The organism is Paenibacillus sp. YAF4_2 (assembly GCF_052113225.1).
Classification (GTDB): Bacteria; Bacillota; Bacilli; order Paenibacillales; family Paenibacillaceae; genus Pristimantibacillus.
The window spans coordinates 461372-519042 of record NZ_JBFRCT010000002.1 but is presented as its reverse complement, the minus strand read 5'-3'; the positions used below and the strand labels follow the sequence as shown (position 1 = coordinate 519042).

At 47.2% G+C, this 57671-nt stretch carries 54 protein-coding genes and 1 other RNA gene (2 of these 55 running past the window's edge); 5 read left to right on the top strand and 50 right to left on the bottom strand.

Annotated features, from left to right (window positions below):
• Together AB4Y93_RS06385 and glgB are read right to left on the bottom strand one after the other, a co-directional pair.
• Window positions 1-184, bottom strand: the beginning of a protein-coding gene (locus tag AB4Y93_RS06385; protein WP_441890082.1) for a glucose-1-phosphate adenylyltransferase. Its footprint begins 986 nt before the window's first position; 184 of the gene's 1170 nt are visible here — the first part of the coding sequence; its start codon is at window positions 182-184; its stop codon lies beyond the left edge, outside the window.
• A gap of 15 nt (window positions 185-199) precedes the next feature.
• Window positions 200-2107 (bottom strand): 1,4-alpha-glucan branching protein GlgB, encoded by a 1908-nt coding sequence (glgB, locus tag AB4Y93_RS06380; RefSeq protein ID WP_441890080.1) that lies wholly within the window; start codon window positions 2105-2107, stop codon window positions 200-202.
• A 667-nt stretch (window positions 2108-2774) separates the two neighbouring features.
• On the opposite strand from glgB, the gene AB4Y93_RS06375 reads away from it, so the two are divergent.
• On the top strand, window positions 2775-3347 hold the full coding sequence (locus AB4Y93_RS06375; RefSeq protein WP_441890078.1) for a helix-turn-helix domain-containing protein: 573 nt from the start codon (window positions 2775-2777) through the stop codon (window positions 3345-3347).
• Window positions 3348-3356: 9 nt separating this feature from the next.
• Here AB4Y93_RS06375 and helD read toward each other — a convergent pair whose 3' ends face one another.
• On the bottom strand, window positions 3357-5684 hold the full coding sequence (gene helD / locus AB4Y93_RS06370; protein ID WP_441890076.1) for an RNA polymerase recycling motor HelD: 2328 nt from the start codon (window positions 5682-5684) through the stop codon (window positions 3357-3359).
• Window positions 5685-5910: 226 nt separating this feature from the next.
• On the opposite strand from helD, the gene AB4Y93_RS06365 reads away from it, so the two are divergent.
• A complete protein-coding gene (locus tag AB4Y93_RS06365; protein WP_441890074.1) occupies window positions 5911-6603 on the top strand; it encodes a queuosine precursor transporter in 693 nt (230 codons plus the stop codon).
• A 43-nt stretch (window positions 6604-6646) separates the two neighbouring features.
• On the opposite strand, the gene AB4Y93_RS06360 is transcribed toward AB4Y93_RS06365, so the two are convergent.
• From AB4Y93_RS06360 to AB4Y93_RS06340, 5 genes are all read right to left on the bottom strand, one after another.
• On the bottom strand, window positions 6647-8896 hold the full coding sequence (locus tag AB4Y93_RS06360; RefSeq protein ID WP_441890072.1) for an alpha/beta hydrolase: 2250 nt from the start codon (window positions 8894-8896) through the stop codon (window positions 6647-6649).
• Window positions 8881-9675 carry an ABC transporter ATP-binding protein gene (locus AB4Y93_RS06355; protein ID WP_441890070.1) on the bottom strand — a complete coding sequence of 265 codons (795 nt, stop codon included), beginning with the start codon at window positions 9673-9675 and terminating at the stop codon, window positions 8881-8883. The genes AB4Y93_RS06360 and AB4Y93_RS06355 overlap by 16 nt, the downstream gene beginning before the upstream one ends.
• Window positions 9676-9816: 141 nt before the next feature.
• Entirely contained in the window at window positions 9817-10263 is a 447-nt protein-coding gene (locus AB4Y93_RS06350) for a hypothetical protein (protein ID WP_441890068.1), read from the bottom strand.
• Between the two features lie 6 nt (window positions 10264-10269).
• A complete protein-coding gene (locus AB4Y93_RS06345; RefSeq protein ID WP_441890066.1) occupies window positions 10270-10476 on the bottom strand; it encodes a DUF1540 domain-containing protein in 207 nt (68 codons plus the stop codon).
• A gap of 54 nt (window positions 10477-10530) precedes the next feature.
• Entirely contained in the window at window positions 10531-11031 is a 501-nt protein-coding gene (locus AB4Y93_RS06340) for a YpuI family protein (RefSeq protein ID WP_091188870.1), read from the bottom strand.
• A 187-nt stretch (window positions 11032-11218) separates the two neighbouring features.
• Between AB4Y93_RS06340 and AB4Y93_RS06335 the strand changes: the two genes are divergently transcribed.
• Complete coding sequence (locus tag AB4Y93_RS06335; protein ID WP_441890064.1) at window positions 11219-13075, top strand: S8 family peptidase; 1857 nt, start codon at window positions 11219-11221, stop codon at window positions 13073-13075.
• A 776-nt stretch (window positions 13076-13851) separates the two neighbouring features.
• On the opposite strand, the gene rnpB is transcribed toward AB4Y93_RS06335, so the two are convergent.
• From rnpB to addB, 30 genes are all read right to left on the bottom strand, one after another.
• Window positions 13852-14257, bottom strand: an RNA gene (gene rnpB, locus AB4Y93_RS06330) — RNase P RNA component class A.
• A 64-nt stretch (window positions 14258-14321) separates the two neighbouring features.
• The gene (locus tag AB4Y93_RS06325; RefSeq protein WP_441890062.1) at window positions 14322-15443 is read right to left on the bottom strand and encodes a Nif3-like dinuclear metal center hexameric protein; all 1122 of its coding nucleotides are present in this window, start codon (window positions 15441-15443) and stop codon (window positions 14322-14324) included.
• Window positions 15410-16198 (bottom strand): tRNA (adenine(22)-N(1))-methyltransferase, encoded by a 789-nt coding sequence (locus AB4Y93_RS06320; RefSeq protein ID WP_441890059.1) that lies wholly within the window; start codon window positions 16196-16198, stop codon window positions 15410-15412. The genes AB4Y93_RS06325 and AB4Y93_RS06320 overlap by 34 nt, the downstream gene beginning before the upstream one ends.
• On the bottom strand, window positions 16198-17037 hold the full coding sequence (locus AB4Y93_RS06315) for a hypothetical protein (RefSeq protein ID WP_441890057.1): 840 nt from the start codon (window positions 17035-17037) through the stop codon (window positions 16198-16200). The genes AB4Y93_RS06320 and AB4Y93_RS06315 overlap by 1 nt, the downstream gene beginning before the upstream one ends.
• Before the next feature lie 89 nt (window positions 17038-17126).
• Window positions 17127-18266 carry an RNA polymerase sigma factor RpoD gene (gene rpoD / locus AB4Y93_RS06310; RefSeq protein WP_441890055.1) on the bottom strand — a complete coding sequence of 380 codons (1140 nt, stop codon included), beginning with the start codon at window positions 18264-18266 and terminating at the stop codon, window positions 17127-17129.
• Between the two features lie 31 nt (window positions 18267-18297).
• Complete coding sequence (dnaG, locus tag AB4Y93_RS06305; protein WP_441890053.1) at window positions 18298-20136, bottom strand: DNA primase; 1839 nt, start codon at window positions 20134-20136, stop codon at window positions 18298-18300.
• A gap of 41 nt (window positions 20137-20177) precedes the next feature.
• Complete coding sequence (locus AB4Y93_RS06300; protein WP_167272500.1) at window positions 20178-20648, bottom strand: YaiI/YqxD family protein; 471 nt, start codon at window positions 20646-20648, stop codon at window positions 20178-20180.
• A gap of 82 nt (window positions 20649-20730) precedes the next feature.
• Entirely contained in the window at window positions 20731-21543 is an 813-nt protein-coding gene (locus AB4Y93_RS06295; RefSeq protein WP_441890051.1) for a pyruvate, water dikinase regulatory protein, read from the bottom strand.
• A 64-nt stretch (window positions 21544-21607) separates the two neighbouring features.
• Window positions 21608-23689, bottom strand: a complete 2082-nt coding sequence (glyS, locus tag AB4Y93_RS06290; protein ID WP_441890049.1) for a glycine--tRNA ligase subunit beta — start codon at window positions 23687-23689, stop codon at window positions 21608-21610.
• On the bottom strand, window positions 23682-24569 hold the full coding sequence (gene glyQ, locus AB4Y93_RS06285) for a glycine--tRNA ligase subunit alpha (protein ID WP_167272490.1): 888 nt from the start codon (window positions 24567-24569) through the stop codon (window positions 23682-23684). The genes glyS and glyQ overlap by 8 nt, the downstream gene beginning before the upstream one ends.
• A gap of 351 nt (window positions 24570-24920) precedes the next feature.
• On the bottom strand, window positions 24921-25670 hold the full coding sequence (gene recO, locus AB4Y93_RS06280; RefSeq protein WP_441890046.1) for a DNA repair protein RecO: 750 nt from the start codon (window positions 25668-25670) through the stop codon (window positions 24921-24923).
• A 54-nt stretch (window positions 25671-25724) separates the two neighbouring features.
• The gene (locus tag AB4Y93_RS06275) at window positions 25725-25886 is read right to left on the bottom strand and encodes a YqzL family protein (protein WP_167272484.1); all 162 of its coding nucleotides are present in this window, start codon (window positions 25884-25886) and stop codon (window positions 25725-25727) included.
• Window positions 25887-25985: 99 nt separating this feature from the next.
• Complete coding sequence (gene era / locus AB4Y93_RS06270; RefSeq protein ID WP_441890044.1) at window positions 25986-26900, bottom strand: GTPase Era; 915 nt, start codon at window positions 26898-26900, stop codon at window positions 25986-25988.
• 8 nt (window positions 26901-26908) lie between these two features.
• A complete protein-coding gene (gene cdd, locus AB4Y93_RS06265; protein ID WP_441890042.1) occupies window positions 26909-27340 on the bottom strand; it encodes a cytidine deaminase in 432 nt (143 codons plus the stop codon).
• 26 nt (window positions 27341-27366) lie between these two features.
• The gene (locus AB4Y93_RS06260; RefSeq protein WP_441890040.1) at window positions 27367-27726 is read right to left on the bottom strand and encodes a diacylglycerol kinase family protein; all 360 of its coding nucleotides are present in this window, start codon (window positions 27724-27726) and stop codon (window positions 27367-27369) included.
• Window positions 27726-28223, bottom strand: a complete 498-nt coding sequence (gene ybeY / locus AB4Y93_RS06255) for an rRNA maturation RNase YbeY (protein ID WP_167272455.1) — start codon at window positions 28221-28223, stop codon at window positions 27726-27728. The genes AB4Y93_RS06260 and ybeY overlap by 1 nt, the downstream gene beginning before the upstream one ends.
• A 5-nt stretch (window positions 28224-28228) precedes the next feature.
• On the bottom strand, window positions 28229-30469 hold the full coding sequence (locus AB4Y93_RS06250; RefSeq protein ID WP_441890038.1) for an HD family phosphohydrolase: 2241 nt from the start codon (window positions 30467-30469) through the stop codon (window positions 28229-28231).
• A gap of 17 nt (window positions 30470-30486) precedes the next feature.
• Window positions 30487-31461 (bottom strand): PhoH family protein, encoded by a 975-nt coding sequence (locus tag AB4Y93_RS06245; protein WP_441890036.1) that lies wholly within the window; start codon window positions 31459-31461, stop codon window positions 30487-30489.
• Between the two features lie 2 nt (window positions 31462-31463).
• Entirely contained in the window at window positions 31464-32657 is a 1194-nt protein-coding gene (gene yqfD / locus AB4Y93_RS06240; RefSeq protein WP_441890034.1) for a sporulation protein YqfD, read from the bottom strand.
• Window positions 32658-32659: 2 nt separating this feature from the next.
• The gene (gene yqfC, locus AB4Y93_RS06235; protein ID WP_167272438.1) at window positions 32660-32947 is read right to left on the bottom strand and encodes a sporulation protein YqfC; all 288 of its coding nucleotides are present in this window, start codon (window positions 32945-32947) and stop codon (window positions 32660-32662) included.
• Window positions 32948-33141: 194 nt separating this feature from the next.
• The gene (locus tag AB4Y93_RS06230; RefSeq protein WP_441890032.1) at window positions 33142-33606 is read right to left on the bottom strand and encodes a hypothetical protein; all 465 of its coding nucleotides are present in this window, start codon (window positions 33604-33606) and stop codon (window positions 33142-33144) included.
• A gap of 35 nt (window positions 33607-33641) precedes the next feature.
• Window positions 33642-34625 (bottom strand): flotillin-like protein FloA, encoded by a 984-nt coding sequence (floA, locus tag AB4Y93_RS06225; RefSeq protein WP_167272420.1) that lies wholly within the window; start codon window positions 34623-34625, stop codon window positions 33642-33644.
• A 37-nt stretch (window positions 34626-34662) separates the two neighbouring features.
• A complete protein-coding gene (locus AB4Y93_RS06220; protein WP_441890029.1) occupies window positions 34663-36039 on the bottom strand; it encodes an NfeD family protein in 1377 nt (458 codons plus the stop codon).
• Between the two features lie 164 nt (window positions 36040-36203).
• Window positions 36204-36647 (bottom strand): GatB/YqeY domain-containing protein, encoded by a 444-nt coding sequence (locus AB4Y93_RS06215; RefSeq protein WP_167272418.1) that lies wholly within the window; start codon window positions 36645-36647, stop codon window positions 36204-36206.
• Window positions 36648-36662: 15 nt separating this feature from the next.
• Window positions 36663-36836, bottom strand: a complete 174-nt coding sequence (gene rpsU, locus AB4Y93_RS06210) for a 30S ribosomal protein S21 (protein ID WP_005547957.1) — start codon at window positions 36834-36836, stop codon at window positions 36663-36665.
• Between the two features lie 90 nt (window positions 36837-36926).
• Window positions 36927-37280, bottom strand: coding sequence for a histidine triad nucleotide-binding protein (locus AB4Y93_RS06205; protein WP_441890027.1), 354 nt, complete (start codon window positions 37278-37280; stop codon window positions 36927-36929).
• Window positions 37281-37397: 117 nt separating this feature from the next.
• Window positions 37398-37805, bottom strand: coding sequence for a hypothetical protein (locus tag AB4Y93_RS06200; RefSeq protein WP_441890025.1), 408 nt, complete (start codon window positions 37803-37805; stop codon window positions 37398-37400).
• Between the two features lie 49 nt (window positions 37806-37854).
• Entirely contained in the window at window positions 37855-38448 is a 594-nt protein-coding gene (locus AB4Y93_RS06195; protein WP_441890023.1) for a hypothetical protein, read from the bottom strand.
• A 155-nt stretch (window positions 38449-38603) separates the two neighbouring features.
• The gene (gene addA, locus AB4Y93_RS06190; protein ID WP_441890021.1) at window positions 38604-42410 is read right to left on the bottom strand and encodes a helicase-exonuclease AddAB subunit AddA; all 3807 of its coding nucleotides are present in this window, start codon (window positions 42408-42410) and stop codon (window positions 38604-38606) included.
• A complete protein-coding gene (gene addB, locus AB4Y93_RS06185; RefSeq protein ID WP_441890019.1) occupies window positions 42397-45924 on the bottom strand; it encodes a helicase-exonuclease AddAB subunit AddB in 3528 nt (1175 codons plus the stop codon). The genes addA and addB overlap by 14 nt, the downstream gene beginning before the upstream one ends.
• A gap of 186 nt (window positions 45925-46110) precedes the next feature.
• On the opposite strand from addB, the gene AB4Y93_RS06180 reads away from it, so the two are divergent.
• Window positions 46111-46440, top strand: coding sequence for a hypothetical protein (locus AB4Y93_RS06180; RefSeq protein ID WP_441890017.1), 330 nt, complete (start codon window positions 46111-46113; stop codon window positions 46438-46440).
• A gap of 181 nt (window positions 46441-46621) precedes the next feature.
• Here AB4Y93_RS06180 and AB4Y93_RS06175 read toward each other — a convergent pair whose 3' ends face one another.
• The gene (locus AB4Y93_RS06175; RefSeq protein WP_441890015.1) at window positions 46622-46843 is read right to left on the bottom strand and encodes a hypothetical protein; all 222 of its coding nucleotides are present in this window, start codon (window positions 46841-46843) and stop codon (window positions 46622-46624) included.
• Window positions 46844-47021: 178 nt separating this feature from the next.
• Entirely contained in the window at window positions 47022-48386 is a 1365-nt protein-coding gene (locus AB4Y93_RS06170; RefSeq protein WP_441890013.1) for a class I SAM-dependent rRNA methyltransferase, read from the bottom strand.
• A gap of 129 nt (window positions 48387-48515) precedes the next feature.
• Here AB4Y93_RS06170 and AB4Y93_RS06165 point away from each other — a divergent pair, with 129 nt between their 5' ends.
• Entirely contained in the window at window positions 48516-49484 is a 969-nt protein-coding gene (locus AB4Y93_RS06165; RefSeq protein ID WP_441890011.1) for a Na/Pi cotransporter family protein, read from the top strand.
• Here the strand turns inward: AB4Y93_RS06165 and AB4Y93_RS06160 are convergent.
• From AB4Y93_RS06160 to grpE, 10 genes are all read right to left on the bottom strand, one after another.
• Window positions 49481-49912 carry an NUDIX hydrolase gene (locus AB4Y93_RS06160; RefSeq protein WP_441890009.1) on the bottom strand — a complete coding sequence of 144 codons (432 nt, stop codon included), beginning with the start codon at window positions 49910-49912 and terminating at the stop codon, window positions 49481-49483. The two genes, AB4Y93_RS06165 and AB4Y93_RS06160, sit on opposite strands and share 4 nt — an antisense overlap.
• A gap of 108 nt (window positions 49913-50020) precedes the next feature.
• The gene (mtaB, locus tag AB4Y93_RS06155; RefSeq protein ID WP_441890007.1) at window positions 50021-51367 is read right to left on the bottom strand and encodes a tRNA (N(6)-L-threonylcarbamoyladenosine(37)-C(2))-methylthiotransferase MtaB; all 1347 of its coding nucleotides are present in this window, start codon (window positions 51365-51367) and stop codon (window positions 50021-50023) included.
• Window positions 51368-51374: 7 nt separating this feature from the next.
• Complete coding sequence (locus AB4Y93_RS06150) at window positions 51375-52154, bottom strand: RsmE family RNA methyltransferase (protein WP_441890005.1); 780 nt, start codon at window positions 52152-52154, stop codon at window positions 51375-51377.
• Between the two features lie 62 nt (window positions 52155-52216).
• Window positions 52217-52888: a site-2 protease family protein gene (locus AB4Y93_RS06145; RefSeq protein WP_441890003.1), complete on the bottom strand. Its 672-nt coding sequence runs from the start codon at window positions 52886-52888 to the stop codon at window positions 52217-52219.
• Window positions 52885-53886 (bottom strand): 50S ribosomal protein L11 methyltransferase, encoded by a 1002-nt coding sequence (gene prmA, locus AB4Y93_RS06140; protein WP_441890001.1) that lies wholly within the window; start codon window positions 53884-53886, stop codon window positions 52885-52887. Before prmA ends, AB4Y93_RS06145 begins: the two co-directional genes overlap by 4 nt.
• A gap of 153 nt (window positions 53887-54039) precedes the next feature.
• Window positions 54040-54252 carry a hypothetical protein gene (locus AB4Y93_RS06135; RefSeq protein ID WP_441889999.1) on the bottom strand — a complete coding sequence of 71 codons (213 nt, stop codon included), beginning with the start codon at window positions 54250-54252 and terminating at the stop codon, window positions 54040-54042.
• A complete protein-coding gene (locus AB4Y93_RS06130; RefSeq protein ID WP_279590317.1) occupies window positions 54253-54423 on the bottom strand; it encodes a YfhD family protein in 171 nt (56 codons plus the stop codon).
• 100 nt (window positions 54424-54523) lie between these two features.
• Window positions 54524-55666 carry a molecular chaperone DnaJ gene (gene dnaJ, locus AB4Y93_RS06125; protein ID WP_441889997.1) on the bottom strand — a complete coding sequence of 381 codons (1143 nt, stop codon included), beginning with the start codon at window positions 55664-55666 and terminating at the stop codon, window positions 54524-54526.
• Window positions 55667-55762: 96 nt separating this feature from the next.
• On the bottom strand, window positions 55763-57607 hold the full coding sequence (gene dnaK, locus AB4Y93_RS06120) for a molecular chaperone DnaK (protein ID WP_441889995.1): 1845 nt from the start codon (window positions 57605-57607) through the stop codon (window positions 55763-55765).
• A 57-nt stretch (window positions 57608-57664) separates the two neighbouring features.
• Window positions 57665-57671: the 3' portion of a nucleotide exchange factor GrpE gene (gene grpE, locus AB4Y93_RS06115; RefSeq protein ID WP_441889993.1), read on the bottom strand. Its footprint extends 533 nt past the window's final position; the window shows 7 of its 540 coding nt (coding positions 534-540); the start codon falls outside the window, past its right edge; it ends in the stop codon at window positions 57665-57667.

Here is a 57671-nt window from a genome sequence, read left to right as displayed (position 1 = left end):
ATTGTGTTAATACACCAACCGTATCAATTCCGGAATGGGCGCAGTTACTTAGCGTAAAGTCAATAATGCGATATTTCCCTCCAAAATACACCGCAGGCTTCGCCAAATCCTTCGTGAGAACACCCAATCGCTTACCTTCTCCTCCTGCCAAAAGCATTGCAACCATTTCCTTTTTTCGACCCATGACACCAACCCCTTCTTAATGTGTGTCCCCACTCACAAAGCTGAATAATTGGAAGGATAGAGGGGGGAGATAGATGGAAATGCTTTGGTTATAGCCGTGCCAGCCCTCTTTCTCGCTGTCATACTGCTGTGTAGACCGTGAATCCGAACCTCCAAACTGTTCCTCATTGCTGTTTAGGATCATGCGATAACAGCCTGGCTGCGGCACGCCTAATCGATAATTGGAATAATCATTTCTGGAGAAGTTGGCAACAGTCACGGAAAAGCCTTGCCTGCCATAACGAATGAAAGATATGATCGATTGTTCAGCATTATTCACATCAATCCATTGGAAAGCGGTTGCGTCCTGATCACGTTCCCACAGCGATTGTTCTTTGGTGTAGACATGATTCAGAACTCGGACGTAATCTTGCATCTTGGCATGAAGCTCGTAATCTAGCAGCATCCAATCAAGAGGATCACGATCCTTCCATTCATCGAACTGTCCCCATTCGCCGCCCATGAAGAGCAGCTTCTTGCCGGGATGTGCGATCCAATATCCATACAACAAGCGTAATTGAGCGAATTTCTCTTCATAGGTGCCGGGCATTTTGTTAAGAAGGGATCGTTTGCCGTGTACGACTTCATCATGTGACAGCGGTAAAACGTAATTTTCTGAGAAAGCATATAGAAGTGAGAAAGTAAGTAAGTGGTGGTGGTGTGAGCGGTCAGCTGGATCGGTCGACATATAGCGTAAAAAATCATTCATCCAGCCCATATTCCATTTAAAATTGAAGCCAAGCCCGCCTAAGTAGGTAGGTGAGGTAACTGCAGGCCAAGCGGAAGAATCTTCTGCAATCATTAGTGCTTCTGGGTAGTAGTGAAATATGGTTTCGTTTAGCCGTTTCATAAAGCGGAGAGCGTCTAGATTGTCAATACCGCCAAACTCGTTCCAGGTGAACAGCTCGGGCGGTTTATCCATGTGGAGGTTAATCATGCTGGCAACAGCATCGATTCGAAGGCCGTCGAAATGGAACATCTCCATCCAGTAGATGGCGTTCGAGATCAGAAAGCTGACCACTTCATTCCGTTTGAAATCAAAAGCTAATGTGCCCCATAACGGTTTATCGGCAAGTTTTTCGTCTGCCCCTTCGTATATCGGGGTTCCGTCAAAACGCCTGAGCCCATGAGCATCTTTGCAAAAATGTCCGGGCACCCAGTCCAGGATAACACCAATTCCTTGTGCGTGGCAGCAATCGATAAAATGCATCAGCTGCTTTGGCCTGCCGTAACGGCTGGATGGCGCATAATAGCCTGTAATCTGATAACCCCAGGATTGATCGAAGGGATGCTCGTTAATCGGCATCAGCTCGATATGGGTGTACCCCATCTCGGCGGCGTAAGGAACCAATTGCTCCGCCATTTCATCGTAGGTAAGAAAATCTTCTTTGCCTTTCAGCTTCCAAGAGCCGGCATGCACTTCGTAAACTAACAGTGGATTGGTGTATGAGGGTCGTTGATGCTTTGTATCCACCCATTTCTTATCCCGCCATGGGAATCCGCCCAGATTAGCAACAACGGAAGCGGTTTGAGGACGCCTTTCGGCAAGAAATGCGTAAGGATCTGCTTTGAGCAAATGCTCGCCTGTTAAGGTAATAATCTCGTACTTGTAAACAACGCCTTCGCCTAGTTCTGGAATGAAAATAACCCATATCCCAGTCGTCCCAACGCGCTCCATTAGCGATTCGGAACCATTCCAGTCGTTAAAATCGCCTACAAGACGAACCTCCCTGGCGTTCGGGGCCCAAACGGCAAACCTGACGCCAATTTCACCTTCAACATCCATCACTTGTGCACCCATGAACCGGTAACTGTGGTAAGAGCAGCCCTTGTTGAACAAATATAAATCGCTCATTTGAAGGCCATACGGTGCCGTTTGAATCATTTCCGACAATCGCCTCCATTAGGTAGAATGGTGCCGCAACGAAATCAGGGCTCAATCTCTAGAAATTAGGGAGATACCCTTATTATACATGTTTTTATGAAAATTCACACCCCATTTTCAGAAAATGATGTTAAGTTACCTCACATTAATCTGACCACTTTTTAACATAACGCGGTTTATGTAATAATGCTTAACACAATACCCTTTCGATACAGCTTGAGTTGAACAATTCACCCAGCTGCACGAAAGCAATTTCTTTGTCCTGCGAGGCAATACGGTAAGTGGATCACCATGTCTCATAAGACGTTGATGGTGCATAGCGCATAAATCTCTTGCTTTGACTGGTTTGGAACAATTCTCTATATCGCATGTTTTCATGATGTATGTTTCCCCCTAGTAGCTACAACCTGCGTTGTCTTATCTTAACTGAGAACTAGGATTCTAATAAAGCTCGCTGATAGCTGATCAATCTAGCATTTCATCATTGATATGGCATCATCCGAACGATAGAACCGTTTACTGCCAGCAAGTTTAATTTATTAAACCAAAATAGATTTATACGTGACGATTTTGTTAAATATAGTTAAGCTATTGAATAGAATCCGCCAACGGCTTATACTCGATTTTGTACATTGGCGCACTTGGTATTAAAGGGAGGAACAGATTATTGCCACCGTTTTATCACATCTTTCAGATACTGGATCAGCCCATGCTGCTTGTCAGAGTGACGAGAGAAGCAATAACCATTCACGAAACGAATGAAGCCTTTTGCCGGCTTTCAGGATATAGACATAATCAACTACAATCTGCATCACTTGATCTGGTAATCAACAGCCATTTGCCATGCGACAGCAGCCTGCATTTCACACTAGAGACATGCCTCACAACTGCCAATCTACAGGATATTGCTGTACATGTCGAATTTAGGGCGCTGACGGTAACCGATGAGGATGATGCGAGCTACGCTTTGATTATGTTCGAGGATAGAAGTGAGTACAACTCGCATGAGAATGCAATCATCCAAGTATTCGATTCCGCCAAAAGATTGAAAATGTGGATGGCCAAACGAGATATTAGCACCAATCAGCTTGCAGCCTCCACCAATATCTCGCTTCAGACCATATCCAAGCTTCGTAATGGCCACATACAAAAGCCCAACCGATTAACGGCTGAGCTTATTGCTGCTGAACTGCAAGTTGCTGTCAGCGATATTTGGCCAGAAGTACGCAACAGCCGGTAAACAACTGAACTATTTTCGGGATGAAAAAGCATGAGAAAGAAATGGTGTTGGCTCAGAAGTGTAAAAGAGATGCAACTCATGCATGGCACGAGTACAAGCTGTATAGAACAACTTACGCTCACTATCTTTGCCATAAACGCTTTTAGACGCGTTATACAAAATGACCGCATCAAACTCTACGCCTTTAGCCAAGTAAGAAGGAATCACGACGGTTCCGTTCTCAAAGGTCACCGTTTCTTTCTCAATGTACCGGATTCCTGGACATACACCTGCTAACGCTTCGAAAGCTGCCAAGCTTTCGGCTGCTGTTTTGCAAATGACCGCAATCGATTGCGCACCTTCGCCCTGAAGAGCTCGAATTCTCTCAGCAACCATAGCTTGCAGTTCCCCAACACTAGCCGCTGCTGTTATCGTTGGTTCGTCACCAATGCGATTAAACGGCACAATTCGACTCCCGCCTTCAATCATACGGCTCGTAAATTCGACAATTTGCTTTGTCGAACGATAGCTTCGAGTCAGTACAATTGTCTCCGTCTCTTCCTTATTATAAAGATCCCCAAGTGGATCAAAACCATTGCCTAATGCAGCATGTGCAAATATCGACTGATTCAGATCACCAAGCGCCGTCATCTTAGCCATCGGGAATACCCGTTTTAAATAATGGAATTGGAACGGCGAATAATCCTGTGCCTCATCAATGAACAAATGCCGAACCGACGTATTCATCTGAAAACCTTCAATTAAATCCTTCATATATAAGTACGGTGTTGCATCTTCATAAGTAAGCTCGCCACGGTAAAGCTTCTCTACCGTAAGCTTGCGAATATCTTCCCATTCAGCAAAGCGGTCTTCCTCCAGCCATGGTGCCTGTTCATTCTCATATAATCGGCGGTATAGCGTCTGCGTATCAACAAATCGAAGCTTTTTCACCCGGCTCCGCAGTCGTTTGAACCGCTCCTGTACGATTATTGAAGCAAGCATATCTTTCTCGCGGTCAAACTCATCAAAGGATTCCGACGAGCTGCCTTCTTTGCGGCGCAGTTCATTGTAGACATGGATGTAAGCTTCTTTATCAAGCAGCTCCATCTCATCTTCTACCCACTGCTTCTTCCTCTCTATCTTACTTAATCTCGTTAGCTCCTTTAGCAGCCAATCCGCTACCATCTTCATCCTATTCGGAACCGTATACGATTTATTCAGGCTGTAAAAATGCTGTCCGATCGCCTCAGCAGATACCAGCTTGCGGCCACGGAATTTAATCGCTTTAAACAGCAGTCCTGACTCCCCAAGGGATTCGACATAACGTTCGATCACCTTCATGAAGGCCGCTCCCGATTTATGTCGAATCGACGAAATTCGCGTTTCGTAGGAAGGATCACTCATGGCTCCAAGTGTATATTCCATCTGAGCAAACGGATCCTCGAGCGCAAACGATTGCCCAATTCTATGCTCCAGATATTGCTGATAGGTCGTTTGCTGCATGTTTTGTTCGCCAAGCTCCGGAAGAACAGTCGCAACATAACTATTGAACATCGAGTTTGGCGAGAATAACACGATTTGATCCGGCTGCAGCGTTCCACGGTAACGGTAGAGCAGATATGCTACACGCTGTAAAGCTGCTGACGTCTTGCCGCTTCCGGCAGCTCCCTGCACGATAAGCAACCGAGCACGTTCATTTCGAATAATTTGGTTCTGTTCACGCTGAATCGTCCCTACTATACTTTTCATATGCGCATCCGATTGCTTGCCAAGCACCTCTTGCAGCAACTCGTCGCCAATCGTAACACCGGTATCGAACATGCTTACAATATTCCCTCGGCGAATCACGTACTGCCGCTTCAGCGTCATATCGCCTTTAATATTCCCCGTTGGTGTAACGTACTCAGCTGGACCTGGAGAGTAATCATAGTACAAGCTGGATACTGGCGCACGCCAATCATAAATAAGATAATTCGAACCACTCTCATCCAGCATAGATCCAATCCCAAGGTAAATCTGTTCGTTCTCCGCAGTAGATTCTTCTATAAAGTCTACACGCCCGAAATAAGGAGTTTGCTCCAGCTTCCGGAGCAGCTTGACCTGCTGCTCGGCATGTCTATGGCTATGCTCACGTTCAGCAAGCACTTCGGCCTGCTGCTTCAAGCTTGCTGCAGATTCCGCTGCTTCAGCCGAATCCTCAAAGTTTATGGTGACATCATCCCAAAAGTTTTTCCGAATATCAACGATATCTTCCCTCATACCGCTTGAAGTTTGCAGCAGCTTCCCTAACTGCTCTCGAATCAATCTCATCACACGATCAACTCGTTTTTGTTCCTCCATACGCTGCTCGCCTTGCATAACTTATCCTCTCCTTCAAGCAACTTTACTTTCTTATTCTTGTAAAAAGATCGTTTTCTCATTGTAGCAAAATCTGCCTGTCAAAGAAAAGACGACAAATTGTATTGATCCCCTGATAGTGAACGATTATAATGTCAAAGGCAGAAAATCCATCATACACCTTGCGTTACCGGGCTGCAAGTTTCGCGCTTCATATAATCCCTTATGATTACCTTAGGAGGCAATTATGTTTAATTTGTTGTTTGGCGTACTATTTATGCTTATACATTTTTCGTTATTCCTTGTTTCATACCGTTTATTCGGACGAGTTGGCATATACGCCTGGATTGGCATGGCTACCGTTCTGGCTAATATTCAGGTCGTCAAAACCGTAGAAATGCCTTTTGGCATTATCATTACGCTTGGCAACACGATGTACGGTACCATTTATCTCGCATCTGACCTGTTAAATGAGAAATATGGCGAGCGTGCGGCTAAAAAAGCCGTATGGTTCGGCTTCTTCACCCTAATTGCATCCACTATTATTATGCAGATGGCGCTGCTCTTCCATCCGGACAGCTCAGATCTGGCGCATGATACCAATGATGCCCTTCATATGATATTTGGGCTAATGCCTCAAATTGCACTAGGCAGCTTATGTGCGTATTTCGTCAGTCAGTTTCTAGATGTGCGGATTTATTCGATTCTTAAACGGGTCTTTCCTGCCCCCGGCCAGCTCTGGATTCGGAATAATGGAAGCACAGTCGTCAGCCAGTTCGTAGATACCTTAATCTTCTGCACCATTGCTTTCGCAGGCACACTGCAAGGAAGCGTATGGATTTCTGTCTTTCTCTCCACTTACGTCATCAAATTTATCGTCTCGGTTTGCTCTACACCATTCTTGTATGCAGCAAGGCGATTTACTTTCAAAGAAGAATAACGGCATAACAAAGGACTCCTTCCATGAGGAGCCCTTTGTTTGTTTATTGCGAAATGCCAATATCATCAAGCATGATTTTCCCTGGTCCACCAATAAAGTGGAAAGTAATCGAGCTAATGGATATATCCTCGTTCGTATTAGCTTGAGCGAAATCCGCCAGTGGAAGTCGGTAGGTCTGAAACACAGATTCTGTCTCATGCTTATATTTCCCGCCTTTTATCGACTTTTCCAGCCAAGGAATAATCGTATAGGTCGTTTGGAACGGTGGCTGAACAGGCATATACTTATCAAGCGGCAGACTCTTACTTCCTCCGTCTTCCGAGTTTAATGTGATTTCAATTTGCGGTGATGACTCCTGATTAGCAGGATCAAGCTGTGAAGCCATGTTAGCCATAGAGAAAGCTAGTACCTGGTTCCCTTGAACGGCAGACAGCAATGAAAATGGCTTTGCTAATGATAACGTATAAGAGCTGTCTTCCAGCCATTCGATCTGCGCACCAACAGTTCCCTTGTTATTATGGTCGCGGTCTTTCACATCCAGCTCATCCCAGGATTTCAGGTTGTCAGCTTCAAGCTTCCCGCCTTGCGGCAGTGTTGTCTTATTGTGATCCTCATCAAACCTTGCAATCGTATCGAACGACGAATCCTCGTACCGCGTCACGTAAGCAGTTGAATCCGGCAGCCATTGCATCCCGACTCGATAGTCCTGCAGGAGAGGAACATAGTCGGTTTGATGATGCAGCGTGGTTTCAAGAAAAGCGGCTACGTATACTTTCGCAGCCTGCTGCTGCTCCTCAGCTTTCATCATTCCCCGCTGGCTTAGGAACAGTCCGCCTGGCGGACGTTCATCCATCGTACCCCACTCGGTATTAAATCGGCTGTGATTCGCTTCAGACAAATAAACGGATGCCTTGCAGTAACCGGAATCTGCGGTGAAGCTTGTGCGAATATACTGCCGATCCCCGTAAAAATCATTTACATCGCCGTCCCTAGCTCCCTGTAATGTCAAATAGTTAACATCGGTCAGCTTCGCCGTTGTACTGTCGATCGACTTATCTGTTGGAGCAAGTGCGATTACCGTTTGGATTTGTACCTCACTATTCTTGAAGCTGTCAAGCGTTTGGTCTTTGGCAAACCAAGTGTCCCAATCGGCTGCCATAGCAACCGCCTGACCACCTCTAGAGTGACCAAGAAGGGCTACATTCGTAAAATCAACCCGATTATAGAAAGCACTATTCGGCATTTCACTAAAGCTTTGAATTTGCTGAATGTGCTTGAGCAGCAACCAAGCTCGCACCTTGAAGTCATTATCCGGGATGCCAGACCAAGTAGAATAGTTCAGAAAATTCTCGTCAACAGATATAGCGATGAATCCTCTGCTCGCAAGCAGCTTACCCAAATAATCGTATCCGGCATCCGAGAAGTCTTCCATAAGATGATTGCCATGCACCATAAGTACAAGAGGGAAAGGACCTTCCCCTTCCGGCATCCATACCCGGCCGTTTAGCGGCAGGCTTTCTTCATCGAAACCCCAGAACTTCTCTTTCATCCAATACCAATGCTTAATGTAATCGGACGCATCAACCGAGTTCGAGATCAGATCCGCCTTTTCCCCATAGGCTTGACGCTGTTTATCCGAACCACTTCCATAGGTGAAAAAGGTATAACTGTAATCACCAGGCTCGCCAGGGTTATCGGCGTCAATCAAAGCTGAAGTATTTACATCCTCAACATCAGCAAAGGCTGATGCAGCAACATCTCTGCTGCTCAGTGGCTCGAAGAACCAGATAAAACTTCCAATGATAAGGACTGCAGCTAACAAAAATCCACCAATAATCCTAAGCCGTGATCGGCTGAACCAACCAATTAACACGCCTGCAATAGCGCCAATCACCGTATAAATAGTGGCACAAAGGATCGAATTCCATAATTCGAAATCAGAATATGAGAGAATATAATAACATTCAAATCCAACGTAGAGTAGAAAGCCTGCAAATAAACGCGGAACCGGAACATGCAGCAAGGACAGAATAATCGCTAACAATTGAGACGCAACAAGCAAAGCTAATGCATTAGCTAATAAAAATGCGCCAATATCAACAGCTGTCCCGAATCCAGTCGGCATACCCAAAGCGGCTGCTGTAATAGCAGCAGAGCCGAACAATAGTAAAGCTGCAGAGCCTGCCCGCCAAAGCGGCCCGTCATACTCCAGTCTTCGTGTGAATCGATTGCGAAGCCAGCTTGCAAGCCTTCTTCTTCTAGGTTCGGGTTGTTGGATTAGTTCGAGTTCCATAACGACTCCGATTCCTTCACAAATAGCCAATTCCGTCCATCACGGCGCTCAATCTCAACAGGAACATCAAAGAATCGACTCATTCGTTCAGAGGTTAGTACATCTTGAGTAGCTCCTGCTGAAAAAACCTCACCTTGCTTGATAAGCATAGTGTGGGTGAAGCATGGCAATATTTCCTCAACATGATGAGTTACATATATAATAGTAGGTCCATTAGCAGCCACTTTATGAATCATGGATAACAGCTGCTCTCTTGCAAATACGTCAAGCCCCGTACATGGCTCGTCCAATATGAGCAGCTTTGGCTCCGCCATTAAGGCTCTTGCAATCAAGACGCGCTGCCGTTCACCCTGGGACATCGTATCATACGTACGCTCCGCTAAATAAGCGCAGCCTAGATTCGTCAATAAGGACAGAGCTTTGTCTCGATCCTCATCATTTATTTGATCATATAGTCCAATGGTGGCAAACTTGCCGCTTAGGACGATACTTAATGCTTTCTCGCTTCCATAAAGCTTTTGCTGAAGCGATGTGCTGACCCAGCCGATACTTTTGCGCAGCTCACGCAAATCGTATTCACCGAACTTTTTGCCAAGCACCGAGATTTGCCCGCTTGTGGGCCATATATAACCATTTATCATATTAAGAAGCGTTGTTTTCCCCGATCCATTAAGGCCTAGCAGGCACCAGTGCTCATTCGGTCGAACCTGCCAGTTGATATTATTTAGAACATGTTTATCACTACGTTCCCAGCCTGCTTGCTGAATATCAATAATCATTCGTCTTCCCCTCCCATACATCTATAAATTATAGGTAAAATCGGGCAGAGGGGCAATCCAAAGTTATTGTCATTCCGAATGGTCGTACCCATATGTAACAAAAAAGCCTCAGCGGCAAAATAACCGCTAAGGCTTTTTAACTTAAGTTACTGCGTAATAAAAGGGAACAATGACTAATGAAAGCAATACAGCGATAAGGCCAAGCGCCATTGCCCAGCTGCCAAGCGCTTTTGCACCTTGACGATAGGCAATAAAGCCAAGTACCGCTGAAGTTATGCCCAGCACCACTGGCCATAAGAACCATGACGCTGCCGCGAATACAAGCGCTACCCAGCCAAGTGCCGTACCTCCGGCCTCTACTGTTGCTGCAGCTTCTTCAATACTCTGCTCTCTTGGTACATAGGAGACGGGACTGCCGACAGCGAAATCCGCTGCCATTTCTTCATGAACATTATTCACATTGTTTTCATTTGCCCACTCTTCCACTTTACCGCCATTTAAATCTGGCATTGCATTTGGAGCGGACACTTCGTACTGCGGATAATCGTTCTTATGACGATCCGTAATCTTTACGCCTCTTTGATCCATTCCCCGTCACTCCTTTGGTTTAAAAGTGTGGCAGCAGGTAGCGGACGATTCTGACGCTTGGTCTTGATGATACAGTCCAAGGTCATCAGCCGCGAATTCCTCATTGAAATCCGCATGCTGATCGATATCAATGGAAATGGCTTTCGCATTGCAATTGTTGCCGTCTTCCCAGAAGGTACAATTCGATACGCTGCAAGATACACCTTTCGGCATAAAAAAATCACCTCCGATATCAAGTTTCCCTGATCGAAAGTGATTCATTCCGTCCTATTTTTGCCCCTGCATACGGCGCTGGGTCATGTAGTCATTCTCGTAATAAGCCAGCTCATCGCGCAGCTCTTCATAAATTTTGGATACGCTGAGGACGATATCACGTGCTTCACGTACCGGCTTGAAGCGGAAACGGATTGCATCTTGTCCCGTGTATGCATAACGGCCGTCTTCCGAATAACATTCATTCTTCGGATAGAAGAAGGCGTTCACGCACTGATGGTAAACATCGTATAACGCGCGTTCAGCAAAATCGTTATCGAAATTTGGCCGTCTGAGCAATACTCCCAGTTTCTCAACCGAGACTTCAGAGAAGACCAACAAATGTCTCAAATCAGACAAAAGGCCTTTATAAAACGTTTGTGCTTCATCTCCAGTTTCTTCGCCGATTAATTGGTTCAGCGAATACTGGTTAAGAAACGATTCCAATTGATTAATTGCATCTTTTAACTTTGTACGCGATGTTTCACTAAGCGACTTCGCATTGGTCGATGGCATAAGGTAGATCCCCTTTCTTCTACTACAACAAAAAAAACTAAGGCACCGACAATATGATACCACAAATTACTTGGTTGTGGTACTGGCGTTTCAGACAATGTTATGCGCATATTTTGGGGCTGTCGATGTGCAACCTATCCATTAGTGTGACAACTACGCTGTTTAACGATGGAGGGACGTTGGAACGATGAACGCGAAAAAATGGATTGGTCTTTGTGCCATTATAGCACTGGTTGCTATTGTTGTACCTGCAGGACGTTATATTTTCCCAGATCGGAATACTCCTGCCCCGCAGTCTAAAGGTTTTTCAGTCGAGCAGGAAAAAACGCTTAAAATCAAAACCTTAAATAAAGATATGGATGCCACCTCCCTGTTATGCACAACCGAATGCAGCAAGGAATTCCATAAGCTGATGGCTGGTGACAATGCTAAAAACAATACCCCGACTGACAAAATCACTCATATGATGAATATGCACAAGCACATGTCATACATCAGTTGGGTAAACGGCAATCGAAGTGTGGAGCGCGGAGCCTTGCCAGATAAGAAAGCAGCCAGCTTTGTGGCTGAAGCAAAAGCTAAGGTAAAAGCCGGCAACTCTTATCAATCAGAACCATTCATTAGTAATACAGGCAGCCGCTATATGGTATTAGGAGTTCCAAGCGGCAAAAACAATGGGATTGGCGTTGTTGGTGTCATCAATCAGAACATTGTCATGCAGGTGGAGCGTCATCAGAAAAGAAATCTCCGCCTTGTTCCGTATCCTTCCGAAGGCAATTACCGGATTGAATCGGTCGAACCCGGCTCGAACCGCGAGACAACCGTCCATAATGGTGAAGACAATGGCAACGCCAGCCACTATCATGTTCGAGACGTCGTTGTACATTTCGAGAACAAGCTGACAAATAAACAACTGGATCAAATCAAACAAAAAATCAATGCCCAAAACATCCAGCAAATCGGAGACACTTATGTCTTCCGTTCCAAAGATATGGATGCTGATAAAATGGTTCATTATTTCCAAAAATCCTGGAAAACAGAATATGTTGAACCTCATTACCTTTATATGACTAATGAGACAACGAATGATAATGCAAATGTGATCACGCCAAACGATGCTCTTTATTCCCAGTACCAATGGAATCTGCCTTCCATTGAAACGGAAAAAGGATGGGGCTTATCAAAAGGCAACGACAAAGTCATTGTAGCTATTCTTGACACTGGCGTACAAGCCGACCACCCTGATTTAAAAGGGAAGCTGCTTGATGGAACTAACATCGTGGACAGCAACGCTGCTCCAAGTGACGATGTTGGCCATGGTACCCATGTTGCTGGCATTATTGGAGCTTCCGTTAACAATGGCGAAGGAGTTGCAGGTATCTCCTGGTACAATAAAATTATGCCGGTTAAAGTACTCGACAGCAGCGGCGCAGGCTCCACCTACTCAGTTGCTCAAGGGATTATCTGGGCGACAGACCATGGCGCAAAAGTTATCAATATGAGCCTTGGCAACTATGCACAGGCGGAATTCCTTCATGATGCGATCAAGTATGCTTACGATCATGATGTGGTCATGGTTGCAGCGAGCGGCAATGATAATACCGATCGCCCTGGGTACCCAGCAGCCTATCCGGAAGTATTTGCAGTTGCAGCTACTGATGCAAGTAACAATAAAGCCTCGTTCTCGAACTTTGGCGACTACATCGACGTAGCAGCACCAGGCGACAGCATAGCAAGTACCTATCCTGGCAGCCAGTATGCTGCTTTGTCAGGTACATCAATGGCCAGCCCGCATGTGGCCGCATTAGCAGGCTTGATCCGCTCGATCAACCCTGCTCTAAATAATGAAGAAGTAATGGAAATTATGCGCAAATCAGCCGTCGACCTAGGAAACAAAGGCAAAGACAACTACTTCGGTTACGGCCTGATCGACGTCGACAAAGCTTTGAAGACGGCTTCCAACTACACAACCGCCCTTCAAAACTTCCCAAGCCAAACCGAGCGCCGGCTGGAAGCAATCAGCCGGAAATATTCAAAAGAATAAAAGGTGAACGGGTGTATGTTCTTCCAGCCACTGTTTTTCGCTCATTTCTTGAATTAAATTTGTAAGATTGAAATGAGCTCAAAAAGGCGGACGTAAACTCTTCCAGAACATACAACCCTTACCCCTTCTCTCTTTTGAATTTTCAAAAAACAAAACAACAAGCACCCTTGGCATTGCCGAGGATGCTTGTTTTTTGTTAAGTCTTTCCGCTGGTGGAAGTAACGGGGGTAGCTGCGTTGTATTTTCTGCATATTTACCGCCTCCAGCCTAGTGCTCCAGCCCATATTGGATTGAATGCAGTATAATTGCCCAAATAGAGGCAAGTGGTGTGAGTGGAAGCTGAAATTACTGTAGATTATGCAACATAGGGTGCTGCTTAGGGCTCTAAGCCTGAATGTACTGTATTAAATCCAACATAGCTATGAGGTATATTAGTTTTTTGTTTTGCTCTCTCGAGCTGGCGCGGGGAAAGGGTCTTATAAGACCCCGCTCTCCCTGTTTTTGAGGAATTTACAAACAAGCAGCCTTGTTATGAGCCAAGGCTGCTTGTTTGTTGTTTGAGGGTTAGGTTGGCGGGAAAGGTAAGGGGTAACTTTTGGAGAAGCGGAGCGTCCGCCTTTGTCTTTCCTTTGCCACCTTGAACAAATATAATTGAAGGCAAAGGAAAGACAACAGCGGTTGGAAAGAGTTACCCCGTCCGTTCCTGATCCATCCCATACACCAAATAACAAAAAAGCTTCCCAGCAAATGCCAGGAAGCGTGATTTGTATTCCGTTGCGGAAAGTTTGCCGTAAGCCGGGTTCTGTACTTCCAAGTGGTCATAACGGGAACGACCCTCCCACGACGAAGCGACAATCATCTATCTAGGCCATCCATTGCTGAACAGCTCAAGCAACCAACCCGAACGAGCCTCGGGCAAAGGCTGCAGCTCGAAGCTGCTACGTTCTCTCGGTCTTGCTCCAAGTGGGGTTTACCAGGAATATAGTCACCCATACTCCTCGTGGTCTCTTACACCACGGTTCCACCCTTGCCTGTGCCGGCATAAGCCGGCCATCGGCGGTCCATTTCTGTGGCACTATCCTTCAGCTCGCGCTGACTGGACGTTATCCAGCACCCTGCCCTGTGGAGCCCGGACTTTCCTCTCGCGGCAACAAGGCCGCCAGCGATTGTCTGTCAAACTTTCCGATGCACGACTAAGTATACAAGGTATTACACAAAAGCTCAACCTGTTTTATCGAACCAAATGCTACACAAATCGGAAAGGCTCCGTATGGATGGAGGAATGAACAGCTTTTGTCTCATATTTTCGAGCAGTAAGCTGCTCCGTCAGCCATTCCGCTACACGTTGTTTCATAATTTTCTCGACATTATGACCTGGATCAATAATGGATAATCCATCGGCTAAAGCATCATGTGCCGTATGGTAATCAATATCACCAGTAATAAGGACATCAGCTCCAGCAAACTGAGCATGACGGGTATATCGTCCGCCAGAGCCGCCCAACACTGCAGCTTTCTTAATGATCCGATTTGGATCACCAACAAGGCGGACATAAGGAACCTCGAATACTTCCTTTACCTTTTCCGCTAACTCGCCAAGCGTGACAGGAGAATTGAGCTTACCGCTGCGACCAAGACCAAACGAACGGCCCTTTAAATCCACCGCATACAAATCATACGCCACTTCTTCGTACGGATGTGCCTTCAGCATTGCCTGCACAACTTTGCGGTGAACGCTGTGTGGAACAATGGTCTCGATGCGGATTTCTTTAGCCTTCTCCAAGACTCCCTGTTTTCCTATAAACGGATTGGTTCCTTCACCTGGAAGGAATGTCCCCGTGCCTTCGATGTTAAAACTGCATTGGCTGTAATCTCCGATGTGACCGGCACCTGCATGAAACATCGCTTGAAGCACCTTCTCATGATGATCCTCAGGTACAAATACGACCAGCTTGAACAGCTTATCTGTATGTACTTCCTCCAGGCATTGCCGACCTTCCGCCTTGATACCAACGAGATCAGCCATCCAATCATTAATACCGCCATCAGCAACATCAAGATTCGTATGCGATATGTATACGGCGATGTCATGCTTGATTAGCTTCTCGTACAGCTTGCCTGCTGGTGTAGACGTATCCAGCTTCGCCAATGGACGATAGATAATGGCATGATGCGCGATTATAAGTTCGGCGCCGGCCTCAATTGCTTCATTAACGACTTCATCCGTTACATCCAATGCTACAACGACTGTACGGATTTCCTTATTTAAGGTGCCAAGCTGCAGTCCAATTTTGTCATTCTCAACGGCATAATGCTTGGGAGCAAGCTGCTCCATTATTTGGACGACGGTTTGCCCGTTTGCAAACATTGAAGCACCTCCTCAATTACACTCATTTCCTCACGAAACTGCTTCTTTTTTAGTTCAGCCTGTTCAAGATCCGATTGCGACATTTGGGTAACAATCTTCCCAAGCTTGTCGAGCTCAAACCGCCATTTTTTGAAAAAGACTTCTTTAGGTTCCCGCAGCAGATGAGGACCCATTTTTTCTAAAATAGCCGCTCCCATATCCTGATGGATAGGCAGCGTCAGGAACGATGCATCATAAACCTCAGCATTCCGCTTCAGTACCTCTGATTCCTCATATTTAAAAGCATGAAGCACTTCATATATTTTATCGTCTTCTTCCAGAATCGTCTCTTCTGCAAGCCACCAGCTGCGTTTGAGCAGCCAACTTCTAACGAACTCCTCACCTACGTTTGGCTGAAGCACGAGCTCTTTAACTCCTTCCAGCTTACCGGCTAAATAGCCTTCTTCCAGAATTCCGCTCATTAAGCTGCCACCCATGCCGGCAATTGTAATTGTGTCAGCTTCTCCTGGCTGAAGGACGGAAAGTCCATCCCCGCGGCGAACTTGAAGCTTACTCGTTAATCCGGCATCGGCTGCCTGTTTACGGGCCGCCTCGAAAGGACCAGGATTAAGCTCACCTGCAATGGCCGATGGAACTCGCTTGGACTGAATCAAATAGACCGGAAGCAGCGCATGATCAGAACCTATATCAGCTACGCGCGAACCATATGACACAAATTCTGCAATCGTCTGCAGACGTTTCGAAAGTTTCAACATTAAGCAACCCACACCATCCAATTTTTTCGCATAAAAAATAATAATCCGCCGCCTGCCGCAATCTTAATCAGCAATTGAAGCTGCAGCTGCAGCATAACCGGCTCGTTCCATATAAGCATTTCATACAATTCAGGCATAAACCAAACGATCGCACATGCTGCAAATAACACCATAGCCGAAGGCTTTGAAAAGCGGTGCACAAACCAGCTGCTCCAGCCAAACAAAATAGAAAGCGGCATCCAATAGAGCTGAGACTCATACCAGTTGGGCGAACTTGTGAACTTAGCTAATAACCACGCATATACCATTATGCCCGCTAACCAACCACAAAGATGCAGCAGCTGAATTCGTGCCGCGATCCCATAGATGACCCAGAATACCGCACAAAAGCCAAGCATAGCTGCTTTCCAGCCCCACTCGGTTAGATTATGCTGCTGCAAGATGTATAAACCGGCACCCAGCATAAGCACCATACCTGACCCCGTAACTGCAAGGCCTGCGGCCTCATTACGACGGCGAAGATGGGCGCCAAACCAGAGCAATCCAACGACGCCAACCGCCGAAACCCCAATTTGCAATAGCGGATGAAAAACGTTAAAATAAAGCACAACAAAGGAAATAAAGGTAAAAAAGCCAAATGTAAGGAGCCAATGCTTGCCGGAAGCATGCTGTACAGCCATCAATGCTTTGGCTATCGAATGAGTAGATTCAGGCTTCGTTTCCCGATCATGATCCATATACAAGTTAAGCAGAAAATCACAATATTGATCAGGCAGCAACTTGCTTCTGCGCCAGTGTTCAATTTCTCTAACGATAATCTGACGTCGCTCTTCATTCATATGCCTGATGTTGTCCTCCCAAGGTACAATATGATCAATTGGAAAAAAAGACCTTGCTGCAAGGAGCAGAAAGGTCGTTTATCGATCGTTTATTCTAAGAAATCTTTAAGCCGTTTGCTGCGGCTTGGATGACGAAGCTTGCGCAATGCTTTTGCTTCAATCTGACGAATCCGTTCACGAGTTACACCGAATACTTTACCCACTTCTTCGAGCGTACGCGTACGACCGTCATCAAGACCAAAGCGAAGACGAAGAACATTCTCTTCACGTTCAGTCAATGTATCAAGAACATCTTCCAGTTGCTCTTTGAGCAGCTCATAAGCCGCTGCATCAGCAGGTGCCAATGCTTCCTGGTCTTCAATGAAGTCACCGAGATGCGAATCGTCTTCTTCACCAATTGGTGTTTCCAGCGATACTGGCTCTTGTGCGATCTTCATGATTTCTCTAACTTTATCCGTGCTAAGCTCCATCTCAGCCGCAATTTCTTCCGGCGTCGGTTCGCGCCCCAGCTCTTGAAGAAGCTGTCTCGAGACCCGAATAAGCTTGTTAATTGTCTCCACCATATGAACCGGGATCCGAATGGTACGCGCTTGGTCAGCGATCGCACGTGTAATGGCTTGGCGAATCCACCATGTTGCATACGTACTGAATTTAAAGCCCTTTTGATGGTCGAACTTCTCTACCGCTTTGATAAGACCCATGTTGCCCTCTTGAATCAAATCAAGGAACAGCATACCACGGCCGACATAACGTTTTGCAATACTAACAACGAGTCGAAGGTTTGCTTCAGCAAGTCTGCGCTTTGCTTCCTCATCGCCGTTCTCAATCCGTCTTGCCAGCTCAATCTCATCATCCGCAGAAAGAAGCGGAACACGGCCAATCTCCTTCAAATACATCCGCACTGGATCATTGATCTTAATACCAGGTGGCAGTGCCAGATCATCATCGAAGTTGAAATCCTCACCTTGTTCCCGTTCTTGCTCTTCACCGCGGTTAAGCGGATCACGATCACGTTCTTCATCGTTCTCGTTTAATACCTCAATACCTAAATCGTCGAGCTGTTCGAAAAACTCATCAATTTGTTCCGGATCTTGATCAAACGGAGATAATTTCTCCATAATCTCTTTATAAGTTAGGGAAGCTCTCTTTTTCCCCTGTTCAATCAATTGATCCTTCACTAAATCAAGTTTTTGTTCGGCATCTAGTTCAGTATGCTGATCATTCGCCATATTCCGACTCCCTCCTCCCTAGAACCGATCGTCAATTCGATCCTTTTAGCAGTCTCTCTAGGGTTATAATCTCACTTAACATTTGCGCAGCAAGCAGATGATCTCCGGCGCGTTCCGCCTTCACCATTTCTTCTTTTTTTCGGTCGACTTCCCTGAACTTAGGAACCTTGATTATGTCCAGTATATCGGCATCCAAAATGGCATCGTCAAAAGGAAAATCTCCGTCCATCATCAGAATGGCTGCAGCTGTTCTCTCCAGACGTTCGTCTTGGAGTGAAGCAATAAACCGTCCGGCATCCGGATCATAGCCCTGCGCATAAAAAGCGTATAAATAAGCAGCAAGCGCTGCGTGATCCTCAATATTGAACGCGTCCCCCAGTTTTTCATGAACAGTCTGCGCTACATCTCTGTCGCGCATCATCACATGAAGCAGCCGCCGCTCAACATACGTATAAGCTGGCAGCAGTGCAGGAGGCCCCGATCTTCGGCGATTTTCATTCCTACCATTATTCCACGAATTGTCGTTATTATCCCTTCCGGGTTTCTTTTTTTGCAATTCTTGATGCTTAATAAGACAATCCTGCTTCAATACCTCTAATGGGAAATCAAATTCGCGTGAAAGCTCCTGCAGATAAACCTCGCGTTCAATAGCGGAATCAAGCTCTGCCACAATTCCGGCGGCTTCAAGCAAGTAATTTTTCCGACCTTCTTCTTTTAGCAGTATATGGCTTTTTCTTGAATATATAAGCTTAAATTTTGTGGTGGTGACAGGCTGGTCAATCACTTCGCGAAGATAAGCATCCGGACCGTATTCGGTAATATATTCATCCGGATCTTTTCCTTTCGGAAGCATGGACACCATCACTCTAAGCCCTGCTCCTTCGAGCATCGGAATGGACTTCATGGCTGCAGCTTGTCCAGCTTCATCGCCGTCATAGCACACCACAATTTCTTCCGCCTGCCGGGCAAGTATCGTACAATGATCATCGGTTAAAGCCGTTCCCATTGTCGCGATCCCATTCTTAACGCCAGCACTCCAAGATTTAATAACATCCATATACCCTTCGAATAAAACGACTTGCTTGCTCTTGCGGATGGCAGGTCGCGCATGATGCAGATTGTATAGCGTACGGCTTTTCGTAAACAGCATCGTCTCCGGAGAGTTCAAGTATTTCGGCTGGCCTTCTCCGATAATACGTCCTGCAAATGCCGTTACCTTACCGTCTCGATCCCAGATCGGAAACATAATTCGTCCCCGAAACCGGTCTACATATCCACTTCCGTCTGACTTGGCAGATAAGAGCCCGCCTTTCTCCATTAAGGAGGGATCGAAATTCCTTGCCGATAGAAATCGGTTTAGCGTATCCCACTGTTCCGGTGCATAACCAATCATAAAATGATTGATCAACTTGTCCCCGAGCCCACGGTCGCGCAAATAGTCTTTCGCCACACGGCCATGCTGCGTATTGTTCAGCAAGTAGTTGTACAACTTCGCAGTCAGTTCATGAGCCTCAAGTATGGCGCTCCGATCCGCATCAGCTGCTGTAGGCTTAGCGCCGTCCGGATTAGCCCAAGTAACCGGTATGCCTGCTTGCTCAGCCAGTACGCGAACCGCTTCTGGAAAAGTATAACTTTCAATCTCTTCCACGAACCGAATTACGTTGCCTGTCTTGCCACAGCCATAACAATGGAAAATCTGAAGTTCCGGCGTAACCGTAAATGAAGGTGTCTTCTCTGAATGGAATGGACACAGCCCCTTCATATATTTGCCGTTCTTCGTAAGATGAACGTATTTGCTCACCGTATCTACGATGTCATGATGACGGCGTACCGCCTCAATAACGTCATCCGGTATTTTACCGTAGGTCATTATCCATCACCTTCATCCTAATGACACGTAAATAATATTCGCTAAATGTCATGTTTCTCCTGCAAGATTGCTAAAACTTTTGTCAACTTTTGTTGAAAACGCTCCCGATCCTCGTTACTCATTGCTTTTGGACCCTTCGTTTTACCTCCTGCACGCCTCCTTTTTGCTAATTCATGACGCCGTTCCATCAAATAATCGATGTTCTCGTCCGAATATTGTTCGCCGCGTGGAGATAAGACGATGGCTCCCTTCCCGATCGCAATACAGGCGAGGCCGAAATCTTGGGTAATGACAATATCGCCTTTGGTAATATGATTCACAATGTACAAATCGACGGATTGATCGCTTCGATCTACCTGTACAACGGATACACCCTCTTCAGGCACAAGACGGTGATCGTAGGAGGAGACCATCACGACCGGTACACGACTGCTGCGGGCAGCCCGAGCAATTTCTGTCTTGACGGGACAAGCGTCGCCGTCAACGACGATTGTCGGTTGATTTTGCTCCAATCAAGCATCACCGCTCACTTCTATATTTCAATTACCGTACTATTATATACGTCAAGACTTTAAAAAAATCCTGCATGAACCGTTAAATACCGCGAAAATGCTCCATAATTAGACTTGCAGTCTCTTCAACCGCCCGATGTGAGACGTCAATAACGACGCATCCAAGCTGTTTCATAATCGCTTCAGCGTATTCTAGCTCCTTCAAGATTCGATCCTCTGCCGCATACGAAGCACTGTTCGGTAAGCCTAGCGCCTTAAGCCGCTCTTTCCGTATGGTGTTCAAATACGGTACACCTATCGTTAAGCCGACGATCCGTTCAGCAGGGACATTAAATAATTCCTTCGGCGGCTTCAGCTCAGGGACGAGCGGGATATTGGCAACTTTGTATTTTTGATGCGCGAGGTACATTGACAATGGTGTCTTCGAGGTTCGCGATACACCAATCAGAATAATGTCTGCCTTTAGCACGCCAGACGGATCTTTTGCATCATCATAACGTACAGCAAATTCGACAGCATCCACTTTACGGAAATAATCCGCATCGAGCACATGGTTAAGACCTGGTTCTTGACGCGAATGACGGCCGGTTTGACGCTCCAGACTTTCAATCAAAGAGCCCAGCAAATCAATGGCTTCTACCTCATGCTCTATGGCCAGGCTCTTCATCGCATCCCGCAAATGAGGGATAACGAGTGTATACAGCACAATGGCGCCGGACAGCTTCGCCTGCAAAACAAAACGTTCCAAGGTAGGAACATCCATCACGAATGGTGCGCGACGGATGTCTGTTTGAACCGGATGGAACTGCGCAACCGCAGCCCGTACGACGAGCTCGCCGGTATCGCCTGCAGCATCAGATACAACATAAATTATGACTTCCGCTGAATTGGGCATTAATCATCATCCTTCTTTCCATGTTCTTCAGGACTGACGAAAAGGATACGGGCGACGAGTTCAATTACCAAACAAGTTTCGAGAAATCAGCGATTTGCGTAATATCATCCGCGATAACCGCAAGTGACGCAAGACGGTTGTTTCGTACTCCGTCGTCTTTTGCCATAACCATAACGGAATCGAAATAAGCGGTAATGGCTTCTTTAAGAGAAGATAGATTAGCCAGCGCCGATGCAATATCCCCTTCAGCAATTGCGGTTGCAACTGCCGGATGAGCTTTTTGCCATTGCTCGTAAAGCGTACCTTCTGCTGCTTCTTCGAACAAGGATGGATTCACTACGCGTGATTCTGCTTTGGAAGCCAGATTACATACGCGGTTGAATGCATCAATCGTCAATTTAAACTCGCTGCGCTCATTGCCGGATGTCAGTTCATTAATCAGAGATGCACGTTCTACCGTAATACGCAAATCATTAAAGCCAGTAGCCATTACAGCATCAACGACATCGTAACGGTTAGCTTGCTCTGATAATACATTCTTCACGCGAAGGCCAAAGAAGTCATTCAAGTCTTTACGAATTTCATCCTCGCCACGTTTCATTCCACGTTCTGTATGGACAGCCAGTGCAGCATCAAACAGGTCGGTCAGCTTCAAATCCAGGCCTTGAGCCAGAATAATTTGAACAATACCCGAAGCTTGGCGGCGCAGTGCGTATGGATCCTGCGAGCCTGTTGGGATAATACCAATTGAGAAGCAGCCTGCGATTGTATCCATTTTGTCCGCAAGGCTTACGATAGCACCAACAACAGAAGCTGGAGCACGGTCACCGGCAAAACGAGGCTGATAATGCTCGTTGATTGCTTTCGCTACCAACTCGCTCTCGCCTGCTTTACGAGCATAATCTTCGCCCATAATCCCTTGCAGCTCTGGGAATTCGTATACCATTTGAGTAACAAGGTCGAATTTGCATATATCTGCTGCACGGCTTGCTGCAGCCGCAGTATCAGCATCAACACCAAGCTTCGAAGCCAGCAGATCAGCCGTAGCACGGATTCTTCTCACCTTATCGGCGACTGTACCAAGTTCCTCGTGATAGACGATATTCTCAAGTTTTGCAAGTGCGTCGTTAATAGCCAGCTTCTGATCTTCCTCATAGAAGAATTTCGCATCAGATAGACGTGCGCGGAGTACCTTCTCATTACCTCTTGCCACATTCTCAATCGAAGTCCGGTCACCGTTACGCACCGTTACGAAGAACGGCTGCAATTGACCTTCTGCATTAAGTACCGGGAAGTAACGCTGATGTTCGCGCATCGACGTAATCAGAACCTCTTGCGGGATGTTCAAGAAAGCAGGATCGAATGTTCCATATAATACGTTCGGATACTCGACCAGGAATAAGACCTCTTCGAGCAAATCTTCTTTAATCGCAATTTCCCAGTTCTTTTCGTTGGCAAGCTCCTTAATCTGAGACACAATCAACTGCTCACGTTCAGCGACGTCTACAATGACATACTGCTCGCGAAGACGCTCTTTGTATTGAGCAGGCGTCGAGACAACCGTCTCATCACCTAGGAAACGATGACCACGTGATACATTGCCGCTCGCTACGTTCGTAATTTCCAATGGAATGATGTCTTGGCCAAATAAAGCTATAAGCCATTTGATTGGGCGAATGAATTTGAGATCATAGCTGCCCCAACGCATGTTTTTTGGGAACGACATCGAAGTGATCAGGTTCGTCAAGCCTTCCGGCAATACGGTGGCTGTATCTGTCCCTACGCTGCTTTTGTTTGCATACACATATTCAACGCCAGCCAGCTCTTGGAAGAAGAACTGCTCAGGTTCAACGCCTTGGCTGCGTGCGAAGCCAAGCGCCGCTTTGCTCCAATTGCCTTGATCGTCAAGGGCGATTTTACGCGATGGACCTTTTACTTGCTCATTCACATCCGCTTGTTTCTCTTCAACGCCTTGTACGTACAAAGCGATACGACGCGGTGTACCAAACACTTCTACCGCCTCATGAGGAATACGAGAGTCAGCCAGCCATTTGACTGCTTTCTCTTTCAATTGATTCATAGCACCGCGTACGAAACGCGCCGGTACTTCCTCAAGTCCAATCTCCAGCAATAAATCTTTAGCCATTGTTCTCCACTCCCTTCTTCAGCAGCGGGAATCCAAGACGTTCCCGTTCCTCCAAGTAAGTCGCCGCACAAGCACGCGCCAGGTTACGAACACGCATAATGTAGCCCGTACGCTCTGTTACGCTGATCGCGCCACGAGCATCCAGCAGGTTGAAGGTATGGGAGCATTTCAAGACATAGTCGTAAGCAGGGAATACCAGCTTATGTTCAATCGTCTTCTTCGCTTCTTCCTCATACATGTTGAACAATTGGAATAACATCGCCGAGTCAGACGTTTCGAAAGTATATTTCGAATGCTCGAATTCAGGCTGCCAGAACACATCGCCATATTTCACGCCTTCAACCCATTCCAGATCGAACACGTTTTCTTTCTCTTGAATATAGGAAGCGAGCCGCTCCATCCCGTAAGTAATTTCTACTGCAACCGGATTCGCATCAATACCGCCTACCTGCTGGAAGTACGTGAACTGAGTGATTTCCATACCATTAAGCCATACTTCCCAGCCGAGGCCCCATGCGCCAAGTGTTGGCGATTCCCAGTTATCTTCAACAAACCGGATATCATGATGCTTTGGATCGATTCCAAGACGCTTCAAGCTTTCCAGATAAAGCTCCTGAATATTGTCCGGGGAAGGCTTAAGGATAACTTGGAACTGATGATGCTGATACAACCGGTTTGGATTCTCGCCATAACGGCCGTCTGCAGGACGACGGGAAGGCTCAATATAAGCAACATTCCACGGCTCCGGACCAATGGTACGGAGGAACGTCATCGGGTTCATTGTACCCGCGCCCTTCTCTACGTCGTACGGCTGTACGAGAATACAGTTTTGTTCTGCCCAGAATTGCTGCAGTGTCAATATCATGCCTTGAAAATTCATGATTTTTCTCGCTCCTTTATTCTTTAGTAAGGCGAATGGAGAACGCAAAAAACTCTCGTCTCTACGCCTGCTGCCAGACGTAGGGACGAGAGTTGACTCCCGCGGTTCCACCCTACTTGACTTCGCTTCAACCGCTTCATTCCAAGCGGTGTGCGAAAATCCTCTTTTGGTTAATTGACTCCGGAGTGCCGTTTCACAGTTTAGCTTGTCTGGGCTCACACGATCCCCAAATCGCTTGTTCAAGGTTTGAACTGCTACTTTCTCCATCACTGTCCATATATTGATATTCACATATATTAAACATTTTTAATGCAGTTGTCAAACAGGCGTTAGGTATTATTGCCCATTCTTCTATTCGAATGAGTATTTATCCATCTGATCTAGAAAGGAACGGGATTTTAGAGGAATACCAATTTGAACATCCATCAGCTCTCGCATCATTTTTTTCAATTCTTTCTTGGTCTCCGGCTTAACCTGAATCGTCCCTAGACGCCTTATATCCATACGACTGAACAGCCTAAGCAGCTTATAAGCACCATCACTCATCACCAATGCCTGGGCATCATTTCTTGCACAGCGAGGACATAACACGCCTCCTGAATGCGGACTAAGTCGAAAAGGCCCTTGATCGCTCGAGCAGCCCACGCAGAATTCAAGCTCCGGTGAATAGCCGGCTGCATCTAATATACGCATCTCGTAAAGATGCGAAACAATTTGCGGGTCTTTCCCTTCCACCATTGCCGCTAGACCAGCTTTCAGCTGTTCAAATAACAAGGCACCAGACTCGTCCTCCTGAAGCGTCTTGTCAGTAACCTCTGCTAAGTAAGCAGCATATGCGGACAAATCCAGCTGTTCACGTAAAAGATGGTGAGATTCAAGAATCTCACCATGATTGAGAGTGCCAAGCCCTTTATTTCGGAAAAAAACGAATTCACCGTATGTAAATGGCTGCGCGAGAGAAGCATGTCTGCTCTTCACCTTCTTCGCGCCGCGCACCATTACACCAAGCTTACCGTTTGTTTTCGTAAGCAGCGTAATAATTTTATTGCCTTCCCCATAGTCCATGCTGCGGATGACAATGCCCTCCACACGATATAACATGATTTGATTCCTTCTCCCCCATGCTTACTTCAAGGCAGCCTGCAGGATAACAAATTAAAGGGCAGACGAATCCTCGAACTCAGCAGCAAGCTCCTCATTGTCTCCCGGCAAATATTGAGGATGATTCTCTGGACCAAGTTGATCCATTTCCTTGTAGAGCATGTATGACTCCACATCACCGGTCAATGTAAAATACTTCCACGAAAAATTTCGCATTCGTATTCATCCTTTCCGCCTTGGAAATGAAGCCCTAGACGGTACTTAGGATACGATAAATACTCGAATGCTATCCTTAACAAATTTCGTCAATAAAGCTTAATCGTGTCTGAAGCCGAAATCTTTCAAGACGCGCTCCTGATTGCGCCAATCCTTCTTCACTTTGACCCATAACTCCAGGAAAGTACGTGATCCAAGCAATGCTTCGATATCACGGCGTGCCTGCTTGCCAACTTCTTTAAGCAACGCTCCTTTTTTGCCGATAATAATCCCCTTTTGGGAGTCACGCTCGACGAAAATAACAGCGCCGATATATACTACACCGTTCTCCTGTACACGCATATCCTCAATACCAACTGCGATGGAATGTGGAATTTCTTCGCGGGTCATATGCAGGATTTTCTCACGGATCAGCTCTGAAACGACAAATTGTTCTGGATGGTCTGTAATTTGATCGGCCGGATAATATTGAGGTCCTTCCGGCAAATATTTCTGGAGCTGTGCAAGAAGCGTATCAACATTATTACCTTGAAGCGCCGAAATCGGAACTACCTCTGCAAATGGATACATGTCCTTGTATTGCGTTATAGTTGCGAGGAGCTGCTCTGGTTGTACCTTATCAATCTTGTTCATCACAAGAAATACTGGCGTATCCACTTTCTTGAGCTGTTCGATAATGAAACGATCACCGCCGCCAAATCCTTCTGCTACATCGATTAGGAAAAGCACGGCTTCTACCTCTTTCAAGGCGCCTTCTGCCGTCTTCATCATATAATCGCCAAGCTTGGACTGAGGCTTATGAATACCAGGCGTATCGAGAAATACAATCTGCGATGTATCCGTCGTATATACACCATGGATTTTGTTACGAGTTGTTTGGGGCTTGTCCGACATAATGGCGATCTTCTGCCCGATTAAATGGTTCATAAGCGTCGATTTCCCTACATTCGGCCTGCCAATAATAGCTACAAAGCCGGAGCGGAATTTCGTGCTTGAAGGTGTGTTTTGATTCATCTTTATTTTTAACTTCCTTTCTCTAATGAAGCCGGCGTAAATGCGCCGGGAAGCAGTTCCGTAACCGTCATGATATTCCAGTGACCGTTCAGATTGCCCATTACAACCGGCATGTCCGGTGAGCAAAGCTCGACCAGTACTTGCCTGCAGACACCACAAGGAGTGATTGGTCCCTCCGTATCACCCATGACTGCAATAGCCTGAAATTGTCCAGGCCGCTTGCCGTCTGCAATTGCCCGGAAGAGAGCTGTGCGCTCAGCGCAATTACATGGACTATAAGCAGCATTCTCCACATTGCAGCCAAAATGAACGTGGCCGCTTTCGTCAAGTAGTGCCGCTCCTACACGAAAATTGGAGTATGGTACATAAGCTCGCGACATTGCCTCCTTCGCTGCTTCAAGCAATTTCGAATACTCTTTCGATAATCCCTCGAACGCCATGAGCCTCACTCCTATTCTTCGTATCATTACACGATAAAATGCCATAAGGGCGGCCCAAGAATGAGCAGCCCAATTATAACAGCCATACATGCTGCAACAAGTACAGCACCGGCAGCCACATCTTTCGCCGCTTTTGCAAGCGGATGAATGTCGGGGCTAGCCATATCAACGGTATTTTCCACCGCGGTATTCACCATTTCCAACGAAATAACTACCGCAATAGTTAGCAGCAGAACTGCCCATTCCAAGCGTGTCAACGGGAGCATTGCTCCAATTAAGCATACGATCACAGCGGCTATCAAATGGATCTTCATATGCCTTTGTGTCCGAACTGCCAAGACAATCCCTGAACAAGCATAGCCCAAGCTGCGAATAAACTTCAGCATTAACGAGACAAACCTGCCTTTTGCAGGACCGCTTCCTGTTTACCGGTCATCTCCGCTTCGCCTGCATCATCCATATGATCATAGCCAAGCAAATGAAGGAAACCATGTACGAACAGAAAACCAATCTCCCGCTCCAATGAATGGCCGTAATCCTCACTTTGCTCCTGTGCTTTCTCAACGGAAATGACAATATCGCCAAGCATACCGGAGATTGGATCTACTTCATCCTCACTCTCCACCTCAAAAATAATGTCGAGCTCTTCTGTTCCGTCATCCTGCATGGCAAATGACAGTACATCCGTTGGACGGTCGATTGCGCGGTATTCACGGTTAAGCTGATGAATCTGCTCGTTATCAGTAAACGTCAGAGTCACTTCACCATCCGTCAGTCCTTCCATCTCGCCGGCGATCTGAAGAAGCTGTTCTAACCTCTCAATCCATTGATCAGGAATTTCAATTTTGTCTTGTTCATTGCTCCAGTCTAATTGCAAGCTCATGAAAGTTAACGCTCCTTTGGTTTTACATCTTCCGGATATTCAATGCGCGAGTGGAATATGCCAATTACACTTTCCTTCAAGGAATGAGCGATTTTATCAAGCTCTTTCATTGTCAGATCGCATTCATTATATTGATTGTCATCTACCCGACTTTTAATAATCTTCTGGATCATTGCCTCTACCTGTTCCACTGTTGGGCTTCTCAGGCTTCGGACAGCTGCCTCAACACAATCGGCAAGTCCAACAATAGCCGCTTCCTTCGATTGCGCTTTGGGACCCGGATAGCGATAGTCGTCTTCAGTGAAGTTTGCTTGGACCCCCTGCTCCTCGGCCTGCTTAAGCGCTTTGAAGTAGAAAAACTTCAGCGAGGTTGTTCCATGATGCTGCTCCGCAATATCGCGGATGGGCTTCGGAAGATTTTGCGACTTCAGCATATCCACACCGTCACGGGCATGCGCTACAATAATCGATTTACTCAACTTCGGCTCAATCGTATCATGCGGATTTTCCATGTTAGTCTGATTCTCGATAAAATAGCTTGGCCGTTTCGTCTTGCCGATATCATGGTAATAGGAGCCTACGCGGCAGAGCAGCCCATCCGCGCCAATAGCTTCAGCAGCCGCTTCAGCCAAGTTGCCTACCATTACGCTGTGATGGTAAGTTCCCGGCGTCTCTGTTAACAGCTTGCGCAGCAACGGATGATTCGGATTAGAGAGCTCTACCAGCTTCAAAGCGGACAATATACCAAACGTAATTTCAAAGAAGGGCATAAGACCAATCACAAGAATAGCAGTTAACAATCCACTTGCGAAAGCGAAAGCGAGTGAGTACACTAACGGTCCTTGTTCGAGTTGTTCCGTCAGGAACATTAACGACAATACGGCTAACGATCCAAACAAGCTGACCATAATGCCGGCTTTCAGAATCGTGGACCGCTGGCTTGCTCGATGAATCGAGAAAATCGCTGCTAGAGAAACAACGATAATGACAAAGCCGTATTGGAAATCGAAAATTTGCCCCGTTTGTGTATTCAGTATAATACTTCCGGCAATCGCAAACAAAACGGAGCTGATTAAAGCAAGATGCACATCAAGCAGCAGCGTAATTAGCATCGTACCTAGTGCTGCAGGCGCCAAATAACCTGCATAAGGAGCTGAGTCCGTTTGTGTAAGCGAGATGACCTGCATCGTAATGATATTAATCAAATAAATGAGCCACAGCATAAGCAAATGAGTATTACTGTAGCTTGGCTTCGTGCCGCTGCTGCCGCTATATTGATGCAGATACGTGTACAGACCGACAATGATCATCACGGACATTAACAGAAGACCAAGCTGCGGCCAATAGTTCCGTTTATCCTGCAGCAATTCCGATTCTTTCAGCAGTTCATACATTTCAGGCGTAATAATCTCCCCGCGTTTCACGATGAGATCGCCTTCCTTGATTACGACCTGCGGTGTATTCTGCTTAGCCAGAATCTTCGCTTCGTCGGTAGCCTGTTGATCAAGGAACCGGTTTGGCATAATCGTAAAACGCGCCAATTCCTGAACAATCTCCCGGCTTGTACGATTCGTTAATGAACTTGCGTTTACAAGCTCAGCGACCTTTGTTCGTGCCGTCTCTGCATCACGCAGCTGTTCACTCATCAACTTACGAACGACATCTAGACTAACGGTACGCATCTCTTCCAATTGGTCTAGCGATAAGTTAGGCAGCTTGTAGAAGGTCTCCTCAGGGATCGTATAGACCTGCTCCTTGATCACCTTCGTCATTTCATCAAGCAAAGTATCGCTATATTTATCGGAGCCCAAATTCATCTTAACGAAATTATCTACGAACATGCTGTATTTACCGGGAATCTCATTCCGATAGATTTCAACCTTGTTCTGTACCGTCACTTGATCATCCAAATTCAATTGCTCAATCCGGGCAAAAATCTGATCAATCAGCTGTTCGTTGCGCAGGGCGACGTTAGAGTATATCGAATCAATCTTATTCGCCGCTTCTTCCTGTGCTTCAAGCGTTGCCTTGCTATCAAAAATTTGATGCGGTGCTGCTATATCCTTATCACTTGGAGCATCCACTTGAATGTCATAAGTTTCCGGTACCACATGTGGCGCCAGACTGAAATAGAATAACAACACGAACATAAATAATAGCAAGTAACGTACAGCCGCACTCTGTTTCCAGCCAGCCGGCTTCTCCCGCTGCTGGTAAGCTTGTTTACCGGCCTGAGTCTGATTCATGGAGCGGACATCCCTCTCTATGCTTTGTTTTCAGCGTCCCAGTTGTATGCCACGATTATTTTTTGAACCAAGGAATGGCGAACGACGTCTTGCTCTGTGAAATGAATGAAACCAATTTCCTCAATATCTCTAAGAATACGCTGCGCTTCGATGAGACCCGAGTTTTTACCACGCGGCAAATCGATTTGCGTTACATCGCCTGTGATAACCATCTTCGAACCAAATCCGAGCCTAGTCAGGAACATCTTCATTTGCTCTGGAGTCGTATTTTGTGCTTCGTCCAAAATAATAAAGGCATCGTCTAGCGTACGGCCACGCATATACGCAAGTGGTGCGATCTCAATTGTACCACGCTCAAATGCCTTCACCGTTTGATCAGGGCCAAGGACATCATGAAGTGCATCATAGAGCGGTCGCAAATAAGGGTCAACCTTCTCTTGCAGGTCACCTGGCAGGAAGCCTAAACTTTCACCCGCCTCTACGGCAGGACGAGTCAGTATTATTTTTTTAACAGAGTTTTCTTTAAGCGCTGCCACAGCTAGAACAACCGCAAGATAGGTTTTACCGGTACCTGCAGGTCCGATCCCAAACACGATATCCTGCTTCTTGATCGTCTTCACATAATGGCGCTGACCGATTGTCTTCACGCGAATCGGCTTGCCTCTGTAAGTCGTCGTAATTTCAGCTTTAAGCAAATCGAGCAATTCTTCCGCTTGCATGTCGCGTGCTAGATCTAACGCATAGGTAATATCTCTCTCCGAAGGCGTATATCCACCACGGACGAGCTGTAGCAGCACATTATAGAACTGCTCTAGTGATTCCACCTCTTGCACCGGACCGGAAATGACAATTTCCGCTTCGCGAGAAGATAGAGTTGCCTCCATCTGCTGCTGCACGAGCTTAAGAAACTTATCTTGGGGACCAAATACGGCCAAACCCTCTACGGCATTCTGGAGCGGAATTTTGACTACTTTTGCTTCACTCTGCAACAACCTCAATCTCCTTGCATCTGGACTAGTGGCATCTCTTCTACGATTGATTGCTCCACTTCAAAAAGAACTTTCATATAAACTTTACCATTGTCCGAGTTTTCATGCAAAACAATTTCCTTTAATACGACAGCATCACTGCCTGCTTTCTGAATCACATCTGCTTTTGCCTCAAGCATACCGTTATTTTTTGCTTCTTCGACAGAAAGCTCCCTTACGTCCGTACGAACCTCCATAATCGTCTTCTTCAGACGCCCAAACGGCAGTTTCCAATTGCGCCAGGCTGCTTGTTCCTCATAGACAACATCCTCTGAGGTGCCAAATGGATTTTTACCATATCCACTGACTTGCAGCGCACGGTTGCCAATCACGGCATACCACTTTGTTTTCTTCTCGCCGGTATATACCTTTACCTCCTGAGTCAAAGGAGATGCCACATTATATTCATACCATACAAGGCCCCGGACTTTGCCCTTTGCGACTACCGATTGTGTATACTCGCCCCCTCCGATCGTTCCGGAAATAAGGGTTTGTCCTTTACGCACCTTCATATTTTTCTTGRCGACAGGCCGCCCTTTCTCGGTATATATCTCCGTGATCACAGCATCATCAGAAGCTATAAGATGACGTGGACTTTCCAGCTCTGGCTTATCCGGCTCTGTTGCTTCAACGACTTGAATGATGATCCTTGTCCCTTTTTTCTCCACACCAACCCACGTGGCTCCTGGAAGGTCAGTGACCAGTTCCTTGGATAAAACATCTTTATTCTTTAACTTGAATGACCACTGCATGGGGAATATTCCCTCTTGCTTGGCCGCAGCCAGGATTTGCTCCTCCGTCAGCTTGACGTTCCCCTTCACTTCGATTGACCAGACAAGCGAGGACAATAAATAAATGCCGATGAAAAAAACGCCTAGTCCAATAGCAAAAAACTTTCTCTTCTCCACCCGGATGAGCCAAAAAGGCATCCCATGTCTTTTCGTTACATGTACGCGGCAGCCTGTCTCCTTCAAGAACGGACGAAGACGAAAAAAATCTCCAACGGACAGTTCAAATTCCAGCTTCCCGTCGCTTGTCCACCTTATGGAAGACAACTCGAGCCCCCCCTCGAGAGCCCGATTGACAAGCCTTTCAGGTTGTCCATCCCTGATATGCACCGTAACAACACCGCGCACCCACTGCAGCCATTGACCAGCCATGCTTATCCCTCCTGATCCCTTACTTCAATACTTTTAATCTGACCTTCTATGAACACTTCTTCCGTCCAAATTGTCCGTATAACAAGCGAGGTTCCGGTAACCTCGAGCTCGCCTTTGCTGAGTGCAAGTCTAAGCTTCTCGCTCGAGAAATGAAGAACACCTCGGTGGTTCTCGATATAAAGCTGGCGGTCGCCAATCATGGTCATCCGGGGCAGATCATAGACAACATCCTGCGGCAAATCCAATATATCGGCAGTCCATTTGCGTAATTTTCGGTTTATACGGCCCATATCTGATCCATTGTCCCCCTCCGCCGCGCGAGTGCACATTATCGTACTGTACCAAAATATGCTTGAGCGGAGTGAATTATGAGATAAACGATTCCATCCTTTATGGATAAAAATAGAAAACGACTGGCTCATGATGTTTAAGCATCATAAGCCAGTCGTTAATTGTTTTCGCACGGCGGATAAAGTGTGCTTTTTTATTTGCCAAATGGTCGTTTAGAACGCGGAGGCCCTAAAATCTCAGCCCATACAACTGCTTTACGCATCTCCTCAACCTTCGGAGACAACGTAACAGCCTCCTTTGGGCTCTCAGGGAGTGGAGCTATGACATCCGACCTGGAATAAGCCATACGAGCGCGAGGCGGCTCTGGGCGGCGTGCAGGCGCTTGAGGGGATCGCTCATAAGACGCGATCACTTCAGGCTGCGACGGCTCGGAAGGAGGTCTTGCAACGACCGGCCTTGCAGGCTCTACGCTCTTTTCTTCCTCTTCCTCCCAATTCGTTTCGTGCCGGGATTCCCGATTTGGATCGTTTCCACCACCAAAGCTTGGCATACGGTTCGTGCGCCCTTTGGATCGGTTACGGCCAAACATCGAGTAGAGAACTCCGCCTACAACGATGACCCAATAAATATTATCTAGAAGAAAACTGATTACATTCACACCTGCACCTCCATCAAGCGACGCGGCAAGGCGCCTTAGTTGTCTTTATCAGCAGGAGTGTCCGGCTTGCCAATTGTGTTACGCATTTGAGTATCGGCTTCAATATTTTTAAGGTTCATATAATCCATAACGCCAATTTTACCGGATTTAAGAGCATCTGCCATCGCAAGTGGTACTTGCGATTCGGATTCTACAACCTTCGCGCGCATCTCAACGACGCGGGCTTTCATCTCTTGCTCGTGTGCAACCGCCATTGCGCGACGCTCTTCGGCTTTCGCTTGGGCGATACGTTTATCAGCCTCTGCTTGCTCGGTTTGCAGTTGCGCACCAATGTTTTTGCCTACATCGACGTCCGCAATATCGATCGATAAGATTTCAAATGCAGTACCCGCGTCTAAACCTTTGCCAAGAACGGTACGTGAGATCATATCAGGATTCTCAAGCACATCTTTATGAGAATCCGAAGAACCTACGGTTGTAACAATACCTTCGCCTACACGAGCGATAATCGTTTCTTCACCAGCACCGCCGACGAGGCGTTCAATATTCGCACGAACCGTTACACGCGCCTTAACTTTCACTTCAATCCCATTTTTTGCTACTGCCGCTACGATAGGTGTCTCAATCACTCGCGGGTTAACGCTCATTTGTACCGCTAGCAGAACGTCACGGCCAGCTAGATCAATCGCTGCTGCACGTTCAAAGACGAGCGGAATGTTCGCACGTTGCGCTGCAATCAGAGCATTAACAACACGGTCAACGTTACCGCCAGCCAGGAAATGGCTCTCAAGCTGATTAATCGTAAGTCCAAGTCCAGCCTTCGTTGCTTTAATCAACGGGTTCACGATCCTGCTAGGCACTACGCGGCGAAGACGCATAGCAACGAGTGTGATAATGCCGATTCTTACGCCCGAGGCAAGGGCCGAGATCCACAGCATAATCGGGAAAAAGCTTAAAAATACGGAGAGAACAATAATCGCAACCACTACAATAATTAAGACGGATACAATCGGATCCATTTGGTATAACCCTCCATGTCATTTTTTTCTTATTATCCTATACTACTTCTCTTACGACAACCCAGGTCCCTTCGGTCTTAATGACCTTCACTGTCTTGCCTGAGGCAACAAATTCCCCAGAGGTGACGACATCAATTCGGTTCTCCCCGATCAGGATCGTTCCTGCTGGACGAAGCGGCGTAATAGCTACACCTTCCTTACCGAGAAGTTCATCCTTTGTTTCCGCGGACAGATAGCCCTTATCCGTTGTCAGCTTCTCGCGCAAAATAAATTTGTTCCAGATCCCTCTGTCTTTATATTTGCGAACGACGAAGTACAAGATGACCGCAGCTACTACCAAAGCAATGACCAGCGAGACAAAAGCTGTAAGCGGGCTGGAAGCCGCGGTCAGAACGCCTGCAACTAGCGAAACACTGCCAATGATGCCAAGTACACCCCAGCTTGGTACAAACAGCTCTATGACCAATAGGGCTATACCTATCACGAATAGTACAACAGACTCCATTCCTGCAAATCCGGCTACATAATGACCAAAGAAATATAAGCCAAAAGATACAATCCCGACAAGTCCCGGAATGCCAAAGCCTGGAACAAACAGCTCAATGGCAATACCTGCAATACCTAATGTGAAGAGTACCGTCATAACTAGAGGATTCACCAGCCATGTTGCAATCTTCTCAGCTACGGAAGGCTTTAGATCAATGCGCTCCCGGTTATCGAGACCAAGCCATTTGATCGTCTCTTCAACCGATTGCGCTTTGTGCTCCGCATAGCCTACCTTTACCGCCTCATCTGCGGTTAAAGTGAGAATCTGTCCAGCTTGCTTGGTCTGACTAATCTCTGGCATAGATAACACAAAGCTCTGATCAACCATCGCAGCTGCAATATCTGGATTACGCCCATTCAGCTCGGCTGCATCCCTCATCGTTTTCACCCAGAAGGAAATCACCTTTGGACTATCAATGAGTTTCCCTGAACCATCAACAACTGCTGCAGCACCAATTGTACTTTGTGGTTCCATCACAATATTTTGCGCATTAAGCGCAATATACGTGCCTGCCGATACGGCTTTTCCTTCAACGAAAGCGGTTGTCGGAATTTGGCTCTTGCGGATTAGCTCTCCGATTTCCTCGGCACTTGTCACTTCTCCGCCAAATGTATTAATGACAAGCACGACTCTTTCTGCTTTAGCCTCTGCCGCTTCTTTATACGCCCTTTCCAAAAAGGACTTGAGTCCTGACTCAACCGACTGCTTAACCGGCACGACGTATACGGCGGGACCGATGCTTCCCGCTTCAGCGCCTTGCACAGCCTTGCCCCCTGACAGCAGCCCTCCAACGGTCGCAAGCAGCAGTGAGACGAGCATCAGAAGCGGCCAAATGACAGCCGATCTATGCCAACGTTTCGTTTGCAAAGTGTCGCTCCTCCTTTTCAATCAGTAACCGTTTATACGCTTATATGTACATTATGTTTCAAAATTGTCACAACTACGTGAAAATAGCTTAGCGACTCTTAACGTGAAAGTCTAGTTAAAGCAAAAACACCCCTGTTAAGGGGTGTTTCCGTCCGAACATATAGTTATTGCAGAAATTGTTGTACATATTGATTTACTAGTTTACCATCAGCGCGCCCTTTTGTTTTTGGCAAAAGCGCACCCATGACTTTTCCCATCTCGGCTTTAGAAGAAGCACCGAGTTCCTGGATGGTCTGCGTTACAATCGCTTTAATCTCTTCTTCGGTCAGCTGAACGGGAAGGTATTGACTAATAATTTCAATTTCTGCTGAAAGATCTGTAACCAGATCATCTCTGCCGGCTTTGCTAAATTCTTGGAGGGAATCTTTACGTTGTTTGATCTCACGACTGAGTATATCTACCACTTCAGTATCCTCAAGAGGACGCTTCAAATCAATCTCCAAATTTTTAATTGCCGCACGAATCATACGAATCGTCGTCAACTTGAACTTGTCCTGATTCTTCATGGCTTGCTTCATATCGTCGGTCAATCTATCGCTCAGGTTCATTATGGAAGGATCCTCCTAAAACTTTCTCTTACGCGCAGCCTCAGACTTCTTCTTGCGCTTAACACTTGGCTTTTCATAATGCTTGCGTTTTTTCACCTCAGCCAAAACACCATCTTTAGCGATGGAACGTTTAAAGCGGCGAAGCGCAGCATCAATAGTTTCGTTTTTGCGAACTTTAGTTTCAGACACCAGTTTTCCCTCCCTCCGAAACAGACCGTCCAGAGCATTAAATAAACACGGTTTATCAAATTTCATTATAAGACAAAACAAAATGAAGTGTCAACTTACACTATTTCCTACTAACGCTCCAAGTTTCTCTCCACCTAATAAATGGATGTGTAAATGATATACGACCTGGCCGCCATCACTATTCACATTATTAATCAGCCGATAGCCTGACTCGGCAATTCCTTGCTGCTTAGCGATTTCTCGCGCTGCTGCGAACAATTCCGCGATAACCGAATCATCCTCTTCAGTTACATCGTTCATCGTAGGAATATGTTTTTTTGGAATAATCAATATATGTACAGGAGCCGCAGGCTGAATATCTTTGAATGCGATTACGTTCTCGGTTTCGTACACTTTACTCGAAGGAATGGAGCCCTCGATAATTTTGCAAAAAATGCAATCCAAATATGCCCCTCCCTTCATCCATACTATTCCATATTATAACCGATAACAGGTATGCTCGTCCAATCGGCGGACGCCAGTCAGAACGCAGCCGCGTTTGTGAGCCGGTACAGCATCCTTTTAATAAAATGGCAGCAGCGACAGGGCGAGTAAACCTGAGAGCGGCAGCACCTGACGATAGAACCGTCCTCTTGGATAATACGGATATGGGTACAGTCCAGGGTATGGTACAAAAGCTCTGGCATCCCAGCCAAGTGACCCGCTGCAAGGTACGGCCAAACAGATATATTTGTCATCCACATACTCAACAATCCCATCAATACACCAGCCGTCATGCGTTTGGGCAAGCACATACCGGTGCATATGCGCGGAACAATGATCTTGCAGCGACTGCTTCTGCTGCACGGCTATAGCTGCTTCTGCTGCAAGGGCTTGATTCTCCACCTTCGCCGGAGCAATTAGAGCAGGCTTGGAAGCGGCTGGTTTTACCTCTGATGACTTACCTTTTTCCTTCTTGCTTTTCTCCATCTTGTGAGCCTCCCGTCTGCTACTATCGTATGCAGGACTGGGCATTTGGCTACTGGGCTGGATATTTCATGCTAGAATGCTCGTTGATTGACTGCTCAAGCTGCTTCGCAATATCAAGCCACCCGATACCGGCCCCAATCTGGATAGAACCGCTGCGTGACTTGGCTGCCTCAAATTGAAACTGCTCCAAAATCGCCAGCTGCGACGCATAAACGTCCTTCAAAGATTTCAAATAGCCGGCTTCTGCTTCTGTAAGTGTTCCATCCTGCTCATTAATGTATTGGAGCGAATTAATGACATCAATGATATAGTCAAATACTTGATCGGAATCATACTTGCTCTCGTCAAAGCTGTGTGATTGCTGCAAAAACTCATTTACGCCTGAGGCATCCCGGATAACCGCGCCAGCATCAGTATCTTTACCATCAAGCAAAGCCCCGGCAATATCCAATACAGCCTGATAATAAGCGGATGCTTTAGTCGCTGACCCGATTATCGCTATACCTTTATCATACTTATTGTTTTGTTCCCCTTGCAGCGATTGCGAATACAAGAAAACATTACCGGTGAGACTAAATACAAGCAGCAGTAACGTGATCGGCAACGCATATGACCGTTTCTTCGATTGTTGTTCCTGTTCCATGAATGTCCATCCTTCCTGATCATTGAGCAATGCATATGTATGATACCTAAAAACTTTCCTGCTGGAAAGTTTTTAGGTATATGCTTCCGATGTAACTTTCTATAGAAAGTTTTAAGGCTTATGCTTCCGATGTAACTGTCTATAGAAAGTTTTAACTATAATCGAACCGCCTGTCCTCCATCAAAGAAAAAGACATGACTTTCGGCAATCGGCTTACCAATGACAGATTCAATGGCTTCCGCATACAGCTCGAGCTGGAATCTATGACGTTCAGCCGCCTGCTCCCACTGCTTCATATAGATGCGATCCGTTTTGTAATCTAGCAGTACAACCCCATCCGCGTCTTCGAACAAACAGTCAATAACGCCTTGAATGAGCACCGGTTCGCCAGCGGCGTCCGCAGAAAGACTCGGGTACACACGATGGGCCGGAAACATACAGCTGAATGGCACTTCCCTGCGAACCCAATCAGCGGCGACTAATCGCTGACCAATTGCCGTTTCGAAGAAAGAGGCAACAGCAGGCAAATCAATTGATTCCGCCTGCCTTGTAGTAAGCAGTCTTCGCGCGATCATATCGCTGAGCATCGTCTCCAGCTCAGCTACACTTACGACACCAGTAAGAGGGATATGCTGCATGAGCAAATGACTGACTGTTCCCTTCTCAGCAGCTGTTAATGCCGCTTCCTCCATGAATCGAGGTCGTCTTAAACGGAACGTGTAGCTTCCGCTTCCTGCATTCTTTGTGCTATCATCCTGCTCAGTAATGACTGCAGGTATCATAGGCTCCGCTTCCTCATAGATTTCTGAATGAAGACGTTTCATCTCGGTAACCGACGTTTTTGCAGCTACGACAGTTGACGCCTGATGGCTATACTGCCACTCCAATCGAATACGGAGCTCCTCGTCGACTTCCACTTGATCAAGCTGTGCTAATGACAGAACCCCTTGAAGCCGATCCTCTCGCTCTTGATCCCCATCTGTTGGCTGCTCTGTGCCTACAGCGACTTCGAGGCCCAACATTGACGCCTCAACAACACCAGCCCTCCATTGCAGCAAGCGTGATTCTTCCTCACCGGAGATAGAATCATCAGGCATTTGATTAAAGGAAGAAGCAGCAAGCGGGCCAAGCCAATCTAGGAAGGTTGAAGCCGTGCTAAGCCGGAAATCTGAAATATTCCCATTTGAATCCGTAGCCGATTGCCAGCGGCGAAGCTTGGCAGCAGCATCCGATACTGTGCCAATTAGGAACATTTTTTCCTTAGGACGTGTTAAAGCAACATACAGGATCCGCATTTCTTCCGCGAGCATCTCCATCCGCATACGTCGACGAATGGCCAAGAATGGCAAGGCTGGATAACTGACCCGCTTCTGCGGATCAATAAATTTAGGACCAAACCCCAGCTGCTTATGCTTTAGAAAGGCACTTCGCAAATCCTGCTGATTGAAGTTCTTACCTAACCCTGCCACAAACACAACCGGGAATTCCAGACCTTTACTCTTATGAATGGACATGATGCGTACAACATTCTCCTGCTCACCAAGTGCCCTTGCTGTACCTAGGTCTCCACCGCTGTCTCTCATCCGCTCAACAAACCGCAGGAACCGGAATAAACCACGGAACGAAGTCGCCTCATATTGGCGAGCACGGTCATGTAAGGCCCTTAAGTTTGCCTGCCGCTGTATCCCTCCCGGAAGTCCACCGGCAAAATCATAATAACCCGTCTCCCGATAGATGCTCCAGATCAAATCTGCTAAGGAGCCTTGTCTCGCGTCATTCCGCCATCGGTCAAGCCGATCGAGGAACAGCGACAGCTTACGTCTTAGCTCCTCAGGAAGCAGCAGATCGCCAGCCGCCTGCAGCACGGCATCATAATAAGTGTCATGAATCGCACCAATTCGAATGAGTGCAAGTTCCTCGGCATTTAGCCCAAAGATTGGTGAACGAAGCGTGCCCGCTAGCGGAATATCTTGATACGGATTATCGATTACACGAAGCAGGGATAAGATCGTCTCCACCTCTGTTGCATCAAAATATCCGCTGCTGAGCTCTGCATACCCTGGAATGCCCGCAGCTTGAAGCTCTTCAATGATGACAGGCGACCACTGCTGGGTAGCACGCAGCAAGATAACGATATCACGCCATTCCATTGGACGACTTTCCCGCTTCTTGCCATCATACACCCGGAAGCCCTCATCAAGCAGCGTTCTAATTTGACGGGCAATGAGACGAGCCTCCAATTGTGCGGTTTGAAGCTCTTCGACTGATTCAGCTCCGCTTGATCCTTGCTCGGCATCCTCTTCGGAATCAGCTGACGTTTGATTCTCCTCAGATTCGGGAGAGCCTGCTTTATCAATAACCGCGAGCTCCACGGCAAATCGTCCAGCCTTCTCTGGCTCAGGATATGAGGCGCCGCATACAAGCTCAGCCCGCGTGTCATAATCCATCTCTGCAACGGATTCCCGCATAATGGTGCGGAACACGTCGTTAACTCCATCGACGACTTCAAGCCGGCTTCGGAAATTACGGGCAAGGTCAATGCGCAGGCCATTTCCGCCAGGTGCTCCGTAATTTTTATACTTACTCATAAACAAATTAGGCTCTGCAAGACGGAACCGGTAAATACTCTGCTTAACATCGCCTACCATAAAGCGATTACCTGCATTCGGATTCGCGATCAGAGATACAATAGCCTCTTGCACCATGTTCGTATCTTGATACTCATCGAGCAGGATCTCATCAAATTGTCGTTGATATTCAAGCGCAGCTGATGATGGAGCCGTTACTTCAGGCGTCGATTCCGGTGCCCGCAATATTCGCAGGCAATAATGTTCTAGATCGCCGAAATCAAGCAGCCCTTTAGCCCGTTTAGCTGCTTCATATCTTTGTCCGAACTCGATAACAAGCTCAGACAAAGCCCCCATCAGTGGTGAGAGCTCTTGCATCTCGTCAGCAAATTCCTCTGCAGAGCGGCCAAACAACTCATCAGCAAGCGAGCTGATCAGCTTTTTCGCGTTGTCGCGAAGCTCTTTGGCCTGTTCCTGCATAGTTTTATCATAATCATCGCCGCGCAAGGCCTTAAGCTTACCGAATTGAATCGATTGAAATGACTCAAACCACAGCTCCCAAGGGAGCATACGTACCGTCTCTGAGAGTCCATTCACGAGCCCTAGATCCTCTTCGAAGGTTGCAGCATAAGGGGCTGGGCCGGCAGGTTCTCTGGTCAACTGCATGGCTTGATTCAACAAGGAAGCTGCTCCTGACAATGCCATCTCAACATCAGACCGGAGACTTAGCACCCACGGGCTGCTGCGAAGCTCCTCCACATTGTTCACCGCAAAGCTCGCAGCTGTCTGTCGCAGCCAATGCTCAGGCCACGGATGGCTTTGAGCGAAGTCATATAGCTGCTGAACCAGTCTGTATAAGGGTTCATCTCCGCGTTCTCCGCCGTAACGGTCCGCTAGACGCAGGAATGCACCATCGTCACCAGCACCCTCATACTTCTCCTCGAACAATTGATCGAGCACGTCGATCCGCATCAGTTCGCTTTCCGTTTCGTTCGCAATCCGGAAGCCAGGATCAAGCCCAATCAATGGATAATACCGGCGAATGACGTCCAGGCAAAAAGAGTGAAGTGTCGTAATCGACGCCCGATTCATAAGCGCAAGTTGCCTCCGCAAATGCTCGGAATCCGGCTGCCGCTCGAGCTCCTTTTCCAGTGCGATCCTGATCCGGTCTTTCATCTCGGCTGCCGCGGCTTTCGTAAACGTAGCAACAAGCAGTCTGTCAACATCTGAGAAGGAAGAGATCTTCCGGATAATCCGTTCTACAAGAACAGCTGTCTTACCAGAACCAGCTGCTGCTGCGACCAGAACATCCGACCCTTCGGTTACAATCGCACGCCACTGGTCATCTGTCCAAGTACTGTTCTCCGGTTTTGCCGGCACATTAGTCGTTTCCATGAGTTATCTCCTCCTCTCCTTGCAGCTGCTGCCATATTTCTTCTTCAGAGAGCTTGCCAAGCTTCATATATTCATTGCCGTCAAACAACGGATCAAATTGGCATACCGGCTTATAATCGCAATATTGACATGGGGACTTGGTTCCGAGACGGTACGGTTCAATGGATACTTTCCCGCAGCCAATCTCTGAGCCAATCCGGCCAATTGTACGTCTAACCGAGCTTCGAAGGGTATCCCACTGTTCGTCTGTAACAACGGAAGAGCTGCTGTAAAATCCGCCGTCACGCTTAAGTGCAATGGGCAGGATTTCCGAATAACCGGATTCCAGCTGGTCGTCCATTAATCGTGCTGTCTCCGCCTCAGCAGTTATAAGACCACGTGTCTTGAACTTTTTCAACATTCTTGCATTTACTTCCGCTCCGGACAAACCGTTCGATACGGCAAGCATAGGATTATGAACATGGAAATAAAGCACACCAGCAGGCGATGCCGGCTTGCCTAGCCATTCTGAAGCATGAGTAACAAGCACATCCAAATAAGTGAGCATCTGCAACGACAGGCCAAATGCCACTTCTTCCAGCCTCAGCTGTGTGGAGCTGGACTTATAGTCGAGCACACGCAGCAATAGCCCTTCCTCCGTCTCAGCCGCATCTACGCGGTCAATCCTTCCGATAATCTCCATCGTCCCGCCATTATTAAGTGGAATGATAAGCGAAGGGAGCGTTCCATCCGGACCAAAATCAACCTCCAGCCCAACAGGCTGGAACTGTGCTCTGCGTGAATGCTCACTTAAGATTACGGCTGCTTGTGCAACAATCTCCTTCAGCTTGCGGGCGATATATTGAAATCTGCCGCTGCTGAGCAAAATTTGCGATTGCAGTCTTGGAGCAAGCTCATCAACAGTTTTGGCTGCCGCTTCACGTATCTGTCCTTCCGGCATCGAGCCCCAGCGTTGACCAAGACCTCCTGCCAAGCGGCTGAGTGCCGCGTGGAACAGTTGGCCGACATCCGGCGCTTCAAGCCGGTACATCTGCCGTTCCCGAAGACGCAGGCCATGGATTGCAAAATGTTGAAAAGGACAAGAAACGAACCGCTCCATACGAGATACACTTGCCCTGAGTCTAGTGCCATACAGCTGTTCCGCCGTTGCCAACGTGAGCTCCTGCTCTTGGTTCGAGTAGCTGAGGGATGCATTAAGCAGTTGAAGCTTATCCTGCCATTCGGGACGTATGGCATACCAGTTGTACATATCCCACCAGAAAGGCGCAATGTCCGCTCCTTGCCGCCAAGCCCGTAGTTCGGTAATCAAATAGGCCAGCGTCCGCTGTGGATGTTCTATATAGGAGCGCTGCTCATCTTCTTCCATTCCAGGAGAAGGCTCACCAGCGGCTTGATAGACAGGGATGCCAGGGAACAGCTGCTTAACCTGCCGAATCACTTCGGAAGGCAGAAGGCTTTTGCCTTCTTCGTCTGCCTGCGCCCAGCTGATCCACAGATGAGCGCTTGGTGTGGTTAAAGCATTATAAATCAAGAAACGTTCATCCAAGAGGCGTCGTCGGACGCCAGGAGCCATAACAAGCCCTTCATCAGCCAGCCGCTCCCGTTCCTGCTCGGTCAGCACACCGTCCTCTTGAATACGCATCGGCATCACACCGTCATTAGCACCAAGCACATAACAAATCTTCACATCCCCAGAACGAGTCCGGTCCATACTGCCGATCAACGCCTGATCTAGGGCAGGTGGAACTGCCGCCAGCTTCAAATTCTCAAGGCCTGTCTCTATCATGCCAGCGAACAGCTCAGGCGGCATCTCCTCATCACCAACCATCTCAACGAGCTGGTCGAGCAGCTGCATCACGCCATCCCATAGCTGACGATGGGCCCTAGCACGCTGTGTGCGCCCTGCAGCGCTGTCCTCACGGCTCCAGCGCTCCAAACGATCAGCTGCATCAGAGTGGTCTAGCAGACGATACAGCGCTTCGCACATGGCCTTTACGTTTGGTGCTTTTTTCAAAGCCTGTTCAAATCGACGAAGCGGAGGCACGATAGCCTCTCTAGCAGCCAGCACAGCATTAAACTCGCGTTTAGCTTTGGCGCTTGGCTCTGCTGCCGTCTCAGGTTCATCTTCCAGTGATTGCTGCATTAACGGCTGCCACCTGGAGCGGTCAAGCCATTTCCAGCCGTCTACACCCGCGGCAAGAACGTAATTCTCCAGCCGGTCGAACAGCTCTCTGGACATGCTCCCATCAATCGGGAATAACAGCTCTGTCTTAATACAGCGGAAAACAGCCTCATAATGCCAGCCATGAAGCACAGTCTCCAGCGCCGAACGAATAAATTCGACGAGCGGATGATGAACGGTATTGTTCTTTTGGTCAAGGAAATAAGGAATTTGATAGTCATCAAATATCGTTTGAATATAATCTGTATAGTCTGTCGCATTACGCACCATAACGGCCATATCGCGCCAACGCAGTCCATCCTCTCGTGCTCTTCGCACCATATCCCTAGCGGCTGCTTCAACTTCCGCTCTCCGGTTCGCAGATGCATGAAGAGATACTCCGCATGCGGGATTCTGTGCGGCAAGAAGCTTCTTATCCGGCAGAAGCATCGGCGTCCTGCCTCCATAATGCTTTTCCAAATGCGCCAGCATTGGACTACTTCCAAATCTAGACGGCACTCCTTCACTAAGAACAACCGTCTCCTGTACCGTTATGCCTGCCTGCGCTGCCAAAGCCAGCAGCTTCCCATATGTTTCGGCCGTAGGATGGAACAGTTCCAGCTCATGCGGCACTTCACCCTCATCGTAAGGACGGTCTAGTGTCAGAGCTACAGTTACCTCGGCAGATGAAGCAATCAACACTCCTAGTGCTTCATACTCCTTAGGTGTAAAGCCATGGAACCCGTCAATCCACAGCTCTGCGCCTCGCATTGCTGGAGCGGAAGCGTAACTTGCGGTCAACTGCGTCAAATAGTCTTCGGAGTCAATATATAACCCGCTGAGCTCCAGCTCTAATTTGTCATAGACAAGGCGCAGGTCATGCAGCTTGCGATTGAGAAGTGAAGCCCCCTCTACCGAAGCTGTCTTTATTTTTAATAATTCTGCATCAATGCCGTAGCGTTTCCACTCTGTGAGCAATTCTCCAAGCCGTTCAATAAAGCCCGGCTGCCCTGCACCATTCTGGAACAATTCCAGCTGCTTGCCTAGGCGGTGAATGATCTTAAACAGCATCATATGCTTGCCGTTATCGCTGATCGGTATTAGCGCAGTGCCGCCTGTCTCCTGCATCACACGAAAGGCTAGACGCCGGAAGCTCAGAGCTTGAGCGCGTATAGTTCCGCAAAGTTCGGTTCCTTTCAGCAAGGCGTACTCTGTCTGGAAAGTAGCTTGCTCCGGCACGAGCATAATAAGCGGCGCTCCATCCGGTTCACGCTGCAGTTTTGCCCGAATGGCATCCAGGCAAAATGTGGTTTTCCCCGTTCCTGAACGGCCTAACACAAATCGAAGCCCCATCCCCAGACCTTCCTTTCCGATTCCATCTCATAATCTATTATTCTACCATATCGGCAGTTCTTTTTCATTCAAACGACAAACGTATGTTCTGGAAGTTATGCTAACTTTTTATAAAAAGCCATTGCATTCCCTTAAATACCGAGTATAATACTAGGTAATAAACGCAAGGGGATTGGAGGGGCGGCCATGATCTCGAATCAGACGATTGCCCGGCAATGGATAAATGATTATTTGGATTTGTACAATTACGCCAAACAGATCGGAGATATCGAGTGGCAGCAGCAGTTAATCCGCATACTCGCCCGATCCGAAGAAGAATCCCATCAACTTGCACTAACTAGAAAAGCTTCTGAGTTATGGCAGCAGTTCGATATCATTAATAAGAAAATGATGGATCTCTATCATCAGTTAAGAACTTCGGATGACTCCTCCAAATTGAGAACTTTACAGGAAGAAGTCTGGGTGCTCAGGCTAAAGCGTGTCGAACTTAGCAGACGATTTAAAGAAACGATGTAAGCCTATAAAAATAAAAAATCCCGCATGCGGTTAGCCGCTCTGCCGGATAATGGGTTGGTTAGACATACAGTTATCTGCTTTGTCCGTTATGAAACCTCGCTAAAGTGCAGTCGACTGCCTCTCAGCGTTACATTCTTATTATACACATCAAAAATGCATATTCAAATGTATATTTATTGAACTAAATCGCCGTTTGTTTCATTTCACGCATCATGCCCATCATTGATGTCAGCATCTCATCACATTCCTGCATTTTCATCATCATGCTGTCCATTTCCATCCCCATATCCATCATATCCATACGATTCATCTCGTTCATTTGATCCATCATCATCTTCATATTGTTCATCTTGCACATCATTTCCTCCATACACATAGCCATCATCATTTTCATGCTCATCATCTCCATCATCCCATCTCCTTTTTAATATCATTTTTTTGTTGAAGCCCATTAAATAGAATAACTTATCTCCCCTACTCCTACAACCATTATTTTCCAAGATAAATATCATATCCTGTCGAATCGATAAAAAAAGCCGCATGGATCTCATCAGGATCCATGCGGCTTGTTTGGGCTATATTTACTTACTCCGAACCTCGAACACTGCAAACTTCAAATAGTGGCCCTCTTGTACGCCAAGAAGCTGCGGATGATCTTTGCCTGCCGCCCGCCATTCAACGAGTCGCAGCAGCTTGCCTGCATCGGAAGCCGCCTCCTGGATGGTCTCCAGGAACAGGTCAGGGCGCATATGGTACGAGCAGCTTGCCGTCACCAGATAACCGCCTTCATTAACCAGCTTCATCCCGTGCAAGTTAATATCCTTATAACCACGGCATGCTCCTGCGACTGCGCTTTTCGTCTTTGCGAAAGCAGGAGGATCTAGAATAACAACATCCCAAGTACGTCCATTGCCGCTGATTGGCTTTGAAGTATCCGTACCGGCACGGCTGCGCTCTGTTCTTTCCTCCGCGCCTTTAACCTGCGAACGTAAGTATTCGAATGCATCTGCTACAACAAATTCGACCCGATCCGTAAAGCCATTACGCTCAACGTTGCGGCGCGCTGTATCGATGGCATGCTCAGACACATCTAGGCAGGTTACTTTCTTTGCCCCATATTTGCAGGCATGAAGCGTAAAGCTGCCCGTATGAGCAAAGCATTCAAGTACGGTTGCACCATCCCAGTAGGGGAATGTTACTTCTTTACCGTTCGAATTCACAGGAACAAGCCGCTCGCAAGAACCATCTCCTGCCTCACGGCTCTCCAATTGAATGCCGCTTCGACCTCCCCACCCCTTCATTAGAGGTGCAATGGAAGCGCGGTTCTCGCGCTGGTCATAGAAGTAGCCGGTTTTTTGCCCTTCCACGATATCAACTTCCAGCTTTAAGCCATTCTCTTCGATCTCGAGGATACGAGGGCACTCCCCGTACATGACGCCTGTTCGAAGTTCCAGTCCCTCAAGCTGTCTAACGCCGACATCACTTCGTTCGTAGATCCCCTTCGGCTGGAATACATCAACCAATGCCTGGATAAGCACTTCACGCCTGATGTCCATGCCAAGCGTAACGATCTGCACAACCAGAACATCATCGAACCGATCAACAACAAGTCCTGGGAGAAAATCAGCCTCGCCATATACCAGTCTGCAGTCACGATCCGGTACAAACCGGCTGCGATGAGCCTCACATGCTCTTAGACGATCACGGAAAAAGTCAACATCCATTTCGCCCAATGGCTGGTAGGAAACGACACGTACCATAATTTGTGATTTCGGATTGTAATAACCTGTCGCCAAATACCGGCCGTTATGACCAACCACATCAACAAGCTGTCCTGGCTCCGCTTCACCTTCCAACCTGTCAATTTCACTCGCATAAATCCATGGTTGGCCTGCTTCGAGACGCTTCTTACGGCCTTTCTGCAGCCATACTTTTGCTTTGCTCACTTCGTTAATCTTCCTCTCTATTCTTAAGCGCGGTTGATTCTGCCTTACTTCCTCTAGTCCATGCTTGTCATGCTTGTCTTATGGCACGCATATGTATCAATCGATAACGATGATAAAGGAGAACATACTATGCTTCAAACCATTTTACTGCCTATGGCCATCGGCTTCACTATTTTTATTAGCGGTATGAAGCTGATGGAGCTGGCCTTACATCGATTAGCCGGCCCATATCTCAATCATATCCTGCATCGCTCGACTGCCACTCCTATACATGGCCTTGCTGTGGGGACAGCCACAACGGCGTTCCTGCAGAGCAGTACTGCTGTCACCGTCATTGCAATTGGGCTTGTCAATGCAGGTTTATTAACGTTTCCGCGTACACTAGGCATCATACTTGGAAGCAATATCGGCACTTGTCTAACAACCGAATTGATTGGCCTCAGCTTGAACAAGCTGGCCACTCCCTTACTTCTCGTATCCTTAACCGGCTGGCTAATAACCGTATTGCTTCATGAGCTGAGATTATGGCCGAGAATGCGGTCGGTCCGCATTCTCGAGACCATCCGCTCATCTGCCGTTGCTTTAGGGGGATTTAGCCTGCTGCTCGCTGGCATGGCAATCATGCAAGCCATAGGACCAGCCGTTCAGGAGAGCTCCTTATTCAGCTGGTTCCTGGACAAATCAGCCGAGAGCCTTTGGTGGGGACTTGCAGCAGGCGCTGTGCTGACAGCAGTCGTCCACAGCAGTGCAGCCGTTATCGGAATCATCATGGGCTTCGCATCGATTGGAGCCATGCCGCTGGAAATAGGCGTCGCGGTTGTACTTGGCGCGAACATCGGGACTTGCGCAACCGCACTCATCGCTTCCTTCAGCGGTTCGAAATCTGGTCAATATGTGGCTTGGTCCCATACCATTCTGAATGCGGGAGGCGCTTTATTATTTATGCCTTTTCTAGGAGAGCTAGCTGCTGCTTCCGGCTGGTTCGCACAATCTCCTGCTAGTCAAATCGCACATGCGCAGACGATCTTCAATATTCTGAGCTCGCTGATTGCATTACCATTCTGTTATCTGCCAGCCTTCCGCAAACTGCCGGTCTAGTCGTATTTTACGCCAAGCAAACTAAGTGCCCCTGCCACAATCCGGTTATTATTCTCGTAACCGGATTGTTTTTGCCGCCTCCAAGCTTCAAGCGGGTCAAACCATTCCACGCCGCGAATCTCTTCAACCTGAGCCTGCAGTGAGCCGCCTACCGCCTCAACCAAATAATAATGGACCTCTTTGTCGACGGTTCCCTTATGCGGATCATGATACCGATACTTGATTTGATCAATCGGTTTGATAATAGCCCCGATCAATCCGGTTTCCTCGGCAATTTCACGAAGCGCGGTCTGTTCAACGGTTTCCCCGGGCTCCATCTTTCCTTTCGGGAGTGACACTTTGCCATAACGGTCTTGAATCAGCTGGATTTGCAAGAGCCCGGCTTCGTTCCGACGATAGACCACGCCTCCTGCCGAAATTTCAACCATTTCCGTTTCCCCCTTGCCTGCTTGACATTTGCATGCAACAACGAGGATTTCCCGCTGTTCCAATCTTACAGAAATGGGCGGGAAACCCTCGTGCGTATTTTTCTATTCCTAAGCTCTCATCGCTTCTGCAGGTACGTCATCAAGAACACGTACGAGCTGAGCGCGGCATTCATTAACGCCAGCTTCCGTAATTTTCACTCGGCAAAGCTTGCCAACAAGCGCCTCAGTACCTTCGAAAATGACTTGAATGTAGTTATCTGAATAACCCATGACAAGACCAGTGCCTGGAGCACCTTTATAATCACGTTCCGGAATCACGTCAAGCACGGCTCCTACATATTGCTCAGCATAAGCCAGCTGCATCTTCTCAGATAGGTCAATCAGCTTATGAACACGTTCGTTCTTCACTTCTTCGTCTACTTGATCTTCCATACGTGCTGCAGGAGTACCAGTGCGCTTCGAATAAGGGAAGACGTGCATTTCAGAGAAACCGACTTCTTGCATAAACTTATAACCGTTCTCGAACATTTCATCAGTCTCACCAGGGAAACCAACAATCACATCCGTAGTAATCGCTACGCCAGGCATAGCTTCACGAATACGGTTCAGCTTGCCTGCAAATTCTTCTGTCGTATATTTACGGCGCATCCGCTTGAGCACCGAAGTATCTCCCGCTTGAAGTGGAATGTGCAGATGACGGCACATTTTCTCCGAACGCTTCAGAACGTCAATCATAGCATCGTCGATCTGGCTAGCTTCGATTGAACTGATCCGAATTCGTTCAAGACCTTCGATTTTATCCAAATCCCATAGCAGATCAGTCAAACGATAATTTTCCATATCGTCGCCATAGCCGCCTGTATGAATGCCGGTCAGGACAATTTCCTTGTAGCCGGAAGCTACGAGCTGTTTCGCTTGCTCCAGAACACTCTTCGAATCACGGCTGCGCGATAGTCCACGCGACCATGGAATAATACAGAACGTACAGAAGTTGTTACAGCCCTCTTGAATCTTCAGAAAAGCACGAGTACGTTCATTAAAGTCCGGCACATCAAGCTCCTCGAATTCACGAGTCTTCATAATGTTCCGAACAGCGTTGACCGGTTGACGATCATCATGAATTTGATTCACAAATGTCATGATCTTCTCGCGATCCTGTGTACCAATAACAAGGTCGACACCTGGAATCGCCATAATTTCCGCTGGAGAAGTTTGGGCGTAGCAGCCCGTTACCGCGATAACTGCATCTGGATTCCGGCGTACCGCGCGGCGAATAATTTGACGGCTCTTTTTATCGCCAGTATTCGTAACCGTACATGTATTAATCAGATACACATCTGCCGTTGACTCAAAGTCAACCTGCTCATATCCTTCATTCTTGAACAGCTGCCAAATCGCTTCTGTGTCGTAAAAGTTAACTTTGCATCCCAAGGTGTAAAATGCAACCGATGGCATAAATTTCTTACGCTCCTCCCATTTCTCCGGCTTCGTACATGAGGCATGTCAGCCCTACGATGCCTGCGGTTTCTGTCCGTAATATACGCCTGCCTAGGCCAACAATTACAGCTCCCGCCGCTTCCGCTTCATCAGCCTCACGTTCCGTAAAGCCGCCTTCGGGCCCAACGATGAGCAGCATCTTGGGCTCGGCAGCCTTATCGCCTGCCTGCTTTTTCCAATTAAGCACAGCATCTCTTATGCCCTTGCCTGCTGCTGCATCGCCTTCCCGTTCATAACAAAATAACGCTAAATCAAAAGTTGGTATAGCTTCCTTCAGCTCACGCCAGTTGCGCACTGGTTCGATCACTGGAACACGGCAACGATGTGACTGCTCCGCTGCTTCCTTCGCAATCTTACTCCAGCGCTCCAGGCGCTTCGCTTCCTTCTTACCGTCGTATTGAACGATCATTCGCTCCGACTGAAACGGCGCAAACGAATAAGCGCCAATCTCCGTCCCTTTCTGAATAACCAGTTCCATCTTATCGCCCTTCGGTAAGCTTTGCGCGATTGTAACGGACCAATTAGACTCAGAGTCCATTGGGAGCTCCTCCACAATGTCGGCAACAACTTCCGAAGAATCAGCCTCTCGTACTGCAGCAAGGACAACACGGGATTGGCCGTCACTGGCAATAAATTTCTCTTCCGGCTTCATCCGCATGACGCGGACGGCATGGAAGGCATCTTCCCCTATTAAACGCACGCTAGAGCCGTCAAACTGCTCCGCTGCTACAAAATATCGCTGCATTGCGTCAGTCTAACCATCCTTCATATTAGCATGTTTCCGCTCCAAAAATCTATGAGAGCGGCTTAAAACAACGGCTGGAATAATTTAAAAAAGAAATTGTAGAGCGGTTCCCATAAGCCAAGGATCGGATCAAGCGTAACACGGCGAAGCGGCGGAATGAACACAAGCAGTAGGAAGATATACATGCCCCACTGCATGTTCTGATCCATCTTGATTCTCGCTTCCCGCGGAAGAAGATCCTGAATAATCCTGTAGCCGTCGAGTGGCGGCAACGGGATCAAGTTAAAGATGAACAAGATGAAATTAAGGAAAATAAAATAAAAGAAAAAATGCTGAAGCGCTAAGTCAACCCCGTTGGATCCCGCATACATCAAGCCTGTTGCGTCCAATATGTATGTGAGTAAAACACCAAGGATACCAAGCAGCAAGTTACTAATCGGCCCTAAAGCCGATACGATAACTCCCATCAGACGCGGCTTCTTGAAATTATTAGAATTCACGAGCACAGGCTTCGCCCAACCGAAGCCTGCGATCAGAATAAGGATAGCGCCAAGCACATCAATATGTACACGTGGATTAAGTGTAACCCGACCCATATCATAGGCGGTCCTGTCACCAAATTTGTACGCGCTGTATGCATGAGCGAACTCATGCACGGTGAAGGAGATAATTAGCACCAGCGCCACAAATGGCAAATCTTCAACCGGATAAGCTAAGAAACTATCCCAGTTCATTCATTCACCTGCGGCTTTCTCGCCACGAATGCAATCCAGTCCTGGTCGCGGCGTTTATCAATAACCTCAAAGCCTGAACGGATAAGACCATCCTCAACATCGGTTTCCTTGTTCTTGAAAATACCAGATGCTATGTAAATACCGTTTGGTTTCAGTGCTGCAAACACATCATCAATGAAGAGCAAAATAATTTCTGCCAAAATGTTCGCTACAACCAGATCTACCGGTAAAGTAACCGAAGTACTGCGAGCATCCCGCTCATTTACAGCATGGACAACTTTTCCTCCAAGCACACCAAGCAGATCGCTTTCCACCACTTCAATATCATCCTGCAAGCCATTTAATCTTACGTTTTCCGTTGCACTTGATACAGCAATCGGATCCAGATCAAGCGCGAGTACTCGGCGTGCTCCTAGCTTCATAGCCCCAATGGCAAGAATTCCTGAGCCCGTTCCAACGTCAATAATCTCTTCATCGCCCTTAATTACCGATTCTAGCGTCTGCAGACAAAGCGACGTCGTTGGATGTGTACCAGTACCAAATGCCATACCAGGGTCCAGCTCTATGATGTTCTCGCCTTCAGCAGGCTCGTATTCTTCCCATGTCGGCTTAATCGTTAAACGTTCCGATACTCTAATTGGTTTGAAGTATTGCTTCCATGCTGTCGCCCAATCCTCTTCGTCAACAACTCTGGATGAAATCTCAAAGCTGCCAGGATCAATGCCAAACTCGCGAAGCTGTTCAATCCTAGGTACAACCACTGCTTTGAGAGCATCCATATCTACGCTTTCAAGGAAATAGCCTTTAATAACTGCCTGACCTTCCGGAATATCGTTAAGCGGCAATTCGTACCATTGACCTAGCGAAGTATCCCGCTCCTTATTCAGCGTGCCCGATTCTTCAATGGATACGCCGTCAGCATCCATTTCATGCAAAAAGTTTGAGATCATCTCGATCGCTTGCTCCGTTGTCGAGATCGTAATTTCATGCCATTTCATTATTGGTACCCCTCCTGAAAAGAATTAGCGCGTTCTTTGCGTTAATCCTTACTTCGTAAGCATAGTCTTAGAAAACTACCCTCTATTGTACACTATTCATCATTTATGCACAAAAAAGCGGCAAACAAAAATGCTTGTTTGCCGCTTCTCACATCAGCCAATCGTTTCAGTCTGTGAACGGCCGCCGATCTCCTCGATCATATGGACCGCCCGCTCCACTACATCTTCATCTACTGTAGCCGTCAAAAGGCCGTTTTCATATAATCCATTCACTTCAAAAGCACGTAAAGCTTGAAGCTTACGGAGCGCTTCCTGAGCTGCACCAGGCCCGCCGAAATTGGCTCTGATCTCAACCTGCTGAGTCATTTATATGCCCTGCTCATTTTCTTCACGAGCATCTGCAGCCGCAGCACGACTGGCAGCTTGTTTGTCAGCTTCATCTGCCAGCTCCTCCGAAAACTCAACATCTTCATTTTTCCCTATTGGCAAATCGCCGAAGTTTACTTTCTCCATATCTTCTTTTTGCTTGTTTGTCATTGTTAATCCAGCTCCTTAAGAGATCATGTCTATTACTTAAATAGCATGCAACTTAAGAAATGAATTTATTCATATGTAAACATAAAAAAAACGTCCGGGGCTATTCGCCGCGGAACGCTTTCTTCATTTTATCGAAAATGGATTCATGATGCTCGCTGTTCTCTGATGGAGCCTCGCCGCCAATTCCGCCAAACTCGCGAAGCAAATCTTTCTGAGCATCGGTCAGCTTAGTTGGAGTAACGATAGTTACTTTAACATGCTGGTCACCTTGACCGTAGCCCCGCAGCTTTGGCACACCTTTTCCTTTAAGTCGGAAATAAGTACCCGTCTGTGTACCCGCAGGAATCTTCAGCTTCACTTTCTCAGTCAGCGTTGGGATCTCAATCTCATCACCAAGTGCTGCCTGCACGAAAGTCAACGGAACTTCGCAATAAATATCATCATTCTCACGCTCGAAGAAATCATGCGCCTTCACGCGGATAACGATATAAAGATCGCCGGCAGGACCACCACGCAGGCCGCCTTCACCTTCGCCGGAGAGACGAATTTGTGCGCCGTCATCTACGCCAGCTGGAATACGAACATTGATTTTACGCTGTTTTTTCACTTTGCCAGCGCCATGACAAGTACCGCATTTTTCTTTGATTACTTTTCCGCTACCACCACAGTTCGAACAAGCGCGACGGTTGACCATACGGCCAAACGGCGTATTTTGGACAACCTCTTGCTGACCGGATCCACGACATACCGAACAAGTCTCCGGCTTCGTACCAGGCTTCGCGCCAGTGCCCACACAAGTATCGCAAGATTCCGTACGTGGAATCGTAATTTCCGTTTCTTTGCCAAATACGGCTTCCTTGAATTCAATCGTCATCGAATATTGCAAGTCATTGCCGCGCTGTGGTGCGTTAGGGTCGCGTCGGCCTCCGCCGCCACCGCCAAAGAACATATCAAAGATATCACCAAACCCGCCAAAATCACCATTGCCCGAGAATCCGCCAGCTCCGCCCATTCCCTGGTTCGGATCAACATGACCAAATTGGTCATATCTCGCGCGTTGTCCATCATCGCTCAGGACATCATAAGCTTCCTTCACTTCCTTGAACTTCGTCTCTGCGTCAGCTTCTTTATTGACGTCAGGGTGATACTTACGCGCTAATTGCCGATAGGCTTTTTTAATTTCATCGTCAGAAGCACTTTTGCTTAACCCAAGTACTTCATAATAATCGCGTTTATCTGCCAACTCATCTCACCTCCACCCATGTTTGATACAATTACAAACGAGAAGGTCAAAGACAGGAAGACCCTGTCTTTGACCTCTCCCATTACAAGTTAAGTCTTATTTCTTGTTTTCGTCAACCACTTCGTAGTCAGCGTCAACGACATTATCTTTACCACGAGCGCCAGTATCTGCTGCTTCAGCGCCTTCAGGAGCACCGCCCTGAGCCGCTTGCGCTTGCTCATAAAGCTTCACAGACAGCTGTTGAACGATTTCAGTCAGCTCTTCAGAAGCTTTCGTAATTTGCTCCAAATCATCTGTTGCAATTGCGCTTGTTACTTTCTCTTTGGCAGCATTTGCTTTTTCAATCTCGGAAGCATCTACTTTATCGCCAAGGTCTTTCAACGTTTTGTCAACGGAGTAGACAAGTTGGTCAGCGCTGTTTTTCGCTTCTACAAGCTCACGGCGTTTACGATCTTCTTCTGCGTTCAGCTCAGCATCCTTCATCATTTGTTCGATTTCAGCATCGCTCAAACCGCCTGAAGAAGTGATCGTAATTTTTTGGCTCTTGCCAGTGCCTTTATCGAGTGCCGATACGTTAACGATACCGTTAGCATCGATGTCAAAAGTAACTTCGATTTGCGGTACGCCGCGTGGTGCTAATGGAATATCATTCAGTTGGAAACGGCCCAGCGTTTTGTTGCCAGCAGCCATTTGACGCTCACCTTGCAGGACATGAATCTCAACGCCTGGTTGGTTATCTGCATATGTGGAATACACTTGCGATTTGCTTGTTGGGATCGTTGTATTGCGGTCGATCATCTTCGTGAAGACGCCGCCTGCAGTTTCGATACCAAGGGACAATGGAGTTACGTCGAGCAATACAACGTCTTTCACATCGCCAGTCAATACGCCAGCTTGAACGGCTGCACCAAGGGCAACCACTTCGTCAGGGTTAACGCCTTTGTGCGGCTCTTTGCCGATCAGCTTCTTAACCGCTTCTTGTACAGCAGGGATACGAGTCGAACCACCAACAAGAACAACCTTATCGATTTCACTTACGGACAGACCTGAGTCGCTCAGTGCTTGACGTGTAGGAGCAAGGGAACGCTCAACCAGTTGAGCCGAAATTTCTTCGAATTTCGCACGAGTCAGGTTCAGCTCCAAATGCTGTGGAACGCCGTCAGCCATAGTGATGAATGGCAGCGAAATTGTTGTAGTCAGAACGCCAGACAGTTCTTTTTTCGCCTTCTCAGCAGCATCTTTCAAACGCTGAACAGCAGCTTTGTCCTTGGAAAGGTCAACGCCTTGTTCTTTCTTGAATTCAGCTACGAGGTAGTCGATGATGACTTGGTCAAAGTCATCGCCGCCAAGCTTGTTGTCGCCGCTAGTTGCTTTAACTTCGAAGAAACCGTCACCTAGTTCAAGGATCGAGACGTCGAAAGTACCGCCGCCAAGGTCATAAACGAGGATTGTTTGATCTTCTGTTTTCTCAAGGCCGTATGCCAATGCTGCAGCTGTAGGCTCGTTGACGATACGAAGAACCTCCAGACCTGCGATTTTACCAGCATCTTTTGTTGCTTGGCGCTGGCTGTCGTTGAAGTAAGCTGGAACAGTGATAACCGCTTGTGTTACCGCTTGACCCAGGTAAGCTTCTGCGTCAGACTTCAGCTTTTGCAGGATAATAGCGGAAATTTCTTGAGCTGTATATTCTTTACCATCGATTACTTCTTTGTGGTTTGTACCCATATGACGTTTGATCGACATAACTGTACGGTCAGGGTTAGTGATTGCTTGGCGTTTTGCTGTTTCACCAACAATACGCTCGCCATCTTTCTTGAAACCAACAACAGAAGGTGTAGTACGGTTGCCTTCTGGATTCGGAATAACGACAGCTTCGCCGCCTTCCATTACTGCAACACAAGAGTTTGTAGTACCAAGGTCAATACCAATAACTTTACTCATTGTAAATTTCCTCCTTAATAGATCAATCTTATTTAAATTCCATGAAAGGAAAAATTATTAGCCG

Excerpts from the sequence above, each read along its gene's own strand:
- floA (WP_167272420.1), bottom strand. The coding sequence starts at position 34,625 with ATGGATCCGATTGTATCCGTCTTAATTATTGTAGTGGTTGCGATTATT.
- dnaG (WP_441890053.1), bottom strand. The coding sequence starts at position 20,136 with ATGACCTACGGTAAAATACCGGATGACGTTATTGAGGCGGTACGCCGT.
- AB4Y93_RS06180 (WP_441890017.1), top strand. The coding sequence starts at position 46,111 with ATGATCTCGAATCAGACGATTGCCCGGCAATGGATAAATGATTATTTG.
- AB4Y93_RS06150 (WP_441890005.1), bottom strand. The coding sequence starts at position 52,154 with ATGCAGCGATATTTTGTAGCAGCGGAGCAGTTTGACGGCTCTAGCGTG.
- addB (WP_441890019.1), bottom strand. The coding sequence starts at position 45,924 with ATGGGGCTTCGATTTGTGTTAGGCCGTTCAGGAACGGGGAAAACCACA.
- era (WP_441890044.1), bottom strand. The coding sequence starts at position 26,900 with ATGAATCAAAACACACCTTCAAGCACGAAATTCCGCTCCGGCTTTGTA.
- glyQ (WP_167272490.1), bottom strand. The coding sequence starts at position 24,569 with ATGAATTTTCAAGGCATGATATTGACACTGCAGCAATTCTGGGCAGAA.
- rpoD (WP_441890055.1), bottom strand. The coding sequence starts at position 18,266 with ATGGCGAATGATCAGCATACTGAACTAGATGCCGAACAAAAACTTGAT.
- AB4Y93_RS06195 (WP_441890023.1), bottom strand. The coding sequence starts at position 38,448 with ATGGAACAGGAACAACAATCGAAGAAACGGTCATATGCGTTGCCGATC.
- prmA (WP_441890001.1), bottom strand. The coding sequence starts at position 53,886 with ATGAAATGGCATGAAATTACGATCTCGACAACGGAGCAAGCGATCGAG.
- AB4Y93_RS06345 (WP_441890066.1), bottom strand. The coding sequence starts at position 10,476 with ATGCCGAAAGGTGTATCTTGCAGCGTATCGAATTGTACCTTCTGGGAA.
- AB4Y93_RS06260 (WP_441890040.1), bottom strand. The coding sequence starts at position 27,726 with ATGCTGAAGTTTATTCGCAGCTTGGGCTATGCTTGTTCAGGGATTGTC.
- AB4Y93_RS06200 (WP_441890025.1), bottom strand. The coding sequence starts at position 37,805 with ATGGAGAAAAGCAAGAAGGAAAAAGGTAAGTCATCAGAGGTAAAACCA.
- AB4Y93_RS06275 (WP_167272484.1), bottom strand. The coding sequence starts at position 25,886 with ATGCGAAATTTTTCGTGGAAGTATTTTACATTGACCGGTGATGTGGAG.
- AB4Y93_RS06355 (WP_441890070.1), bottom strand. The coding sequence starts at position 9,675 with ATGATTATTGATATTCAGCAAGCAGGCTGGGAACGTAGTGATAAACAT.
- AB4Y93_RS06145 (WP_441890003.1), bottom strand. The coding sequence starts at position 52,888 with ATGAACTGGGATAGTTTCTTAGCTTATCCGGTTGAAGATTTGCCATTT.
- AB4Y93_RS06315 (WP_441890057.1), bottom strand. The coding sequence starts at position 17,037 with ATGAATGAAGAGCGACGTCAGATTATCGTTAGAGAAATTGAACACTGG.
- AB4Y93_RS06365 (WP_441890074.1), top strand. The coding sequence starts at position 5,911 with ATGTTTAATTTGTTGTTTGGCGTACTATTTATGCTTATACATTTTTCG.
- AB4Y93_RS06130 (WP_279590317.1), bottom strand. The coding sequence starts at position 54,423 with ATGACAAACAAGCAAAAAGAAGATATGGAGAAAGTAAACTTCGGCGAT.
- AB4Y93_RS06325 (WP_441890062.1), bottom strand. The coding sequence starts at position 15,443 with ATGTTTGCAAACGGGCAAACCGTCGTCCAAATAATGGAGCAGCTTGCT.
- glgB (WP_441890080.1), bottom strand. The coding sequence starts at position 2,107 with ATGATTCAAACGGCACCGTATGGCCTTCAAATGAGCGATTTATATTTG.
- dnaK (WP_441889995.1), bottom strand. The coding sequence starts at position 57,607 with ATGAGTAAAGTTATTGGTATTGACCTTGGTACTACAAACTCTTGTGTT.
- yqfC (WP_167272438.1), bottom strand. The coding sequence starts at position 32,947 with ATGGGCCGTATAAACCGAAAATTACGCAAATGGACTGCCGATATATTG.
- helD (WP_441890076.1), bottom strand. The coding sequence starts at position 5,684 with ATGCAAGGCGAGCAGCGTATGGAGGAACAAAAACGAGTTGATCGTGTG.
- AB4Y93_RS06320 (WP_441890059.1), bottom strand. The coding sequence starts at position 16,198 with ATGTTGAAACTTTCGAAACGTCTGCAGACGATTGCAGAATTTGTGTCA.
- recO (WP_441890046.1), bottom strand. The coding sequence starts at position 25,670 with ATGTTATATCGTGTGGAGGGCATTGTCATCCGCAGCATGGACTATGGG.
- AB4Y93_RS06340 (WP_091188870.1), bottom strand. The coding sequence starts at position 11,031 with ATGCCATCGACCAATGCGAAGTCGCTTAGTGAAACATCGCGTACAAAG.
- AB4Y93_RS06335 (WP_441890064.1), top strand. The coding sequence starts at position 11,219 with ATGAACGCGAAAAAATGGATTGGTCTTTGTGCCATTATAGCACTGGTT.
- AB4Y93_RS06215 (WP_167272418.1), bottom strand. The coding sequence starts at position 36,647 with ATGAACCTGAGCGATAGATTGACCGACGATATGAAGCAAGCCATGAAG.
- AB4Y93_RS06350 (WP_441890068.1), bottom strand. The coding sequence starts at position 10,263 with ATGGATCAAAGAGGCGTAAAGATTACGGATCGTCATAAGAACGATTAT.
- AB4Y93_RS06135 (WP_441889999.1), bottom strand. The coding sequence starts at position 54,252 with ATGACTCAGCAGGTTGAGATCAGAGCCAATTTCGGCGGGCCTGGTGCA.
- AB4Y93_RS06295 (WP_441890051.1), bottom strand. The coding sequence starts at position 21,543 with ATGCCCAATTCAGCGGAAGTCATAATTTATGTTGTATCTGATGCTGCA.
- AB4Y93_RS06360 (WP_441890072.1), bottom strand. The coding sequence starts at position 8,896 with ATGGAACTCGAACTAATCCAACAACCCGAACCTAGAAGAAGAAGGCTT.
- mtaB (WP_441890007.1), bottom strand. The coding sequence starts at position 51,367 with ATGCCATCGGTTGCATTTTACACCTTGGGATGCAAAGTTAACTTTTAC.
- ybeY (WP_167272455.1), bottom strand. The coding sequence starts at position 28,223 with ATGAGCTTGCAATTAGACTGGAGCAATGAACAAGACAAAATTGAAATT.
- AB4Y93_RS06160 (WP_441890009.1), bottom strand. The coding sequence starts at position 49,912 with ATGGTTGAAATTTCGGCAGGAGGCGTGGTCTATCGTCGGAACGAAGCC.
- AB4Y93_RS06175 (WP_441890015.1), bottom strand. The coding sequence starts at position 46,843 with ATGATGAGCATGAAAATGATGATGGCTATGTGTATGGAGGAAATGATG.
- AB4Y93_RS06250 (WP_441890038.1), bottom strand. The coding sequence starts at position 30,469 with ATGAATCAGACTCAGGCCGGTAAACAAGCTTACCAGCAGCGGGAGAAG.
- AB4Y93_RS06165 (WP_441890011.1), top strand. The coding sequence starts at position 48,516 with ATGCTTCAAACCATTTTACTGCCTATGGCCATCGGCTTCACTATTTTT.
- glyS (WP_441890049.1), bottom strand. The coding sequence starts at position 23,689 with ATGGCTAAAGATTTATTGCTGGAGATTGGACTTGAGGAAGTACCGGCG.
- cdd (WP_441890042.1), bottom strand. The coding sequence starts at position 27,340 with ATGGCGTTCGAGGGATTATCGAAAGAGTATTCGAAATTGCTTGAAGCA.
- addA (WP_441890021.1), bottom strand. The coding sequence starts at position 42,410 with ATGGAAACGACTAATGTGCCGGCAAAACCGGAGAACAGTACTTGGACA.